We start from the raw sequence: 44,522 nt of genomic DNA on the forward strand, positions 1-44,522 counted from the left end.
CTTCGCCGTGTCAGGAGATTACCTCGCTCCCGCTCGGTGATCTCCCGGGCTTCCGCCTTCAGCGTGTCAGGAGATTACCTCGCTTTGCTCGGTGATCTCCCGGGCTTCCGGCTTCGCCGTGTCAGGAGATTACCTCGCTTTGCTCGGTGATCTCCCGGGCTTCCGGCTTCGCCGTGTCAGGAGATTACCTCGCTTTGCTCGGTGATCTCCCGGGCTCCAATCCTGCAAATCCAAACCCTGCCATGCCTTTGGCATGGCGGTTTTTTGTTTCCCTCCCGCTCGCTCAAGCAAGCTTGGACTCGCGGATTGGAAACAAAAAACCCCGCCGGGAAACCGGCGGGGTTTGGGAGTGATTGTGGAGCCGGGGAGATTCGAACTCCCGTCCAAACAAGCAATAACCATGCTTTCTACATGCTTAGTTTCCGATTGATTGTCGACGCGCAACTGACCGGAAACGGCCCATTACGCGCTTAGCTTCTTAAGGTTTATGCGGTTAGCGAAGCGATAACCACACTATGTTGACTTTTCTGGTGCCCCTAAATGGATCGCCGCCAACAAGGGCTATCCAGGGACATCTCGCTTCTCCGCCTTGCGGAGACGAGGCATGATCTTACTCTAATTCAGATTATGCGGCGAGAGCGTAATTATTATCGCCAATTAAAAGTGTGAAATATGAGATTTACGAGCTGTATCCCAGCGCTCGGCATGCTTACATCGCCATTGGTCTTGCTGTCAAAACCAGTCGGCCCCAGTTTTTCAATGAACATGAAAGGAAAGGCAAAGATACGCAATTCGCGCGTTTCCGGTATCTGATGCGATTCCACAACCCCGGGTTTGTTTACCCTTGGCAATCCACCTATTTTTGCGCAAATTCCATACCAAAGCACGAGCATGAAATTTGGATTGATCAGAGAGCGTAAAAACCCGCCGGACCGCCGCGTAGTGCTGTCTCCGGCCGCCTGTCAAAAAGTCCTCAACCGGTTTGACGGGATTGAAATTGTCGCCGAATCCTCCCCGATCCGGGTCTTTGAGGATGCCGAGTACCGGGCTGCAGACATTCCGGTGGCGGACGACGTTTCGGATTGCGACGTACTACTCGGGGTTAAGGAAGTGCCCATTGATGCGCTGATTCCGGAAAAGAAATATTTCTTCTTTTCCCACACCATCAAAAAGCAGCCCTATAACCGGGACTTGCTCCGGGCCATCCTCGAGAAGCGCATTGAGTTGTACGACCACGAAGTACTCACCAATACCAAGGGGGTCAGGCTGGTGGCTTTCGGCAGGTATGCGGGTATTGTAGGGGCATACAACGGCATTAGGGCCTATGGCTTGAAATACGGGGATTTTAAACTGCCCAAGGCCGAAACCCTTTCGGACCGGGAGGCGCTCATCGAGGCGCTGCGGGGTATCGAACTTCCCGCCATTAAAATCCTGCTTACCGGTCGCGGCCGGGTGGGCAGCGGGGCCCGCGAGATCCTGGACGGGATGGGCCTCAGGCAGGTTACTGTGGCGGACTACCTGGAAAAGGAGTTCCGGGAGCCTGTATATTGCCAGATCGATGCCTCGGAGTACAACAAGCGGAAAGACGGGGTGCGCGGGAACAAGGCTGATTTTTTTGCCAACCCGGAGGCCTACCGCTCCAATTTTTTCCGGTTTGCCCGGGTGACGGACCTGTTTATCGCCGGGCACTTCTACGGTCAGGGGGCTCCCTACCTGTTTACCAGGGAAGACGCCCGCCATCCGGAATTCCGTATTCGCGTAGTGGCCGATATCAGTTGTGATATCGACGGGCCGGTAGCTTCCACCATCCGGCCGTCGACCATTGCAGATCCGGTCTACGGGTATGACCCGGCCACTGAATCGGAAACCGATTTTAAAAACCCCCGGGCTATTGCCGTCATGGCGGTGGACAACCTGCCGGCGGAATTGCCGCGCGACGCCAGCGAGGGGTTTGGTGCAGCCTTTGTAAAGCAAGTAATCCCCGCATTTTTTGATGGAGACGCGGACGGGATTCTCGAGCGGGCGCGAATGACCAAAGACGGCACACTCACCGACAGGTATGCGTATTTACAGGATTACGTAGACAATATCCCGGCGCCCTGACCGACCGGCCGGGACCCGGTTGTACTACTGTTTTATTCCGCAGTAATATCCCAGTTCACAACAGGTTGTACCCCGGGAGCCGTGAAAGCGCCCAGGGCCTTCAATACGAGCTGGATCGTTTCGGATTTCTCGAGAGTCTTGATCTGCAGCGTGTAGTTGCCGCCGGCCGAGATGCGGAAAACAGGGGAACTGCTGTAAAAAGAGTAGGGCATGGCATTCTCGAACAACAGGTCCGTACTGCTTGTGTTTTTCAGTTCCACCTTCAGGATCTGGGTCTTCGGGATGTAGCTGGCCGATACAATTTCCACCGAAGCCCGCAACAGGGGAACCAGGTATTCTTCACGCCCCACCAGCAGGTCTTTGTAGACGGCCACGGTACGCCCGGCAAACAAGGCTTCCCGCAGGCTTTCGATGCTGCGTTCCCGGGCGAATACCAGGGTCACCGGGCGGTGGTGTCCCTTTTCCGTATAATCCCAGTCGATGAGTCCGTGGATATCGCTGGTCCCCATAATCGTCAAATTTTGTTCCAGGGCAATGGCCAGGGCCTCCTGGGAATAATCCGTGGTGTTGATTACCTCGATGCCGTGCAATTCCCCCGCCTCGATACGCGCTTTCTGGAAGTCGCTCAAAACCGGGTTGCCCTGCGGCTGCTGGGCATACCACGCCGGGTGGTTCCAAAAGACAAAGGCCCCCTGGCGTGCAGCTTCGGCAAAGGAATCCGCGGCCTCTTCCGTCAGTAATTTGTTGGCGTCTTCGATAAAGATCGCATTGCTGTGGCCCATCGGGGCCTGTCGGGTGATTTCCGAACCATGGATGATCAGCAGGTCGTGGTCGGCGGCCTCCTGCAGGGCCAGCTCATAAGACCGGTTCCGGTTGGGATGGGGGATATCCTCACCATGCGGTTGGTACTCCAGGTGCTCGGTGAGCGAGATGGCATCCATGCCCTCCCGGAGCGCCTCGGATACGCGGATATCGGGCCAGACGCTGCCGTCGGAAAATACCGTGTGCTGATGCAGGTCGGTGACCAGCGTTTTATATCCGGGGATATCCGGATATTCCATGGGTTGGGCGCCGGCGTGGGAGTGGTCCTGTGCCGTTGCGATAGCGCCAATAAGGAATAAGATGCAAATAAGGTTGTAGCGGTTCATGTCGGTTGATTTCAGTACGTAAAGATACACGCTGCCTCCGGACTATTGTTAACCGAATATTAGGATTTACCCTTATTTTAGGAGTTGATTTACATGAATGAACCCCGCTGAAAATTATATTTTGGAGGCCTGCGAGCCGTATCGCGGTATCATGGTCCAGCTGCAATTGCTGATCCATCGGGAAATACCTTCGGCCGAATTGCGGTTCAAATACCGACTGCCTTTTTATTATGTCGACAATCGCCCGTTTTGCTATATGAACCAATCCCGGGATTACGTGGACCTGGGCTTTGCCCGGGCGGCCCATCTGACGCGGCACCTGGATAAAATGGAATCAAAAGGCCGCAAACATATGCGGTCGTTGCGCTATCGCAGCGCGGAGGAGATCGATGCAGCAATCCTGTCCGATGTCCTGCGCGAAGCTTACTCGGTGCGTTTCCGCCCCCTTCGGAAGGAGGGCTAGGGACGCCACCACCCTGGAGGAACCTAATTTAGAAGGTGTTGACGGTTTTCCTGATGGCTGTCAGGCGGGTGAGCAGCCCTTCCAACTGGTCCAGGGGAAGCATGTTTGCCCCGTCGCTTTTGGCGTTGGCCGGATCGAAATGGGTCTCGATAAAGATGCCGTCCACCCCCGCTGCGATACCTGCACGGGCCATGGTGCCGATGAGCTCCGGGCGGCCGCCGGTTACCCCGGACGCCTGGTTGGGCTGCTGGAGGGAATGGGTGACGTCGAGGACCACCGGGGCGTATTGGCGCATGACGGGAATCCCGCGGAAATCCACGATGAGGTCCTGGTACCCGAACATCGTCCCCCGGTCCGTGATCATTACCTGCTCATTCCCGGATTCGGTAACCTTCCCCGCTGCGTGTTTCATACTCTCGGGGCTCATAAATTGCCCTTTCTTCAAATTGACCACCTTGCCCGTTTCTGCCGCTGCAACCACCAGGTCTGTTTGCCGCACCAGGAAGGCCGGGATTTGAAGGACATCCACGTATTCTGCTGCCAGCGCGGCATCGGAGACTTCATGGATGTCGGTAACCGTGGGTACGCCGAAGGTTTCGGACACCTTGCGCAGGATCTTCAGGGCTTTTTCGTCCCCGATCCCCGTAAAGGAATCCACCCGGCTGCGGTTCGCTTTCTTAAAGCTCCCTTTAAAGACATAGGGGATTTCGAGTTTATCCGTTATCCCGACAATGGTTTCCGCTATTCGGAGGGCCATGTCCTCGCCTTCAATGGCGCAGGGCCCCGACAAGAGGAAGAAGTTATTGCCTGCAATGTGTTTGATCTGCGGAATTTTGGAGAGGTCCATGCACAATTCGTTTTCGCAAAGATACTATTTATTCAAGGGGAGCGGTTTCAATCGCCAGAAGAATGGACCCCCACCCACCCGTTGTAAATTTCGCCAGGCAACCTGCAAAAAACCAGCATTTTAAGCCGGGTGACGAAATTTTATGCCATTTGGAAAACCGAGCGGAATTCGGTGTATCTTTGTCGCCTTAAAATTTGAGACCATGCGCGATATCCGCAACGTTGCCATCATAGCCCACGTCGACCACGGGAAAACCACCCTGGTAGACAAGATTTTGCACTTCTGCCAGCTCTTCCGGGAGAACGAGCAGACGGGCGATCTGATCCTGGACAACAACGACCTGGAGCGGGAACGGGGGATTACCATCGTTTCCAAAAATGTTTCCGTCACCTATAAGGACACCAAAATCAACATCATCGATACCCCGGGCCACGCCGACTTTGGTGGTGAGGTGGAACGCGTACTGAACATGGCCGACGGCGTGCTGTTGCTGGTGGATGCCTTTGAGGGCCCGATGCCGCAGACCCGGTTTGTGCTGCAAAAAGCCCTGGACATGGGCCTGAAACCCTGCGTGGTAATCAACAAGGTGGACAAGCCCAACTGTACCCCGGAAGAGGTGCACGAGAAGGTGTTTGACCTGATGTTTGAGTTGGGCGCGGAAGAATGGCAGCTCGATTTCCCGGTGGTTTACGGCTCGGCCAAGGAAAACTGGATGGGGGAGGACTTTAAGCAGCCCACCGATTCAATTGCGCCCCTGCTGGAGATGGTTTTGGACCACATCCCCACTTTTGAGCCGGAGAAGGGCACTACCCAGATGCTGATCACCTCCCTGGACTACTCCTCCTATACCGGGCGGATCGCCATCGGGAGGCTGCAACGCGGCCCGCTGCGGGAAGGCCAGGACATTACCCTGGTAAAACGGGATGGCCGGAAGGTGCGCTCCCGGATCAAGGAGCTCTATTCGTTCGAAGGCCTGGGCCGGGCGCGGGTAAAGGAACTCCAGACGGGGGATATCGGCGCGCTCGTAGGCCTGGAGGGCTTCGATATCGGCGATACGATTGCGGATGCCGAGGCACCCGAGGCCCTGGCCAGCATTGCCATCGACGAACCGACCATGAGCATGCTGTTTACCATCAATGACAGCCCGTTCTTTGGGAAGGATGGGAAATACGTCACCTCCCGCCATATCAAAGAGCGCCTGGAGCGGGAACTCGAGAAAAACCTCGCCCTGCGGGTGGAAGAAACCGACAGCGCCGATAAATTCCTGGTCTATGGGCGCGGGGTGCTGCACCTCTCCGTCCTGATCGAAACCATGAGGCGGGAAGGCTATGAGCTCCAGATTGGCCAGCCCCAGGTGATTATCAAGGAAATCGACGGCCAGAAGTGCGAACCGGTGGAATCGCTGACCATCGACCTGCCGGAGGAAGTATCCGGCAAGGCCGTGGAGATGGTTGCCTTGCGCAAGGGGGAAATGACCCGGATGGAATCCCGCGGCGACCGCATGGTATGCGAATTCCTCATCCCGTCCCGGGGCATCATCGGCCTGCGGAACCAATTGCTCACAGCGACGGCCGGGGAAGCCATCATGGCGCACCGCTTCCTGGAATACCAGCCGATGAAAGGGGAGGTGCCCCAGCGGCAGAACGGTTCCATGGTTTCCATGGAAACCGGGAAAGCGATTCCCTATTCCATTGACAAGTTGCAGGAACGGGGCCGTTTTTTCATCGACCCGGGGGAGGATATCTACGAAGGCCAGGTCATTGGCGAGAATTCCCGGGGGGACGATATGGTGGTTAACGTCACCAAGACGAAAAAGCTAACCAACGTGCGGGCATCGGGTTCCGACGACCGGGCCCGGATTGTTCCTGCCGTAAAATTCTCCCTCGAAGAGGCGCTGGAGTATATCCAGAAAGACGAATATGTAGAGGTAACCCCGAAAAACCTGCGGCTTCGGAAAATCCTCCTAAAGGAAACCGACCGCAAGCGGTCTAAGGACTAGCCTTCGTTGAGTTCCGGGTGGCAGACCAGGCAGGCGGTAGCTGCGCCGATAATGCCCGCGTGGTTCTGTAGCCCTGCCGGTATTACGGGCGTATCCACCGTAATATATTTCTTATACTGGTCGAAGTCCTTGGAGGTTCCCCCGCCGAGGACAATCGTGTCCGGGGCCACGATGAGTTCCACGTATTTCAGGAATTTATTGAATCGTTTGCCCCATTTTTTATAGCTGAGGCCCTCCCGTTCCTTGGCGGAAGCCGCTGCCCAGGATTCGATTTTGTCGTATTTCTTATAGGGGATCTGCCCGAGCTCAAAGTTCGGGATCAGCCGTCCGTCAAGGAAGGCCCCGCTGCCCAGGCCGGTCCCGATGGTAATCATCACCACAAAACCCTGCATATCCTTGCCGATCCCGTAGTTCATCATGGCGTATCCGGCAGCATCCGCGTCGTTGATAACGGTGAAATCCAGGCCGGTGGCTTTTTCGAACAGGGCTTCCACGTCCATGCCCTTCCAGGATTTGTGCAGGTTGCCCTTGGACTTGCAGATCCCTTTCTTGATTACCGAGGGGAAGCCGCAGCCCACAGGGCCCTTGTAGTCGAAGTGTTTCACGATTTCCGCGATCACCTCGGCCATCTCGTCGGGTTTCCTGGATTTGGGCGTGGGGATGCGGAATCGCTCCGTAAGCATTTCACCGGTTTCCATGTGGACCATGGCGCCCTTGATTCCCGAGCCGCCCACATCTATTCCGAGTACTTCCATGAAAATTGGATTGGTTTGGTCGCAAAGTAACAAAAAAAGATCGGCATGCCGGTTTGAGCAGATTCTTCGGGTTCCATGAACTCCCGAGAGAACCCCGGCTTTAGCCTGCTTTTTTCCAGAGGGGGCTGCTTATGAGGAATAACAGTGCCAGGGCCCCGGTGAGGATCCCGATTCCCAAAAAGACGGTTTCCAGGCTATACAGGCCAATAAACGGCAACAGGACCAGGGGCGAAATAAATTGCCCGAGGAACCAAAACGTGGTGAGCCGCCCAATCTGCTTGCCGCGCACAGCCGGGGGGGCCAGTTGCATGACCAGGATATTTGCATTCGGGATGAGCAGGCCCATGCCCAGGCCGGCGAGCAACATCCCGACCACAACGAGCGCATAGGTGCCGGAGAAGGCCACCACCAGGAAGGCGACGGCCATCAGGCCGAACCCGGCAAAAAATATCCGGGCAAACGACAGGCGCCCCTTGATCCTGGCGTAGAAAAAAGAGGCAACCGCCGAAAACAGCGTGCTGCTGGCAATGGCCAGCCCGATCAGGGCATTTTGTTCCACCCCAAGGCTTTTCAGGTAAAAGGGTATTTGCACGGGGACGATAAAAAACAGGATCCACATGAGCATCACCGTGCCGAATACCAGCCAAATCTCGCGGGGGGCGCGGGCCACCGGGGTTTTCTGAATGGTTTCCGCCAGCTTTTCAGGTTCCCGGATGAAGCGCAGCGCAATGGGAAGGATCAGGAGGGAAAACAGGTACAGCAAAAAGGGTACGTCCCAGCGAATGTCCGCCAGGAACCCGCCCAGGCTGATAAACAGGATGCCCGCCAGGGACATCACGGCAATCTGGGTACCCGCAAACCGCTGGCGGGCGGCCCCCTGGTAGTAATCCGCGATCAGGGTGGTGACAATTGTCATGGTAATCCCCACGCAAACCCCCAGCAACGCCCTGCCTGCGAGGATAGCATAGAGGTCTTCCAGCCAGTAGCCCGAACTGCCTGCCAGGGCATAGGCTACCAGGGCAACGCCCAGGAGCGGCTTCCGCCCTTTACGGTCGATGTAGCCCCCTGCAAGAAGCGAGGTAAGGGCGATAAACAGGGCCGGGAGGGACAAGGAGAGTTTCACCAGTGCCTGGCCGTTGGGGTATCCGCTGAAGTCCCGGCTCATGTCGGGCAGGCTGGCGGAAATCGTGATCATGGAGGCAATTGTGAGACTGCTGACCAGCAACAGGCTCAGTTTCACCTCCCAGCGGTTTTCGTACATAGCGTTTCGGAGTCCTCCCGGGTTTATGCCATCTGGCCTTTCATGAGCTTCGGGAGCATCTCCTTGAAGTTTTCCTTTTTATTCAGGTGGGGCAAGGGTTCTGCTGGTTCCGGGACGCCCAGGAATGCACACAACGGTTTCCAGCCATCGCGTACATCGTACACCAGGAGTTTGTCTTCCGGTACATACCTTTTTACTTCGGCCAGGTGTTCCTTCCATTTGGCTTCCGCATATGCCTTGTCCTCAAAGCGGCCTTCGAATTCCCGGGCAAAAAATTTATCCTTGAACAGCTTGATGCATCGGACCACCTTGCGCGCCCGGCTGCTGGCGATGAGCTTGCCCATCATCTTGATTTTTTCGCCCGGGGTCTGCGGCCCGGCCTTCATAACCGTGCTGGAGATGCTCTTATACCAGGATTCGAAGTCCCTAACGGTAAGGATCACCCGGGCTTCCGGGTAACGCTCCATGTGTTCCTTGTACCAGGGGTAGCAGGGGAAATCCACGGTAGCGTCGTAATTCGCATACAGGCCGTCCCAATCGGTGGTGCCGGTCTGGTCCAGGGTTTTCCAGTAATGGAGCATGTCCGGGTTTACCAGTAATTCCTTCATGTGGTATACGCGCTGGAACCCGAGGGTCTCCAGGGATCGTTTCAGGGTTGTGGTACCGGTCCTCGGGAAGCCGGCACCGATGATTTTAATCGACATATCGGTGGCGTTTGTTGGTTGTTATTGGAATGGGTTGTTGTTGAAATGGGTTGTTGTTGGAATGCCTTGCTGGTTGAGTTGATTGGATTGGTTGTATCATTACTGGCCTTCCGGTTCGGCAGGCGGGGGAGGCATCTTGTAAACCTCCGGCTGCGGCTGCAGGGGCTCCAGCGTTTTACCTGCAAAGGCAGGGTTGTCCGCCGGGATCAGGGTGCTCCTGAAAACGCCGAATATAAACGGGCCTTTGGGTTGCGGCTCCGTTCCGTCGGGCAGCTTGTACGTGCCCAAATACGGGTTCCAGTATTCCCAGACAATCTGGTTGTCCGGCGACACCTCGAAAAACCGGCCTTTCATCCCTTCCGTAATAAAGGTATTCCCATTGGGAAGCCGGTGGGCCCCGGAGATAAAGGCGGAATAGAACGAATACAAATCGGGTGCCCGGTAGGTCCATGCGGGTTCCTCAGGGCCAAACGTCCCCCCGGCATCCAGGACATAGGCGCCATCGGCGTCGGTTGGCGGCTCGAGCTCCAGCACCTCGCTGAAATTGCCCACATCCCCGACGGCCATGGCGAATTCCGGGGGTTTGGCATTCTGAAAACCGGCCCATACCGTCGGCAGTTTGGCCTTGCCGTCATGGGGGTCGTTGTTGTATACCATCAGGCGCCCGGCTCCCGGCTGTCCCTCCGGGATCCACCGGATGTCGTGCTGTCCGAACAGGACCCGGTCGTCCGGAGTACCCAGGCCGTAATTTTGCGGGTTCCCCCACCGGTAGAGCAAGTCACCCCCATGGCCATGGTTACCACCGCTGCTGCCTCGGGCTTCCTCGGTAGTCGTGCTGTGGTCGATGATAAAGATTTCATTCATTCCGGGGGAACTCAGGGCAATCTGGTCCATCCCGGGGTGGTAGTCGATGGCATTGGTATGGGTGATATCCGACCCGCGGTTGTCTACCGTGGCATTCGAGGTGGCCATCCCGTTTTTAATCATTTGTTTTACCTGTTCCTCGGTCGGGGGCGGGCCATCCCCCTCTTCCGTGCTGTGGAAATTTATGTCGATTTTCCGGGGATGCTCCGAAGGGTCCCCGTAATTCGCTTTGGACGGGTCGAAGTCCTGGACCAGGTGGTCTTTCATGTGCCATTCCCAGACGATTTCCCCCCCTTTCGGATAGGTCGGCCGGATTTCCACTACCTGGTCGAGCCAGAGCCCGGCCCTGGGCAAGCGCTCCGGGTCCCGGCCCATGGCGATGGCTTCCTCTACCGGCATCACCTCGTAGGCAATGGCCAGGATATTCCCGTTGGTCATCGGTTCGATGTCGTGGTGAATCAGTTCGGTTTCGGTGGCCAGCTCATAATCCCAGAGCATGTTGCCGTCCCAGTCGTATTCGCGGACACGGCCGGCCTGCCCGCCGGCTGCAAAAGTGGGGAAATCCTCGTCCCGCTCCAGCCGCAGCAGATGGCCGTTGGGGAGCAGGTAGGAATTCATCGAATTCAGTTCGCTGTCCCAGCGGTGTACCACCCGGCCCGCCTTGTCGATCAGGAAAGTGGTCGTATCCGAGGATGGCTCAAAAAGCACATAGCCCTCCGTGTCCCGGTCCGTGTTGACAATGAGCCCGCGCTGTGCCGTCAGGCCCGTCATGTTGCGCATGTCATCGGGTTTCCATTCCCGTACCGCGAGGTTGCCGGCATCCGGGTTTTCTTTTGTTTGAGTGTCCTGTTTACAGGAAATCCCGAGCAGCAGCAGGGCCCCCAGGATATAGGAAAGGTAATTTTTCATCAGGCGGGTTGTTTGAAGTTGGTCGTCCGGCACTACGGTTGGGGGAAGAGGCCTTTGCCGAATCTCTGAAAGATAGAAAAAAAACCTTTTGATTCGCTGAAAACCAGGTAAATAATCAGCCGGCCTTCTGAATGACCTCAAATACCTTGTTGCCGTCGCACTTCAGGGTTTTTGAAGGGTATTTCAGGATGAGTGCATAGTCGTGTGTGGCCATGAGGATGGTGCGGCCGGTTTTGTTAATCTCCTGGAGGACCTTCATGACTTCCACGCTGGTCTGCGGGTCCAGGTTTCCGGTGGGCTCGTCGGCCAGGATCAGCTCCGGGTCGTTCAGGAGCGCCCGGGCAATGGCGATGCGCTGTTGCTCGCCCCCGGACAGTTCGTGGGGGAATTTGAAGCCCTTGGTCTTCATGCCCACCTTTTCCAGGACGGCATCGATACGCGCATCCATTTGGGCCCGGTCTTTCCAGCCGGTGGCCTTGAGGACAAAATCCAGGTTGTTGTGCACATTGCGGTCCGGGAGGAGTTTGAAGTCCTGGAAGACGATGCCGAGTTTCCGCCTCAGGGCGGGGATATCCTTTTCCTTCAGGGTCTTCAGGTTGAAGCCCACGATTTGCCCCTGGCCCTCCCGCAGGGGCAGGTCGGCGTAGAGGGTTTTCATAAAACTGCTCTTCCCGCTCCCGGTTTTCCCGATGAGGTAGACAAACTCCCCGGGCCGGACCTCCAGGCTGATGTCGTTCAGGACCAGGTTCTCCTGTTGGTAAACCGCTACGTCATTCAGGGATAATACGCTTTCAGCCATGGGGATTATTGTTGATATAAAAGTAATAAGTTCCGGGCACACCCGGGCCAGGCGGAAGGGATTTTCACTTAATTCGAATCCGGCCCGCATACTGAGGGGACGTATTTAACGTTATTAAGGGAAATTCGGTTATTCTAACGCCAAGAGAACATTATGCGAAAGGAAATTGCCGTGCTGCTCGCCTGTGCCCTGACCGGGGCATGGTGCATGGGGCAGGAATCCGCGGTGTACACGCACGAGAACAAAACCTACCAGGATGCCCTGACGCTTTACAACAACAAGCAATACCAGGCAGCCCAGACACTTTTCCAGGAGGTAAAGGACCAGACGGCAGATCCGGAGACGGAAGCCAATAGCGCCTATTACATTGCAAATGCCGCAGTGCGGCTCAACCAGCTCGGTGCCGACCGGCTCATGGAGGACTTTGTGGAGCGCTATCCAACTTCCGTCCGGCGCAACTCCGCCTTCATGGATGTAGCCGATTACTATTTTGAGAACGGCCGGTATCCCTATGCGATGAAGTGGTACGGGAAAGTAGACCAGAGTTCCCTCTCCCGGAGGGAGAAGGAACGCTTCGACTTCCATATGGGATATTCCCTGTTCTCCTCCCGGAAACCCGAAGAGGCAGAACGCTATCTGCAGCGCGTGAGCAATTCGCAGGAGTACGGTTCCCAGGCCAAGTACTACCTGGGGTATATCGCCTACCAGCAGGACGACTACGAGGCAGCCAACGAGCGGTTCGACCAGATTACGGACCAGGAAGTCCTGGAAGAAAAGCTTTCGTATTACCAGGCCGACATGAATTTTAAGCTCGGGAATTTTGAACAGGCCATTGAGCAGGCCGTAAGCCAGTTGCCCAAATCGGACCGGCGGGAAGTATCCGAACTCAACAAGATCATCGGGGAGAGCTACTTTAACCTGGGCCGCTATGCCGAGGCGATCCCCTACCTGGAGAAATATCAGGGAAAGCGGGGCCGCTGGAACAATACGGATTACTACCTGCTCGGTTATGCGCACTACAAGCAGGGCGATTACGAAAACGCCATCCGGCAATTCAACAAGATTGTCGGGGGGGATGACTCCGTGGCCCAGAACGCGTATTACCACCTGGGGGAATGCTACCTGGAACTCGACAAGAAGCAGGAGGCGCTCAACGCCTTCCGGAATGCCTCCCAAATGGAGTTCAGTCCGGAAATCCGGCAGGATGCTTTCCTGAACTACGCCCGCCTGAGCTACGAAGTCGGCAACCCCTACCAGCCGGTGCCCCGGGTGCTGCAGGAGTATATGGAAGCCTATCCGGACGGGGAGGACCACGAGGAGGTCCGCGAACTTCTGGTGGATTCCTACATCACTTCCAAAAATTTCAGCGGCGCCATGGAACTTCTGGAGAAGAATCCGGGGTATGCCAGTGAGGCCACCTATCAGAAAGTGGCATTTTTCTACGGGGTGGAACAATTCCTGGCCGAGGCGTATCCGGGAGCCCTTGAAAGCTTTGAAAAGGCGATACAGGCGGGAGCGGACCCGAGGTACACAGCCCGTTCCCGGTATTGGAAGGCGGAGTCGGCCTTTGCGGTGGGGAATTTTGAACAGGCACTGACCCAGTATGCTCAGTTCCGCGCCAGTTCGTCGGCAGCCTCCCTGGAGGAATACGCCGACCTGGATTACCAGATGGGGTACACCTATTTCAAATTACGGGATTACGGGAATGCCGCCACGCACTTCCAGCGCTTTGCCCGTTCGGCTCCGGACGGGGCGCGGAAAACGGATGCGTGGATGCGCCTGGGCGACAGCTACTTTGTGAGCAGCAGGTACCGTCCGGCAATCGAGGCCTATGACCAGGCACTCGCCACCGGCAGCCCGGAGCGGGATTACGCCGCCTACCAGAAAGCCATCAGTTACGGTTTCCTGGGCCAGGAACAGACCAAGCGCGACGCCCTGGATACTTTTATCGGGCGGTTTCCGAATTCGAGCCTGAAAGACGATGCACTTTTTGAACTCGGCAATTCCTATGTGCAATCGGCAGCCGACAACCAGGCCATTGCTTCCTATGACCGCCTGATTCGGGAAAGCCCGGGCAGCAGCCTGGTACCCGCCGCGAAAATGCGGAAAGGCCTGGTCTATTACAACGGGGGGCAGAACCAACAGGCACTGACCGTATTCAAGGAGGTGGCCGACCAGTACCCGAACTCCCAGGAAGCCATGCAGGCGGTGGCAACCGCCAAACTCATCTACGTGGACATGGGCCAGGTAGACCAGTATGCAGCCTGGGTGCGCGGCCTCGATTTTGTGGAGGTTACCGACAGCGAACTCGAGGCGGCCAGTTTTGAGGCGGCGGAGAAACAACTCGTGGAAGGAAACGACGCGGCGGCTGCCCGCGCCCTTGAAAAATACCTGGAACAATTCCCGAACGGGGCCAACCGGGTGGCTGCCCATTTTAACCTCGGGCAGATTGCCTATGCAGACGGGCAGGCAGACAAGGCCCTGGCGCATTTTGAGGTAGTGGCGGATGCCGGGCGGGGCGAACGGGCCGAACAGGCGCTGACCCGGGTATGCGAGATTTTGGTTTCCCGCGGGGACTACGCCGCGGCCATGCCCTACCTGGAGCGGCTGGAGGCCACGGCGGATATCCCCCAGAACCGGACCTTTGCCCAATCCAACCTGATGAAGGGCTATTTTGAAAAACAGGCCTACGACCGGACCCTGGCCTATGCCGAAAAAGTGCTGGCCAGCCCGTCCCTGGACGACCGGATCCGAAGTGATGCCCGCCTGATGATTGCCCGGTCTGCCTGGGCAACCGGGAATACGGAAAAAGCCCGGCAGGCGTATGCCGAAGTCCTCTCCATTGCCACGGGCCGGGCTGCCGCCGAGGCGCTCTATTACCAGGCGCATTTTAAGCGGGAAGACGGCGATTTCGAGGCCTCGAACCAATCCGTACAGCGGCTGGCCAGGGATTTTGCCGCCTACAAGGAATGGGGCGGCAGGGGCCTGATCCTGATGGCAAAAAACTTTGAACAACTCGAGGACGCCTTCCAGTCTACCTATATCCTGGAAAATGTCATCTCCAATTTCGGGGCCTATCCGGACATTGTGGAAGAAGCCCGGGCTGAACTCGCCCAGATCAAGGCGCGGGAAGCCCGGCGCAACGCCTCGATAAACCCCGATGGAAACCGTTAAGGAATGAACACGATTATGAAACTGATCCGATATACGGGGCTGATTGCGGCCCTACTCACAACTGCCGCCGGTTGGGGGCAGGATGAAACCGACGACCTTGGCACCGAAACCGTCACCGTGGTGCGCTCCTACACGCCAACCGTTTCGGACGCACGCAAGATCCAATCGCTGCCCAGCCTGCAGGACTCCATTGCTTTGCAGAAAAAACCGGTGCAATACGAGATCCATTCGGTTCCGGTGGCTTCCACGTTTACCCCGGCCAAGGGGCAGGCGGCTGCGGTGGAACGGGCCAGGCCCGAGAAACTTTTTAACAGTTACGCGGCCCTGGGCCTCGGCAATTACAACAACGCCCTGGCAGATTTTTATATCAGCCGGGATTTTGACCGGGGGAACAAACGGATCGATGTGGGGCTGAACCACCTGTCCTCCCGGGGGGACATCGACGGTACGCCCCTGGACACGGATTTCTATAATTCCGGCCTGGATGTCACCTACTCCCAGCGCGACAGGGACTGGGAATGGAATGCCTCCGCCGGGATGGAACACCGCCGGTACAATTGGTACGGGGTAGATACCGGGCTGCTGGAAGAGGGGGAGACCTCGGTAGCGGGCATAGACGAAACCCAGGATTATTTCCGCGGGAGCCTGCAGGGGCAGGTACATATGGAGGACACCTATTTTACCGATGCCGAGTTGCAGGTCAGTCGTTTCTGGGACGCCGTGGAATCCGCCGAGAACCGGTTGCGATTCACCGCAGCATTCGAATTTCCGGTCACCGAGGAGTCCCTCGGGTTGGGCCTGGAAATCGATTACCTTGGCGGGCATTTCGAAAACGCCCCGCAAAGCCAGTATATCAACGATACCGAAATTGACTACCAGTACCTGATTGCGGGGGTGCGCCCCGGCCTGTTGATGCTGCGCGACGACCTGAAACTGTTCCTGGGTGCCCGTATCACCGCCGGGCTGGACCTGGAAAACAGTGAAAACAATTTTTATATCTACCCGTCCGTGGAGGCTTCCTACAACCTCCTGGAGGAGAATGTGATTGCCTACGGGGGCGTGGATGGCGGCCTCGACCAGAATTCCTACTACGAGTTCAGCCGGGTAAACCCGTTTGTTTCCCCGACGCTCGCCGTCATGCCGACAGACCGGCAGTACGAGGCCTACCTGGGGCTTAAGGGGCAACTCACCCCGTCAGTGAGCTACAACCTCAAGGGGTCGTATGCCGCCGAAAATTTCAAGCCCCTGTTTATCCTCAACCCGATCAACGAGACGCGCAACGACGAAAAAGGCTATATCTACGGGAACTCCTTCCGGGTCTTCTACGACGATATCCGGACCCTGGGCGTATTCGGGGAACTGCAGTTCAGCGTGAACCGGAATTTCAGCCTGGGCCTGAATGCCTCGGTGTACGAATACGATACGGAAACCGACAACCCGGCATGGAACCTGCCGAACCTGGAAGGCAACCTGACCCTCGACTACCAGCACGATTCGGGCTGGTACCTGGGGGCCAACCTGTTCTATGTGGGCGAGCGGGAGGATTTCGTATCCCGGGCGCAGCCGGCAACACCCCCGGACCAGTTCCCGGCCCAGCAGCTGACCCTGGATGGTTATTTTGACGCGAATGCGCGGGTAGGTTACCACATCAACCCGCAACTCTCCATCTTTGCCCGGGGAAGCAACCTGGCCGGCAACCAGTACCAGCGGTGGGCGAACTTCCGGGTGCAGGGGCTGCAGGTCCTGGCAGGGGTCAGCTATAAATTCGATTTGTAGGCGCGATCGGCAAACCCGGCTGTTTCCTGATATTTCCTATCTTGATTCTCAGAATGACGGGATATGCGTGGAATTGGCCACTACCTTGGGGCTGCCTGCCTTTTATTTACCCTGGTTGCCGTACCTGCCGGGGCCCAGAACCTGGTGCCCAACCCGGGCTTTGAGGGGTACAGCCGCTGCCCGAGGTTCCTCGGGAATTTTGAAGCCGATATCCTTGGCTGGGATTGCCCCACCCAGGGGTCTACGGATTATTTCCACCGGTGCAGCGAGGATATGGGGACCCCGGAAAACTTCAATGGCGAGCAACGAGCCGCGGAAGGGGAGGGATACGCCGGCTTTTATGCCTATGCCCCGGGGGATTACCGGGAGTACGTACAGACGCAACTCGCGGAACCCCTGGAGGAAGGCCGGCAGTACAGGTTGCGGTTTTCCCTGAGCCTGGCGGAGCGATCGGATTTTGCCCTCAATACGCTGCATGTACTGTTTACGGCAAAACCGATGCGAGTGGGAACCAAGAAGAACCTGGCGCGCCGGTACTGGTTGGGCCACCCGGAACTCAAGCCCCACCAGCTGGATATTGCAGCCAGCGCCTCATTTGCCGATACGGAAAACTGGATGCATTTGGACACGGTTTTTACTGCGCGGGGCACGGAGGCCAACCTGATTATCGGGAACCTGTTGCCGAACGCCCGGACCCGAACCTTCCGGACGAACCGCCGGTCCAATAAGGGGGCCTACTACTACCTGGACGGCATCATTCTGGAGCCCTACCCGGGAAATGCCGCTGCCGCCCGGGAATCCCAGGTTGGGGAGATCCCCAAGGACAGTTTGCTCGTACTTCCATCCCTCTTATTTGAATTCGACGCACACCAACTGACAGATGCCGGCAGGGAAGCCCTCCACCGGGTCTATGCGGAGCTCGAGAGGGACAGTACATTTTCCCTGGAACTCAGGGGGCATACGGACTCCCGGGGGGCAGCGGCCTACAACCTGCAACTCTCTGAGCGGCGTTGCCAGGCTGTGGCCCGGTACCTGGAAAGCCTTGGGCTGGATTCCGTCCGAATCCGCTGGATCGGCTTTGGGGCCACCCGCCCCGTGGCGGGCAATTCCTCGGAAAGCGGACGGCGCAGGAACCGCCGCGTGGAATTCCTGATCCGTTCGGAGGACCCGGTTCAGGCACGACAGAATTAAGTATATTTGGGACGCGCCGCCCGCGCCTGCCGAAGAGATGCTGTCAGTGACCGATGCATTCCTTGAACTGAAAGATTCCCATTACCCGATGATTGCAAAACCCCGTTTCCATATGTCCCGCATTTCCCTGCTGGTTCAATCCCTGCCGGTTCAATCCCTGATTGTCCAATTCCTTCGCAACCAAACCCCGGGAACCGGGATGCTTCTTGCGCTGATTTTGCTGTTGGGGAGTTGCCAGCCCCGCCAGCAGGAAGCAGACCTGATCGTATTCAATGCAAATGCCTATACCGTGGATGGGGAGTTTTCAAAGGCGGAGGCATTCGCCATCAGGAACGGTCGGTTTGTGGGGGTCGGCAGTACGGACTCCATCCGGGGCGCATTTGTAGCCCCCTGGATGCTCAATGCGGGCGGAAAAACGATTGTACCGGGCCTTATCGATGCCCATTGCCATTTCCTGAACCTGGGCTTGAACCAGGAAAACGTCGATTTGGTGGGGACGACGAGTTTTGAGCAGATCCTGGACAGCCTGCAGGCGGCCTACCAGGCCCATCAACCTGAATACCTGATGGGCCGTGGATGGGACCAGAACGACTGGGAGGTTAAGGAATTCCCGGACAAAACGGCCCTGGACTCCCTTTTCCCGGACATCCCCGTTGCCCTGGTACGCATTGACGGACATGCCCTGCTGGTCAACCAGCAAGCCCTGGATTTGGCCGGCATTACAGGAAATACGCAGGTACCGGGGGGTGAAGTAATCCTAAAGGACGGGGAGCCTACCGGGGTACTGGTGGACAGCCCGATGCAGCTGGTGTACGAGCAATGGCCGGCACCGGGCCGGGATGCCCTGATTCGCGCCCTGGAAGAGGCCCAGGAGATTTGTTTTAGCAACGGCCTGACCACGGTAAACGACGCAGGCCTCAGCCGATATGCCATTGAATTGATCGACAGCCTGCAGCGGAAAGGTGCCCTGGACATCCGCGTGTATGCGATGATCAGCAACACCCCGGAAAACCTGGATTACTACCTGGAGCGTGGTGTGTATAAAACCCCGAAACTCAATGTTCGCTCGGTAAAGGTGTACGGGGACGGGGCCCTGGGTTCCCGGGGCGCGGCCATGAAGGCGCCGTATTCGGACCAGCCCGGGCATTTCGGCGCCATGATCACCCCGGCGGGGGAACTCGGTTCGCTGGCAGAGCGGATTGCCGCCGCAGGTTTTCAGATGAATACGCACGCTATCGGGGATTCTGCCAATATCGCTGTATTGAGAGCCTATCGGAATGCGCTGGACACCGTGGCGGATCCGCGCTGGAAAGTGGAACACGCGCAGATCGTCGATACGGCCGATATCGCCCTCTTTAGTGAAAAAATCCTCCCGTCCGTGCAACCGACACATGCCACAAGCGACATGTACTGGGCCGAAGACCGGGTGGGCCCCGAGCGCATGAAAGGCGCTTATGCCTTTCGGCAATTGCTGGAGGCATCCGGCCGGGTGGCCCTTGGAACGGATTTCCCGGTGGAACGGGTGAACCCGATGCTGACCTTTTACGCCGCCGTTACGCGGAAGGATTCCGACGGGTATCCGCAGGGCGGTTTCCAAATGGCGGATGCGCTCACCCGGGAGCAAGCCCTGAAAGGGATGACGCGCTGGGCGGCCTATTCGAATTTTGAGGAAGATGAGAAAGGCAGTATCGAAGTCGGGAAACGCGCAGACTTTGTAATCCTCAACGGCGATCTGATGGAGGTGCCTCCGGAGGAACTGAAGGACATCGAAGTGATCAACACCTTTGTCGACGGCCGAAAAGTGTATTGACCCGGTTGCCGCATGCGGCCATAAGAAATAAAAAAACCGGCCTCCATACGGGGCCGGTTTTTTGCGTTCGATGCAACCCCCTGAACCGGGATTGCAAACGAATTTCTTACATGGTGATCGGTACAGCCACGCGGGTCTTGTCCCAGCCCATAACCATATGCACCCCGTCTTCCGCTTCCTTGAAGGCAATGGAAAAAGGTTCCAGGGAGTTGGCATCCGAGGCGGCGGGAACTTCGATCCGCGCCACGTCGGCAGCTTCATCATAGGTGTAGGCCCCCCATTGGTTGAGGTTTTTGTTCAGGATAACCGTCCAGGTACGCTCCCCCGGGATCGTGAAGAGCGAATAGGTCCCTGCGGAAATATCCTTTCCGCCAAAATTCACATCCTGGTAGAAAGTGATTTCCGTATTTTCATTGGCCCCGGTGCGCCATACCTTGCCCGCCGGAGCGAGATCGGCCAGGGCACGGCCTTTGAGTTGGGGGCGGCTGTAGATAACGCGAACCACCTTGCCGGGTTCCCTGCCCGGATACAGGGCGATATCCATCGGGCTTTTATCGAGCCCCGGGAATTCCTGGGCCTGCAAATTGGTAGTGGTAACCATGGCGAGAACCACGGCGAAAAGAGTAAGTATTCGTTTCATGTTGATCGTATTTAAATGAGTGTGTTAAAATTAGGGGCTTTTTACCCGCTTTTCTTCTAAAGTGTCGTTAAAATTTCCTTTTCTTACACATTTACTGATTCCGACTGATTTTCCCGGGGGGAAGCTTCACATCAGAACAAATAGTTGTTTTAAAACTACATTATATAATAAAAAACACAAGTATTATTTATAAATAGAAATAAATCACTCAATTTTGCTTCCACAATAAAACTCTATCACCATGTGCGGAATTGTATGTGCCTTCGATTTGAAACAACCGGCCGAGGATTTACGGCCCCAGATGCTGGAAATGTCCCGGGTCCTGAGACACAGGGGGCCGGACTGGAATGGCATCCACATGTCGGATACGGCCATCCTGGCCCATGAGCGCCTGGCCATCGTAGACCCGGCATCCGGGAAACAACCGCTTTACAGCCCGGACGGCAACCTGGTCCTGGCTGCAAACGGAGAAATCTACAACCACCAATCCCTGCGCAAACGCTTTGAAGGGACCTACGACTTCCGCACCGAATCCGATTGCGAGGTTATCCTGGCCCTTTACCAGGAGCAGGGCCCGGCCTTCCTGGATGAACTCAACGGGATTTTTGGCTTTGCCCTCTACGACAGCCAGGCGGACCGGTATTTCATCGCCCGGGACCATATGGGTATTATCCCGCTGTATATTGGCTGGGACCGGCACGGCACCTTTTATGTGGCCTCTGAACTAAAGGCGCTGGAGGGTACCTGTACGCGCATTGAGCTATTTCCGCCCGGCCACTACATGCTGAGCGACCAGGAAGGGTTTCAGCGCTGGTACAGCCGCGATTGGATGGAGTATGACGCGGTAGAGGATAACCCCACGGATATCGCTGCCCTGCGCAAGGCACTGGAGGACGCGGTCCACCGGCAGCTGATGTCCGACGTACCCTACGGGGTGCTGCTTTCAGGAGGCCTGGACTCCTCGGTTACCTCGGCTATCGCAAAGAAATATGCCCAGAAGCGGGTGGAGTCCGGCGACCAGGCCGATGCCTGGTGGCCGCAGCTGCACTCCTTCTCCGTCGGGCTGGAAGGCTCCCCGGACCTGGCGGCTGCCCGCAAAGTGGCCGACCATATCGGGACGGTCCACCACGAGATAAAATTTACCATACAGGAAGGGCTGGACGCCGTGCGGGACGTGATTTACCACCTGGAGACTTACGACATCACCACGGTACGGGCATCCACGCCTATGTACCTGATGGCCCGGGTGATCAAATCGATGGGGATCAAGATGGTGTTGTCGGGCGAAGGGGCCGACGAGCTATTTGGCGGATACCTGTACTTCCACAAGGCTCCCGGGCCGCGGGATTTCCACGAGGAAACCGTCCGGAAACTCGACAAGCTCCACATGTACGATTGCCTGCGCGCCAACAAATCCCTGGCGGCCTGGGGGATCGAGGGGCGCGTGCCCTTCCTCGACAAGGAGTTTATGGATGTGGCCATGCGCCTGAATCCGCGGGATAAAATGATCACCCCGGAGCGAATGGAAAAGTGGGTGGTGCGCAAGGCCTTTGAAGACTACCTGCCCGAAAGCGTGGCCTGGCGGCAAAAGGAGCAGTTCTCGGATGGGGTGGGCTACAGCTGGATCGATACGCTTAAGGAAGTGGTCGCGGAGGCTGTCAGCGACGAACAATTGGCCAATGCCCATTTCCGATTCCCGATTCAGACCCCGACCTCCAAGGAGGAGTATTATTACCGGAGCATCTTTGAATCGCATTTCCCGAGCGATGCGGCCGCGGAAAGCGTGCCTCAGGAGCCTTCTGTAGCCTGCAGTACGCGGATTGCGCTGGAATGGGACGAGGCGTTCCGCAACATGAACGACCCTTCCGGCCGGGCCGTTGCCAGGGTCCACGCGGACGCCTATGAAAAGTAGCTCTCCGGGTCGCGTTTTTGTCCACAGGAATTGTTGATAACTCGGGTGGGTTCCATCTGCCGGAACCGGCCTGTTTGCAGGGGTATTTCGTATATTTGTGAGATTGCAAAATTGCAGAAAAACAACCTGTAAACGAATGAGCGAAGAAGTAAAAGGAAAAAGTTACTCGGCAGACAGTATCCAGGCGCTTGAAGGCATTGAACACGTGCGGATGCGTCCGTCGATGTATATCGGCGATATCGGGGTGCGCGGGCTGCACCACCTGGTTTACGAAGTAGTGGATAATTCCATTGACGAAGCCATGGGGGGGCACTGCGATACGATCTCCGTGACGATCAATGAGGACAATTCGATAACCGTTGAGGACAACGGCCGGGGGATCCCGGTAGACCTGCATAAGAAAGAGGGGGTTTCCGCCCTGGAAGTGGTGATGACCAAAATCGGTGCCGGCGGGAAGTTCGACAAGGATTCCTACAAAGTTTCGGGCGGTTTGCACGGGGTAGGGGTTTCCGTGGTGAATGCCCTGTCGAAACACCTGAAAGCCACCGTTTACCGGGAAGGCAAGATTTGGGAGCAGGAGTACGAACGCGGCCGGACGCTCTACCCGGTTAAGAGCACCGGGACTTCCGATCTTAACGGGACCATCGTCACCTTCCACCCGGACCCGGAAATCTTTCAGCAGACCATAGAGTTCAGCTACGATACGCTTTCCAATCGGATGCGGGAACTCGCCTATCTGAACAAGGGCGTTGCCATCACCATTACCGATCGGCGCGTTAAGGAAAAGGGGGAGTACCTATCCGAGAGGTTCTACTCCGAGGAGGGGCTCAAGGAATTTATCCGCTTCCTGGACGGGAACCGGGAGCCGCTGATCGCAGACGTCATCTCCATGGAAGGCGAGAAAAACGATATCCCGGTTGAGGTGGCCATGGTCTACAACACCTCCTATACCGAGAACCTGCACTCCTATGTAAACAATATCAATACGCACGAAGGGGGGACCCACCTCTCCGGTTTTCGCCGGGGCCTGACAACCACCCTGAAGAAATATGCGGATGCTTCCGGCATGCTGGACAAACTGAAGTTTGAGGTAGCCGGGGACGATTTCCGGGAGGGGCTTACGGCTATTGTCTCGGTAAAAGTGGCCGAACCGCAGTTTGAAGGCCAGACCAAGACCAAGTTGGGGAACCGGGAGGTTTCCGCGGCCGTCAGCCAGGCGGTATCCGAGATGCTGACCAATTACCTGGAGGAGCACCCGGACGATGCCAAGACCGTCGTCCAGAAGGTAATCCTCGCAGCCCAGGCACGGCATGCTGCCGCCAAGGCCCGGGAAATGGTCCAGCGGAAGAACCCGATGAGCGGTGGCGGGCTCCCGGGCAAGCTGGCGGACTGTTCCGACCAGGACCCGGAACGCTGCGAAATCTTCCTCGTGGAGGGGGATTCGGCCGGCGGTACGGCCAAAATGGGGCGCGACCGGAATACCCAGGCCATCCTGCCGCTCCGGGGGAAGATCCTGAACGTGGAAAAGGCCATGCAGCACAAGGTCTTCGAAAACGAAGAAATTAAAAATATCTACACGGCCCTGGGGGTTACCATCGGTACCGAGGAGGACAGCAAGGCGCTGAACCTCGACAAACTCCGCTACCACAAGGTGATCATCATGTGTGATGCGGATGTGGACGGGAGCCATATCGAGACGTTAATCCTGACGTTCTTCTTCCGGTACATGCGGGAGTTGATCGAAGGCGGACACGTCTACATCGCCACACCGCCCCTTTACCTGGTCAAGAAGGGGAGTAAAAAGCGGTACGCCTGGAACGATAAGGAACGGGATGCGATCGTGGAAGAACTCAGTACGAGCAGCGGCAGCCCGGGGATCCAGCGGTATAAGGGTCTTGGGGAAATGAACGCCGAACAGCTCTGGGATACCACCATGAACCCGGAGTTCCGCACGCTGCGGCAGGTGACCATCGACAATGCCACCGAATCGGACCGGATTTTTTCAATGCTCATGGGGGATGAAGTCCCTCCGAGGCGCGAATTTATCGAGCGAAACGCCGTTTATGCGAACATTGACGTATAAGAATCCCGATTTCACAACAAAAACCCCGGCCCTCCAGCCGGGGTTTTTTAGTTTAGAGGCAAATTCCTACAAATGAAAAAGACGCTACTGGTTGCAAGTTTCCTGCTCGCCGGGGGATTTGCCGCTGCACAATCGAATGTAAACGACCTGCTGGCAGCAGGCCTGAACGATGCGGAACGGTTTACCAATGACTATCTTTCACCGGTTTCAGAAGGTACGATATTCAGCTTGTCCGGTTCCTGGCTAAGCACGGCTACCGCCAAACCGCTCGGCGGTTTCGAGATCTCCATTGTGGGGTCGATGGCCGGATTCAAGAACAAGGAGGAGAAAAAGAGTTTTGTCCTCAATACGGCGGATTACGAAAACCTGCGTTTTGAAGACGGCAGCACCTCCAAATCCGTGGCAACCGCCCTGGGGGACATCGAAGGTGTCCGCGTGGTGGTTGAAGATGAGAACGGGTTCTTCTCGGAAAGCTTTGAGCTTCCATCGGGCCTGGCTTCTGAAAATATCAATTTTCTGCCCGCCGCTTATATCCAGGCAGGGGTAGGCCTCGTTAAAGGCACCGAGGTAAAAGCCCGTTTTTTGCCTAAAATCCAGACAGACGACGTGGCTGTGAGCCTATTCGGGTTCGGGCTGCTCCACGAGTTTACAAGCCACATACCGGCCAATCGGTTGTTTCCCGTGTCTATTTCCGGGTTTATCGGCTTTACCCAACTCAACGGCAGCTACGATTTTACGGACACGAATTTCATCGATGGGGAAAACCAGCGGATCGATACGCGCATCAGCGGTTGGAGCTTCCAGGCGATGGCCGCCACGCGCCTGCCGGTGATTAACTTCTACGGGGGGCTCGGCTACGTAACCGGGAAATCGGATACCGATGTGCTCGGGACGTATACGGTTACCTCCGGCCCGTTTCAGACAACCTATGAGGATCCGTTCTCGATCAACAAGCAAGCCAGCGGCGCCACGGCGACGCTGGGAACCAAACTAAAGCTAGGGTTCTTCCGCCTGCACGTGGACTATACCCTGGCCGAGTTCAACCTGTTGAGCGCAGGCATCAATTTCGGGTTCCGGTAGGAGGCCCGCAATCCCGCAAAGCGAAACAGCCCCGCCTTGTTAGGCCGGGGCTGTTTTCATATAGAAATGGTAAGAAATGGGCTTGTTTGAAGCGGGCTATTCCCGCTGTGCCAGCACCTCGCCCTGCAGGTCGAGGAGCAACTCGCTGTCCGGGTTTTGTTTCAGGGTCACCCGGTCTGCCTCCCGGTCCAGACCCGGATATTCAATTTGGTAGACCGCCCCTTCTTTTTCCCACCCGAAATCCGTTTTTACCGTAAGGACATTGCCCTCGTACCGGTGGTAACGCCCCAGGTAGGCATCGTTGAATATCCACTCTTCCCTAACGGAAATGCGGCCCTCCGGGGCCTCCGCAAAATCGGCACGGCTCCAGATCCCGATTACCGGGTCATTGTTGGTTTCCACCTCGGAACAGGCGGTCAGGGTCAGGGTACAAATTAAGAGCAGGAAAAAGGGAACTTTACGTCTCATGGTTCAGCTCAATTGAGATTTGGGGTATACTTGCAACGGGGCGAAGCCTCGCGTATTGTTTTTTTTCGACCAACGACGTTCCCGGGGCCATGTAATTCGATGAACGGCCCAAAACCTTAACATCCGGCCCGGATTCGGCATCCGCTCCGCCGGGGCTCCACATCGCCCCGGAATCCTCGGATATTCGGCTATTTTTCCCTATTTTTGGCAGGCTGAAAATCAACTATAAATAGAGTATTATGAAAGTTACCATTGTGGGTGCAGGAGCCGTAGGAGCCAGCTGCGCAGAGTATATTGCCATTAAGGATTTCGCCTCGGAAGTGGTGTTGCTGGATATCAAGGAAGGAGTTGCCGAGGGCAAGGCGATGGACCTCATGCAGTGTGCATCCCTGAACGGTTTTGACACGCGCATCGTCGGTTCTACAAACGACTACAAGAAAACGGCCGGAAGCGATATTGTGGTGATCACCTCGGGCATCCCCCGCAAACCGGGCATGACCCGTGAAGAGCTTATCGGCATCAACGCGGGCATCGTAAAGACAGTTTCCGCCAGCCTGCTGGAACATTCCCCGGAAGCCATCGTCATTGTGGTTTCCAACCCCATGGATACGATGACCTACCTGGTACATAAATCCACCGACCTCCCGCGCCACCGGATTATCGGGATGGGCGGTGCCCTGGACAGCGCCCGGTTTAAATACCGCCTGGCCGAAGCCCTGGACGCCCCGATTTCTGATGTTGACGGGATGGTGATCGGGGGGCACAGCGATACAGGCATGGTGCCCCTCACCAGCCATGCGACGCGGAACAGCATTAAGGTTTCCGAATTCCTTTCCGAGGAGCGGCTGGCGCAGGTGGCCGAAGACACAAAGGTAGGCGGGGCCACCCTGACCAAACTCCTGGGCACCAGCGCCTGGTATGCCCCGGGGGCTGCCGTCTCTGCCCTGGTACAGGCCATCGCCTGCGACCAGAAGAAAATGTTCCCCTGTTCCGCCCTGTTGCAGGGGGAATACGGCCTGGACGACCTCTGTATCGGCGTCCCCGTGCTTTTGGGGCGCAACGGCATCGAGGAAATCGTCAAAATTGAATTGAGCGAGGCCGAAAAAGCCAAAATGGCCCAGAGTGCGGAAGGGGTATCCAAGACCAACGCCCTGCTGGACGTGTAAACGATTGTCCCGGCCCCGGCCGGTCCCCCGGGTGGTTTAACCTGGATAAATACGGACTGCCGCTTGGTTGCCGGCAAGGGAACTTCAAAAGGCATGCGCGCTGAGGGCATGCCTTTTTTCATGGTGCCACCCATGCGGGAAACCCACATTCCCAGCGCCTTGAGGGCCGTTACAAAAGCACTGATTTTATTGGCAGTTCCTAGGGGAAGTAATATATTTGCACGCTGTTTGCAGCACCGTAATTATTTCAGATAAGCATTTAACTCATGAATAATAAAGGACTTATAAAGCTTTTTGCTTTGCTGTTCGGGCTGGTGAGTGTCTACCAGTTATCCTACACCTTCATTACCTCTAAGATCGAATCCGACGCGGAAGCCCATGCGGCGGCTGCGGTTTCGACCGATGAGGAAGACTATGTCGCCAAGCGGGAACAGGCAGAAGCCAGATACCTGGACTCGGTGGCCAAAAACCCGATCCTCGGCTTTACGTCCTATGAGGATGCTAAGAAGAAAGAGCTCAACAAAGGCCTCGACCTGAAGGGGGGTATCAACGTAACGCTGCAGATCTCCGTGCGGGATATCCTCTCCGGCCTGGCAAACAACACCAAGAACCCGGCCTTCAACAAGGCCCTTGCAGATGCGGATGCTGCATCCCGCAACAGCGATGAAACGTACCTCGAATTGTTCTTCGATGCCTTTGACGCCGTGAAAGGCGACACCAAGCTGGCCTCCCCGGATATTTTTGCCAACAAGGGGCTGAGCGACGAGATCAATTTTGAGATGAGCGACGAGGAGGTTAAGCCCATCATCCGGCGGAAGGTGGATGAAGCGGTTGTTTCCGCGTTTGAAGTGCTCCGGGAACGTATTGACGGTTTCGGCGTCACCCAGCCCAATATCCAGCGGGAGGGGAATTCCGGCAGGATCCTGGTGGAACTCCCGGGGGCCCGGGATATCGCCCGTGCGCAGGACCTGCTCTCGAGTACGGCCCAGCTCGAGTTTTGGGAAACCTACGAACCGGGCAACCAGCACCTGATCAACTTCTTTATCCAGGCCAACGAAGAGCTCAAATCCATCGTGGAGGCGGATACGCCGGAACCCATGGAAGAAGCCAGCGAAATCGACTCGCTGCTTTCGGACGTTGCCCAGGACTCCCTGGACCTCGCCACCGAGCGCAACCCGCTTTTCGAAAAGCTGCAACTCAACGGCCCGGGCTATGCCATCGGCCTGGCGGCCATCCAGGATACGGCCGAAATCGGATCCTGGCTGCGCATGCCCCGCATCCGCCGGCTTTTGCCGCCCCAGGTCCAGTTTACGAAATTTATGTGGGAACGCCCGTCCCAGGGCACCGAAGTAGCAGCCCTGTACGCCCTGAAATCGAACCGGGACGGGGTGCCGCGCATGAGCGGGGACGTGGTCAGCGATGCCCGCGACCAGTTTGACCAGTACAACCGGCCGGCTGTGGGGATGGACATGAACGTCCGCGGGGCCCGTGAGTGGCAGGAACTCACCAACGAAGCCAACCTGAATAATACGGGGATTGCCATCGTGCTGGACAACCGGGTGTACACCGCGCCCGGGGTTTCCCAAAAAGGCGGGATTCCCGGGGGTAGCTCTGAAATCACGGGCACATTTACCGTGACAGAGACCAAGGATATTGCCAACGTACTGCGGGCCGGGAAACTCCCCGCCGAGGCGGAAATCATCGACTCGTTTGTGGTCGGGCCCTCCCTGGGGCAGGAAGCCATTGACAGCGGGTTTACCTCCTTTGTGATCGCGATGATCTTTGTATTGATCTGGATGATCTTCTATTACGGCAGGGCCGGGTTGTTCTCGGACATCGCCCTGGTGTTCAACATCGTGCTGATATTCGGGGTGCTCGCCAGCCTGGGCGCCGTACTGACGCTGCCGGGGATTGCCGGTATTGTATTGACCATCGGTATGTCCGTGGATGCGAACGTGCTGATATTTGAACGTATCAAGGAGGAACTGCAAAAAGGCAAGGGGATGGCGCAGGCTGTTTCGGACGGTTTTGACAACGCTCTTTCCTCTATCCTGGACGCCAATATCACCACCGGGCTCACCGCCCTGATCCTGCTGGTTTTCGGCTCAGGTCCTATCAAGGGCTTTGCCACCACGCTGATCATCGGTATCCTGACCTCCCTGTTCACGGCCATTTTTGTAACGCGTCTGCTTATTGACGCTTACCTGAACCGCCGCGGCCGGAAACTCGATTTTGCAACCGGGATTACCCGCGGCCTGTTCCAGAATATGAACATCGACTTCCTCTCCAAGCGGAAAATCGCCTACGTGGTATCCGGCGTTCTGCTGATTGCCGGGCTGGCTTCCCTGTTTACCAAGGGGCTTGACCAGGGGGTGGATTTTGTCGGGGGGCGGAACTACCAGATCCGCTTTGTGGACGCAGTGAACCCGGTTGAAATCTCCGGGGAATTGACCGACGCCCTGGGGAGTGCCAGTGCCAAGACCTTTGGGGATGCCAACCAGATCATGGTGACCACAAAGTACAAGGTGGATGTGCAGGGCACCGAGGTGGACGAGGAAATCCTGGGGATCCTGTTTAACTCCCTCCAGAAATACCTGCCGGACGGCACCACCTATGAAGATTTTGTTCCCGGGGGGACGAATGAGGATGTCGGGGTGATGAAGTACCGGAAAGTCGGGCCGACTATTGCCGACGATATCAAGAAGAATGCTGTATGGGCGGTCATTGGCTCCCTGGCGGTTGTCTTCCTCTATATCCTGTTGCGTTTCCGGCGCTGGCAGTTCTCGCTGGGCGCCGTGGCAGCCGTTTTCCACGACGTGCTGATCGTGCTGGGGGTATTCTCGGTCACCAGCTCGCTGATGCCCTTCAGCATGGAAATCGACCAGGCTTTTATCGCCGCCATCCTGACGGTTATCGGTTATTCCCTGAACGATACAGTGGTAGTCTTTGACCGGATTCGGGAGATCATTGCCGAACGCGGCTGGCGTGCCGGGGAAAATACGAACATGGCCCTGAACAGTACGCTGAGCCGTACGCTGAATACCTCGCTCACGACCCTGGTCGTTCTCCTGTCTATCTTTATTTTTGGAGGGGAGACGCTGCGAGGCTTTATGTTTGCGATGATTGTCGGGGTGATTGTGGGTACCTATTCGTCCCTCTTTATCGCAACGCCTATCATGTTCGATTCCCTGTCAAGGAAAATCTCTGCAGGCAAAAAGTAAGCATCCCGCGGCTGCCGGAAACGGCACCCGATGCATCAATTGAAAAAATCGCTGCCCGAGGGCAGCGATTTTTTTATTCGGACAAGAGCCACCTTCGGGCTGCCCGCCGGCTTGTAAACAAATCTACCTCAAAGCCTTCGTGGACCATAAAGTCCCTGAGCAGCGTCAGGTAGAAGTGGTCTTCCAACCGCGCTACCAGGGCGAGCTTGTACTCCCGTTGCCAGCTGCCCTTAATGGCCGCGCGGGCAATCTGATAGGCGGATTCCACCGATTGTTTCTGGCGGAGTTGTATCCGGGCCATCACGCGTACCTGGTCGGTAGCCCGGCACTGAAGAGCGAATTCCCTCCACATATCGGCAAAGGTATCTACCTCCGTCCCCTTTTTCCGTGGATTTTTCAGGGTGATTTCGAGATAGTCCCGGGTCTCTTTAAAAACGAGCGTTGTGGGCATATTAAAGGAGGTAATTGATTCGTGCAGCTGGAAAACCGCCAGTTCCGGCGATGGTTGCAATGCTGCCCGTATTACGGAAAGCCTCAATAAGTTACGAAAAATTAATTTGGGGGAGCCGCTCAGGCGATGCGACCCCGGGATCCGCCTTGTCCGCTTTCAAGGAAAAGCGTTTTTTCCGGATGCAGCCCGGGTTCTGACCGATGGGAAACAAAGACAACGGCCGTACGGCTTTCCGCCGCCATTTTACGGATCAGCGACACAACCAAGAAGGCCGATGGCTCGTCCAGGGCAGCGGTAGGCTCATCGAGGATCAACAGGGGCGGGTGCTTGATCATCGCCCTGGCACAAAAAACCAGGCGTTGCTGCCCTTCCGTGAGATCTCGGAACAGCACATCCCGCTCCTGTTCCATCCCGAGCAGACCAATCCACTGCCGGGCGAGAGAAAGCTGGAGGTCCCCCGGTTGCTGGTAGAGGCCTACTGAGTCGGTTAACCCGGAAATGAGCATGTTTTCAACGCTGTGGTATCCGCGAAACCGGTCGGCCATGGCCGGGGTAAAATACCCGATGTGTTCTTTGATGTCCCAGACGCTTTCCCCGCTGCCTTTTCTGGTGCCAAAGAGGTAGAGCTCCTGTCCGTATGCTTTTGGATTATCGCCGGTAATCAGCGAAATCAAGGTGGTTTTCCCGCTTCCGTTTGGCCCCCGGAGTTCCCAGAATTCGCCCCGCCGGATCCGCCAGTCAATATTTCTCACGATGGTTCGCCCGCTGTAGGCTACGGATACGTCGCGGAAATCCACGAGCGTTTCGGGAAGTTCGGACAGCGGCCCGGGCGGGGGCGGGATGGAACCGGTAATCCGGGGCCCCGACGGGATTTCGGGTTCGTAGGTGGGGAATCCCACCAGGTTCTGCCCCTCGAGAAATGCCCGGTGGACCATACAGGGGAGCACATCCGAAGGACGGCTTGCCAATTGGATCAACAGGGTCCTACGCGCGAGTTCTTCAAGTTGCCCCGACAGCGATTCCCGGTATTCCCGGTCCAGGTTGTCGAAGGGGTCGTCCAGGATCAGGAAATCGGGCTGTTGTTGCAGCAGGTAGGCCAGGAGGGCTTTTTTGCGCTCCCCGCTGGAGTAGGTGCGCAACTCCCGATCGGGCTGCGGCTGGAGGTCCGAACGCTGGTGCCGGGCTTCTTCCTCAATAAAGTCTGCAATCCGCGCATTCGAAAACAATGCCCCACTCAGGCTCCGCAGCCCACTGAGGGCCTCCGGCGGATTGCCCTGCAGCAGCGACTCCGAGAATGCGTACTTGTCCGAATGATTATCCGTGAATATGACGGTATGCTCAGCCATCTGCTAATCGGTCCTTTCCCAACGAATCCGGTCGCCGGGTTCCAGGCCCCATTGTTCACTGAGCCCGGCATTGACCTCCAGGACATACTGGACGGGGACCCCGGAGGGTATACTGCCTTCGTCCAGGGGTTGGGCGTTCCGCCGGATGGTGGCAATTTCCCGATTCGAACCGATAAAGATAATATCCAGTGGGATCAGCGTGTTTTTCATGTAAAATGCGTGTTGTTCCTCTGCGTCGAAAAGGAACAGCATCCCCCGGTTATCCTTCATTTCCTTCCGGTACATCAACCCGGTCTGGGTCTCGTATTCCGTATCTGCAATTTCAATCTCCAATACGGCCAGGACGGAATCCGATTCGGCCGACAGGATTTCCAGGATCCCTTCTTTTGTAAAGCGGACCTCTTCGGTTTTGAGCGCGGGCTTTTCGGCATCGCGGCACCCGGACAGGCAGCAAAAGGCAGCAAGGCACAGGGCTGCCGTCAGCCGGCTGAAAATACGGCGAATCGCGGTTGCTTGGTGATCAGGCATGGCTTGCAGGCTTAGTGGGCCGAAACATAAAATACAGGCCCAACAGGACAAAGGGGATGCTGAGCCACTGGCCGGTGGAGAGATATCCCAGGGTATCTTCAAACCCGCCCTGGCTCTTCTTAACGAATTCCACGACAAACCGGATGCTCCACAGCAATACGAGGAACAGGCCAAAAAGGTACCCGGGACGAGCGGCCTTGGAGGTCTTCCAGTAGAGCCAGTAAAGGATCGCAAAAACGCCGATATACAACAGGCCCTCGTACAACTGGGCCGGGTGCCGGAAGGGGATGGCCTGGAGGTGTTCCGCAAATTGCGGGTCGTCTGTCAGGGCCCGGTAGGCGGCCTCCGGGGTGCGTTCCCCGGTAATGTGCATGGCCTGGCCCGCCGGCATGTCGTCCGAATCCCGGACGAAACGGGTTGCCAGGAAAAAGGAGGCATCCGTGATTTTGCCGTTTATTTCGGAGTTGAAAAAATTTCCCAGGCGAACCAGGAAGGCCCCCAGGGAGACGGGGATGACAATCCGGTCCAGGACCCAGAGCATGTTGAAGGAACTGTACTTCCTCGTAAAGAGGTACATCCCGATAATTACTCCGATAGCGGCCCCGTGGCTGGCCAAACCGGTAAAGCCGGTAAACTCATACCCGTTGATAATTCCAAAGAGGCTGCTCCCGGCCTGTTCGCGGATGGGAAGCAATATCTCTACCAGGTGGCTGCTGTAGTAATCCCAGTCGTAGAAAAACACATGCCCGAGGCGCGCACCCAGCATGGTGGCCAGTACGGCATAGATAAAAAGGGCATCCAGCTGCTCCCGGGAACGGCCTTCGCGCTGAAAGATCTGCTTCATCAGGTACCACCCGACGGCGAAGGCGATAATCCAAAGGAGGTTATAGTATTTGATCTGCAACACCCCGAGCTTGAACAGCGTATCGTCCGGATTCCAGGTGAAACCTAGTAGAAACATAGCGGTAATTTGCCGTCTAAGATACAAATTCCCCCCCGACACAGCGAGTCAAAAAGGTCCGTGGGACCTTTTGAGCTGTGGGCGAGCTGGCGCGCTGGCCTGTGGTCGCAGTTTGGGATCAGGGCACCGGGTCGTAGCCGGAACCTCCCCCGTCACAGCGGAATGAAAAGGTCCAGTGGACCTTTTGAGCTGTGGGCGAGCTGGCGCGCTGGCCTGTGGTTGCAGTTTGGGATCAGGGCACCGGGTCGTAGCCGGAACCGCCCCATGGATGACAAGAAGCAATCCGCTTCAACGCCAGCCAGCCCCCTTTGAACACCCCGTGTTTCTTCAGCGCCTCCAGGGTATATTGGGAACAGGTAGGGCTGTAGCGGCAACTCGGCGGGGTCAGGGGGGAAACATAGCGCTGGTACCCGCGCACCAGCCAGATAAGCGGCAAGGCGAGTTTGTTTTTCATAACCGCTTTTTGGGGGTTAGAGGGTAAAGGTCGTCCCTTCCTTGCCGTCCTTGAGTTGGATTCCGAGTTCCGAAAGGGTGTCCCGGATCTGGTCGGAAGTATGGTAATCCTTGTTCGCCCGGGCCTGGTTCCGAAGGTCGATGACCAGCTTCATTACACCTTCCAGTTTCTCGGTTTCCTGGGTTTGGCTCCGTCCAGGTTCCAACCCGAGCACCTCAAAGGCAAAGCCTTCCATGGTTTCCTGCAGCGTATCCCGGTCGGCCGGGGAAAGCGATTGTTTCCCGTCCCGGACCAGATTGATGGTCTTGACGGCTTCGAACAGCTGGGCAATCAGTACCGGGCTGTTGAAATCGTCATTCATCGCGTCATAGCAGCGTTGCCGCCACGCAGCCACATCGAAATCGGACGTCTTGCCGGTGGGCAGGCCGGGGAGCTGTTCCATGGCTTCCATCAGGCGGTTGTATCCCTTTTCTGCCGCGAGCAGGGCCTCGTCGCTCAAATCCAGGATGCTTGTGTAGTGGGCCTGCATCATAAAGAAGCGGACCACCGTTGGCGCAAACGGCTTGCTCAGGATGTCGTTTTCCCCGCTGAAAATCTCCCCCGGGAGCAAGTTGTTCCCGGTGGATTTGGCCATTTTCTTGCCATTCAGGGTAAGCATGTTGGCATGCAGCCAGTAGCGGACGGGCGACTGGTCGTTCCCCGCCTCGGCCTGGGCAATCTCGCATTCGTGGTGCGGGAATTTCAGGTCCATGCCACCCCCGTGGATATCAAAAGTATCCCCCAGGTACTTGGTGCTCATTACGGTGCATTCCAGGTGCCAGCCCGGGAATCCTTCCCCCCAGGGAGAAGGCCAGCGCATGATGTGCTGGGGCTCGGCCTTTTTCCACAAGGCAAAATCCTGCGGGTTCCGTTTTTCGTCCTGGGCGGTCAGTTCGCGGGTATTCGCAATCATGTCCTCCAGCTTCCTGCCGCTCAGCTTGCCGTACTCGTAATCCTGGTTGAACCGTTTTACGTCGAAGTACACCGAGCCGTTCTTCTCATAGGCGTATCCCCGGTCCATAATCACCTTGATGATCTCGATCTGCTCCACAATATGGCCTGTAGCCGTGGGTTCGATACTCGGGGGGAGCAGGTTGAAGCGCTGCAGGATGTTGTGGAAATCCACCGTATAGCGCTGCACCACCTCCATGGGCTCGATTTTCTCGAGCCGCGCCTTCTTGGCGATCTTGTCTTCCCCCTGGTCGGCATCGTCCTCCAGGTGGCCCGCATCCGTAATGTTGCGCACGAACCGGACTTTATAGCCCAGGTGCCTGAGGTACCTGAAAATCAGGTCAAAGGACATGAAGGTCCGGCAGTTCCCCAGGTGGACGTTGCTGTAAACGGTCGGCCCGCAGACGTACATGCCTACGTGGCCTTCGTGGATGGGGGTGAAGGTTTCCTTGGTCCCGGTAAGGGAATTGTGGACTTTAAGGGTTTGTTCCGTGTAGAGCGCCATAGAATGGGCTTAAAATTCGGTATCCAGGTTGATGTATTCCAGGAATTCCCGGCGGAGTGATTCTTCTTCCTTGAATCGGCCCCCGTATTCCGAGGTCACCGTGCTGCTGTCCACGTCGCGGATCCCGCGGGAATTGACGCAGAGGTGCTTGGCATCGATGACGCATGCGACGTCTTCGGTGCCCAAAACCCGCTGCAGTTCGCGGACGATCTGGATGTTCATCCGCTCCTGTACCTGAGGGCGCCTCGCGTAGTAGTCGACAATGCGGTTCATCTTGGATAAACCAACCACTGAACCGCCGGAAATATAGGCAATATGGGCCTTGCCGACAATTGGCAGCAGGTGGTGTTCACAGGTGCTGTACACCGTAATATTCTTCTCCACCAGCATCTCCCCATACTTGTATTTGTTGTCGAAGGTCGAAGATTTGGGGCGGCGGTCCGGGTGCAACCCGGCAAAGATTTCCTTTACGTACATTTTCGCCACACGGTCCGGGGTGCCCCGGAGGCTGTCGTCGTTCAGGTCCATGCCCAGGGTGAGCAAAATATCCCGCACATTCTGGCGGATGCGGTCGATCTTTTCTTCATCGCTCAAACGGAACGCATCTTCCCGCAAGGGGGTTTCTTCTTTTCCGGTAAAATGGTCCTCCATAAAGGATTCCCGGGAAGTTTCCAATGCTGGATCGGTTTTCATCGGTAGGGTACTTTACAATTGGCAAAGATATACATTATATGCCACTTTATGGCGTGTTTGGGCGGGTACACAACATAAATTCGTGTTAAGGAAATGGCCTTCCTATTTTTATTTTGCCCAAGTACGACCATGTATAAAAGACGCAGACAAACCGGCCTGGCGGCAGGTCTTTTCCTGTTGGTGGCATCCTGGGGGACCGCACAGATTTCCCCGGATTGCCAGACGGCTATTCCGATTTGCAGCAATACCCCCGTGAACGGGGGGACTTCCGGGTATGGCACCGACGATTTCGGGGGCGCGGCAACTTCGGGTTGCCTGGAGCCCACCCTCTCGGGTTATATCGAATCGAATTCCGCCTGGTATCGTTTCCGGACGGGGGCTGCCGGGCAACTGGGCTTCAACATTTCCTTTGACCCGTCCGAGGACTGGGATTTTGCCCTGTATCGCGCCTCGGATTGCGGCAGCCTCGGGGAGCCGGTACGCTGCAATTTTTTCGACAACCGGGACCGCGAAGTCTATATGGGGGTAGGGGAAGACCCTTCGGGAAATGCGGATACCTTCCTGTACGAACCCTGGCTGGACGTACAGCCCGGGGAGGATTACTACCTGCTCATCAACAATTTCAGCAATACGAATTCCGGGTTTTCCATCCAGTTTTCGGGCCAGATCTTTGAGGACCATCCGTATGATGCCCTGGACTGCTCCATCATCAGTAACCTGCTGGGGCCACCTGTAGCGGCCTGCGAAGGCGATGCGGTACTGCTGGATGGAACGACTTCGTCTGCCACGGGCTACCAGTGGTATGCGGATTCGGGGTCCGGTTTCAGCCTCATACCCGGGGAAACATCCGCAACCTATTCGGCAACTGCAGCAGCCATGTACCGTATCGTGGTCGACCTGCCGGACGGCTCCCAGGAAGTCAGCGATGTCCAGGTGGGCTTCAGCCCTGCAGCCCGGTCCGAACCCGTAGCCGACGCGATGATCTGCAGCGGCGACCCGCCTTATTACTTGCCTGCCCGGGATGCCGAAGCCCTGGGAACCCAGGACCCCGGGGAGTTCCGCGTAACCTATCACGCCAGCAATTTCGATGCACAGGCGGGGATTGCCGCCCTGCCGGACAACTGGTCTCCGGGCCCGGGGAACCATACGGTTTATGTGCGGGTGACCTCCCTGGAAAACCCGAATTGTTACGACGCCTCCTCCCAATTTGAACTGGAGGTCCTGTTGACCCCGAACCTGGATTTTGGCGAGCAGGTATATATCTGCGACAATGGCGGCAGCGCCTTCATCGGGCTGTCCCAGGCGGAACCGGGGGTGGCCTACAGCTGGCAGGACGGCCTGTCCGGCCCCGGGCGTACGGTCAGCCAGGCGGGCACCTTTACGCTTACCGCTTCCACCGGTTCAGGAGGGGGCATCTGTACGGCCCAGCGCACCGTGGAGGTTATCCTCTCGGCCCCCCCGAGCATTTCGGATATCCTGGTGGAAGACCTGTCTGCGTCGAACCGCGTGACGGTGGAAACCCAGGCCTCAGGGAACTTTGAATACGCCCTGAATGACGGCCCCTTCCAGTCGAGTCCCGTATTTGAAGGCGTACCAGCCGGATCCCATCAGGTACGGATGCGGGATGCCCTCGGTTGCGGGGAGATTACCGAGACGATTACGGTTGTGGGCTACCTGCCATTTTTCACCCCCAACGGGGACGGACAACACGACCGCTGGCACATTCGCGGCATCGAAACGCTCACCGACCCGGTGGTGCACATTTTTGACCGTTACGGGAAACTGCTCAAACAAATGGACGGCACCTCCGCCGGATGGGACGGTACATTTCGCGGGCGCCTGTTGCCCGGTGCCGACTACTGGTTCCGCCTGACCTACACGGACTCCAACGGCCAGCGGGTGGAAGCCCGGTACCTGAATGCGCATTTCGCCCTGAAACGCTGAGGCTCCCATGCCTTGTCCGTTGGTCGATTAACGGTCAAAAACTTCGGTAAACCTATACTAAATCGTACCCGCGGGAGTTATACTATACAGAAATTCGTGCCCCAAACCCTATGAAGAACTACCTGGTATTACTCCTGGGCTGCCTGCTTTATGTCCCGGCCGTGACCGCCCAGAACTCACCGGATTGCCGGTCGGCCATCCCGGTCTGCGCGGATACCGTGCGCACGTGGTTTGCAGACGGCGGGGGCGATATCGACGATTTTGACCCGGACGTCATCCGCCAATCGGGTTGCCTGGAAAAAGGCAGCAATACTTCTGCGAATATCGAGAACAATACGTCCTGGTTTGTTTTCCGCGCGGGTACCGGGGGGCAGATTGGCTTTGATATCGAGGCGCTTCCGGGTGCGTCCGGGACTGTGACCGCTGAATGGGATTTTGCCCTGTACGGCCCGGATGTGGATTGTGCGGATATCAGCAATGGCACGGCCCAGCCCATCCGGTGCAACTACGAGGTGAACGACACCAATTTTACCGGGGTGGGCATCAACCCGGAAAACGGGCAGGTTGGCGCGCCCCACCTGACGGGGAGCCAGAACACCTACGACGCGTTCCTCGAGGTACAACCCGGGGAAATCTACTACCTGCTCATCAACAATTACAACACAAATTTTGACGGGGACCCCGAACCCTTTTCGCTGACTTTTACCGGGAATTCGGTAAACACCAACCAGGACACGGCCCTGGACTGTACGCTTCGGGATGAATTCCTCGGCCTGGACATCACCGCCTGCGAAGGCGACCCGGATATCGTGCTGAGTGCCCTGAATTCCCCGGCGGGCCCGGATATTGCGGATATTGTCTGGTCGGTGGATTACGACGACGACGGCACGATCGACGCGACCCTGGCCTCGGGGCCCGGGGAAACCGAACTAACGGTCTCCAGCCCGGATTCCGGCCGGTATTTTGTGGAAGTCACCGCAACGACCTCGGAGGTGTATGCGGACGATATCCTGATTACCTACTATGGGGAACCCCAACTGGACCGGGTGGACATCCTCGCGGATTTGTCGGACAGCAACAACATTGAGATCATCCCGGCGGGGAACGGGGATTACGAGTACGCCATCAACGGCGGGCCATTCCAGGAGTCCCCGATTTTCAACGACGTCCCCCCGGGGATCAACACGGTGGTCATCAACGACCGGAACGGATGCGGGACCACCGAACCCACCGAATTCCTGGTAATCGGCTACCCGAAGTTCTTTACCCCGAATGCGGACGGCATCCACGATACCTGGCACATCCTCGGGATTGAAGAGCTCACCGAACCGGTGGTGTTCATCTTTGACCGGTATGGAAAACTCCTCAAGCAGATTGACGAGACAAGTGTGGGATGGGATGGCAATTTCAACGGCCGGCCCCTCCCGTCTTCCGACTACTGGTTCCGCCTGGAATACAGCCGGGACGAACAGGGGGTCCTGGTGGCGAACCTGGTCCGGGCCCACTTTACGCTGAAGCGGTAGGATTTAAGCTGAAAACCGTCTAGCTGTGCTTTAGAAGTTCAGCGTATATCCCACGGTAACGTAATTGTTTACGCGGTTGATAAAAGCATCCCCCAGGCCGCCGTCGTAAAGCGCCTCGGTGACGTCCTGTTCGCTGCGGCTGTAGGAGAGGTCGAGCCGGTTGGGCCCCCAGCTGTAGCCAATACCGCCGGAATAAGCCTCCAGGTCTCCCCAGATTCCCTCCTCCTTATACGGACTTGTCTGGTAGCGGTACCCCCCGCGCAGGCTTACCCGGTCGATCCGGTATTCCCCGCCCAGGCGATAGGTGGAGACCCCGCCGAGTACTTCAGCCATATAAGCGTTTTCCGAGGCGAAATTGGCGTCGGATGCAGGGCGTAGCTCCGCGTTGGAGAAATCCTGGTAGTCGTAGTCAAAACTCAGTAACCCCTCGGGCCCGAATACCAGGGCGACACTCCCTGTAACCTTGGCGGGGGTTTTGATCGTATAGGTGTCAAAGAGGTTGATCACCCCCAGGTTGATATTGGTGACATTCGGGTTTTTGTCGGCAAAATCCGAATTGGCCGCCTGGGAGAAATCGTCCGTGAGGCGGTACCAGGTAGGGGACTGGTATGCCCCGCCGATCCGTACTACATCGCCCAGCCTGGCGATGGCGCCGATTTGCATGGAAAATCCGGACCCTTCGGTATGCAGGAAGCTGTCGAAGGTGGCCGACTGAATGGGGGAGCCCGCGTCGTAACCGCTTTCGTCCAGGAAGGTCAGGCGCTCGTACAGGACGGAATGGAAGTTCAGGGAAGCCCCCAGGTAGAAACTCTCCTGGTACTGGCCGGAGAAGTTCAGTGTAAACTTGCTGTTGTACCCGTTGGTACTCTGGATGTAGTCCTGGTTGACGGTGGAGTAGTCCGCATTGGAAAAATAGTCCGTATTCCCGTCGTCATCCGGGTCTACCGGGTCGATGAACCCGGCCTGGAAGCCGAGGAATGCCTGCTGGTCCGCAAACCCGAGGCTCGATCCGATATCCAGGTAGGCATCCACCACGGTTTCCCCTTCCCGGACGCGCAATGGCCCGAGCGGGACGCCCTGGGCAAAGTTCAGGAAGTATGTGTCGATACCGTTGGGGTTGCTGCCGATGATCCGGTAGGAGTCGTCAAAATTCTCCACCATGTCGTAATTCACCCCGAGGGCCAGTTTGTTCCAGGCTGCCCCTTCGGTGCTCTTGAACACGAATACGCCTCCAACCTGGTTGAGTTCTACCGCATTGAGCCCTTCCAGGGTGCCACCTGCAGGGCCAAAGCCGGCCGTATTGTCCCGGTTGTAGTTCCCGCCGGAGACGGTGAGGATGTTGTTGCTGAAGACGGCAGATCCGGCCGGGTTGATGTTCAGGGAGGACAGGTCGCCACCCAGGGCTCCAAAAGCCCCGCCCATTGCCTGGAAACGGGCCGATCCCTGGGTTTCTTCCAGGCCGTATCGGAGTACGTCGTTGACGGTCTGCGCGGTTGCGTTAACGCACAGGCCGAGCAGGATGAAAGTGAATATACGCTTCATTGGTGATGCTTTTTGATTATGAAAAGGGGATGATCGTTATATGCCGCCGCGTCCGCCGCTCCGGCCCCCGCTGCGACCCCCGGAAGAACGCCCTCCTGAGGACCGGCTGCTGCCGCCGCTGCTTCGCATACTGCCTGAAGACCGGCTACTGCCGCCGCTGCTGCGGAAACTTCCCGATGACCGGCTGCTGCTTCGGCCGCTGCTGCGGTAGCTGCCAGAAGACCGGCTGCTGCTTCGGCCGCTGCTGTACGTGCCCGAGCGCCCCCTGCTGGTCCTGCCGGACGAGTAACTCCGGTTCGGGGTGCTTCCCGAACGGTTGTATCCCGAGGATCGGCTATACCCCCTGGATGACCCGCTGTAAGAACGGGAACTCCTGGAGTTGCCATAGGACGGGGAGGTCCGGGTAGACCTGCTGGAGCGATACGCCCGGTTGCGGGCGGCCGCGTCCAGGTTGGAGCGCGACCTGGCTGCAGAATACCGGCCATTGCGATTCAGATTGGAGCGTCCGCTGTTTGTGCGGTATTGCGAGGTGGTCCGCGCCGCAGAACTGTACCTGGCGTTGCGGGTTACCCCGGGATTCCGGTTGTAGAGCCCCCGGCGCCCGGAGTTATAGGCATAGGCGTTTCGGTAGAAACCATTGCGCCAGTAGCGGTTCCCCCAGTATCCGGCGTACCCGTAGTACGGGCTGTACCAGTTGCCCCAGCCCCAGTAGCCATTCCAGCCCCAGTTGTTCCAGCCCCAGCCCCAACGGTTCCAGCGCCAAGAATTCCATCCCCAGCCCCAGTTGTTGAAGCCCCAGCCAGCCCCCCAGGGGGAATACCAGCCACCAAAGGCCCACGGGCTGCCCCAGGCCCAGTTGTTCCAACCCCAGTTGTTGTAGCCCCAGCCGCCTCCGTAGACGTTCACTGTGAGGTTGCCGCCCTGGTCGCCCCAGGCCGGGTATCCTTCGTAGTCGTTGTTGTTTTCGGCAAAATAATCGTTCGGATTGCCGATCAGGTTTTCGTCCGTATAGGCCAGGCTGTCCTGGTCCGAACTCGAATAGGAATCGATGTCGGTAAAGACCTCGCTATCCAGCACTTCTCCGAGTTCGCGAGCGCGATCCCCAAAATAGGTTTCGTACGGGTCCGGCTCGGTATTTGGTGCCTGACGGGCAGGGGGAGCCTGGCGGGCAGGCGGGTTTTCGTAGCGCACCACGCGGTCTTCAGTACCATAAATGCCGTCCCGGTCGTAATACGAGGCGGATTGATAGGAACCGCAGGAAGCCAGAAGCAACCCAAACAGCCCGAATATCAGGGTGTTTTGAAGGTTGATGTGGGGTAGGGGTGGTCTCATGGGTGCAATTTTTTATTTATTGTTGAACATATTAAAAATAGTTAGTTTTGACGAACTATTTTCGTTAACAAAGTCACAATAGTTGTGCCAAACTACATTGAATGGGTAAAAATCTAACAACGCGCAGCGAGGATTATTCCAAATGGTATAATGAACTCGTGGTAAAAGCGGATCTGGCCGAAAACTCCGGCGTACGGGGGTGTATGGTCATCAAACCCTATGGGTACGCCATATGGGAGAAGATGCAGGCCGCCCTGGACAAGATGTTCAAGGATACGGGCCACCAGAACGCCTACTTCCCGATTTTTATCCCGAAATCCTATCTGAGCAAGGAGGCCAGCCATGTGGAGGGCTTTGCCAAGGAATGCGCGGTTGTGACGCACTACCGGCTGAAAAATGCCGAGGACGGGAGCGGGATCGTCGTGGACCCGGAAGCCCGTCTGGAAGAGGAACTCATTGTCCGGCCCACATCCGAAACCATTATCTGGGATACCTACCGGCGTTGGATCCAGTCCTACAGGGACCTGCCGTTGCTGATCAACCAATGGGCCAATGTGGTCCGCTGGGAAATGCGTACGCGCCTGTTTTTGCGGACGGCAGAATTCCTCTGGCAGGAAGGGCACACGGCACACGCCACGGAGGCCGAAGCCATTGCGGAGGCAGAAACCATCCTGGACGTCTACGCCACCTTTGCCGAGGAGCATATGGCCGTACCGGTGATTAAAGGGACCAAGACGGCCGGGGAACGCTTTGCCGGGGCTGTGGAAACCTATTGTATCGAAGCCCTGATGCAGGATGGCAAGGCCTTGCAGGCAGGTACCTCCCACTTTTTGGGGCAAAATTTCGCCAAAGCCTTCGACGTGAAATTCGACAATACGGAAGGCCAGCAGGAATACGTCTGGGCAACTTCCTGGGGCGTTTCCACCCGCCTGATGGGGGCGCTGATCATGACGCACAGCGACGACAACGGCCTGGTGCTGCCCCCGAAACTGGCGCCGATTCAGGTAGTGATCGTCCCCATCTACAGGGGGCAGGAGCAACTGGAGGCAATCAGTGCCGTGGTGAACCCGTTGGCGGCCCGGCTCCGGGATCGGGGCATCTCCGTAAAATACGACGACCGGGACACCCATAAGCCCGGATTTAAATTCAATGAATACGAATTGAAGGGCGTCCCTGTACGCCTGGGTGTGGGGCCGCGAGACCTGGCGAACGGCACCTTTGAGGTGGCCCGTCGGGATACGCTGGAGAAACAAGTGGTCCCGGCAGAGGGCATTGAGGAGTATATCGGCAACCTGCTCGGCGAAATGCAGGATGCGATTTATCAGCGCGCGAAGGACTTCCGGGATGCCGGCATCACCGAGGTGGATACCTATGAAGAATTCAGGGAAGTGATCGCCACCACCGGGGGGTTCGTTTCGGCCCATTGGGACGGGACCGACGAGACCGAAGAGCGGATTAAGGAGGAGACCAAGGCGACGATCCGCTGCATCCCGCTCGACCCGAAGCCGGATCCGGGAAATTGTATTCGAACCGGGAAACCCTCGCCCTACCGGGTGCTTTTTGCCAAAGCGTATTAGGGTTTAAAAAAACTTTGCCAGTTGTTGGCAGGCAAAAAAAATATTGTATTTTTGCACCTGCCTAATTACAAGGTGCGTTTGGCAACCAGCCGGTTAAGCCGGCCGGCCGCCTACTGAAATATGGCCCGTTCGTCTAGGGGTTAGGACGCCAGGTTTTCATCCTGGTAACAGGGGTTCGATTCCCCTACGGGCTACAAATGGTTTTTCAGCGGCTTTGCCGCCGGGGAAAACCGCCCTTTGAAATATTCGGCCCGTTCGTCTAGGGGTTAGGACGCCAGGTTTTCATCCTGGTAACAGGGGTTC

At 57.1% G+C, this 44,522-nt stretch carries 33 protein-coding genes, 1 tRNA gene and 1 other RNA gene; 16 read left to right on the top strand and 19 right to left on the bottom strand.

Going from position 1 to position 44,522, the window contains the following annotated elements; genetic code table 11:
• Positions 1-353: 353 nt before the first annotated feature.
• Positions 354-750: a transfer-messenger RNA gene (ssrA, locus tag AC3DKS_RS12670) on the bottom strand.
• 141 nt (positions 751-891) lie between these two features.
• Here ssrA and AC3DKS_RS12675 point away from each other — a divergent pair.
• Positions 892-2,103, top strand: a complete 1,212-nt coding sequence (locus AC3DKS_RS12675; protein ID WP_272607888.1) for an NAD(P)-dependent oxidoreductase — start codon at positions 892-894, stop codon at positions 2,101-2,103.
• A 32-nt stretch (positions 2,104-2,135) separates the two neighbouring features.
• Here AC3DKS_RS12675 and AC3DKS_RS12680 read toward each other — a convergent pair whose 3' ends face one another.
• Entirely contained in the window at positions 2,136-3,251 is a 1,116-nt protein-coding gene (locus tag AC3DKS_RS12680) for an Sb-PDE family phosphodiesterase (protein ID WP_272607889.1), read from the bottom strand.
• A gap of 97 nt (positions 3,252-3,348) precedes the next feature.
• Between AC3DKS_RS12680 and AC3DKS_RS12685 the strand changes: the two genes are divergently transcribed.
• The gene (locus AC3DKS_RS12685) at positions 3,349-3,714 is read left to right on the top strand and encodes a DUF1801 domain-containing protein (protein WP_272607890.1); all 366 of its coding nucleotides are present in this window, start codon (positions 3,349-3,351) and stop codon (positions 3,712-3,714) included.
• A 28-nt stretch (positions 3,715-3,742) separates the two neighbouring features.
• Here the strand turns inward: AC3DKS_RS12685 and kdsA are convergent, their stop codons facing one another.
• Positions 3,743-4,561: a 3-deoxy-8-phosphooctulonate synthase gene (kdsA, locus tag AC3DKS_RS12690; RefSeq protein ID WP_272607891.1), complete on the bottom strand. Its 819-nt coding sequence runs from the start codon at positions 4,559-4,561 to the stop codon at positions 3,743-3,745.
• Positions 4,562-4,763: 202 nt separating this feature from the next.
• Between kdsA and typA the strand changes: the two genes are divergently transcribed.
• Positions 4,764-6,560, top strand: a complete 1,797-nt coding sequence (typA, locus tag AC3DKS_RS12695) for a translational GTPase TypA (RefSeq protein ID WP_015754048.1) — start codon at positions 4,764-4,766, stop codon at positions 6,558-6,560.
• On the opposite strand, the gene ppgK is transcribed toward typA, so the two are convergent.
• The 5 genes from ppgK to AC3DKS_RS12720 all read right to left on the bottom strand — a co-directional run bounded on the left by ppgK (position 6,557) and on the right by AC3DKS_RS12720 (position 11,852).
• Positions 6,557-7,315 carry a polyphosphate--glucose phosphotransferase gene (ppgK, locus tag AC3DKS_RS12700; protein WP_272607892.1) on the bottom strand — a complete coding sequence of 253 codons (759 nt, stop codon included), beginning with the start codon at positions 7,313-7,315 and terminating at the stop codon, positions 6,557-6,559. The genes typA and ppgK overlap by 4 nt on opposite strands.
• 100 nt (positions 7,316-7,415) lie before the next feature.
• Positions 7,416-8,576 (bottom strand): MFS transporter, encoded by a 1,161-nt coding sequence (locus AC3DKS_RS12705; RefSeq protein ID WP_272607893.1) that lies wholly within the window; start codon positions 8,574-8,576, stop codon positions 7,416-7,418.
• A 23-nt stretch (positions 8,577-8,599) separates the two neighbouring features.
• Complete coding sequence (locus AC3DKS_RS12710; RefSeq protein ID WP_015754051.1) at positions 8,600-9,280, bottom strand: sulfotransferase family protein; 681 nt, start codon at positions 9,278-9,280, stop codon at positions 8,600-8,602.
• 99 nt (positions 9,281-9,379) lie between these two features.
• Positions 9,380-11,053: an aryl-sulfate sulfotransferase gene (locus AC3DKS_RS12715; protein ID WP_272607894.1), complete on the bottom strand. Its 1,674-nt coding sequence runs from the start codon at positions 11,051-11,053 to the stop codon at positions 9,380-9,382.
• Positions 11,054-11,168: 115 nt separating this feature from the next.
• A complete protein-coding gene (locus AC3DKS_RS12720) occupies positions 11,169-11,852 on the bottom strand; it encodes a cell division ATP-binding protein FtsE (RefSeq protein ID WP_041327577.1) in 684 nt (227 codons plus the stop codon).
• A 153-nt stretch (positions 11,853-12,005) separates the two neighbouring features.
• Between AC3DKS_RS12720 and AC3DKS_RS12725 the strand changes: the two genes are divergently transcribed.
• From AC3DKS_RS12725 to AC3DKS_RS12740, 4 genes are all read left to right on the top strand, one after another.
• Positions 12,006-15,026 carry a tetratricopeptide repeat protein gene (locus tag AC3DKS_RS12725; protein ID WP_272607895.1) on the top strand — a complete coding sequence of 1,007 codons (3,021 nt, stop codon included), beginning with the start codon at positions 12,006-12,008 and terminating at the stop codon, positions 15,024-15,026.
• 3 nt (positions 15,027-15,029) lie between these two features.
• The gene (locus AC3DKS_RS12730) at positions 15,030-16,802 is read left to right on the top strand and encodes a TonB-dependent receptor domain-containing protein (RefSeq protein ID WP_272607896.1); all 1,773 of its coding nucleotides are present in this window, start codon (positions 15,030-15,032) and stop codon (positions 16,800-16,802) included.
• A 63-nt stretch (positions 16,803-16,865) separates the two neighbouring features.
• On the top strand, positions 16,866-17,993 hold the full coding sequence (locus AC3DKS_RS12735) for an OmpA family protein (RefSeq protein ID WP_272607897.1): 1,128 nt from the start codon (positions 16,866-16,868) through the stop codon (positions 17,991-17,993).
• A 199-nt stretch (positions 17,994-18,192) separates the two neighbouring features.
• Positions 18,193-19,803, top strand: a complete 1,611-nt coding sequence (locus AC3DKS_RS12740) for an amidohydrolase (protein ID WP_272608065.1) — start codon at positions 18,193-18,195, stop codon at positions 19,801-19,803.
• 106 nt (positions 19,804-19,909) lie between these two features.
• On the opposite strand, the gene AC3DKS_RS12745 is transcribed toward AC3DKS_RS12740, so the two are convergent.
• Positions 19,910-20,443: a DUF2911 domain-containing protein gene (locus AC3DKS_RS12745; protein ID WP_041327057.1), complete on the bottom strand. Its 534-nt coding sequence runs from the start codon at positions 20,441-20,443 to the stop codon at positions 19,910-19,912.
• 241 nt (positions 20,444-20,684) lie between these two features.
• Between AC3DKS_RS12745 and asnB the strand changes: the two genes are divergently transcribed.
• The 3 genes from asnB to AC3DKS_RS12760 all read left to right on the top strand — a co-directional run bounded on the left by asnB (position 20,685) and on the right by AC3DKS_RS12760 (position 25,518).
• The gene (gene asnB / locus AC3DKS_RS12750) at positions 20,685-22,355 is read left to right on the top strand and encodes an asparagine synthase B (RefSeq protein ID WP_015754059.1); all 1,671 of its coding nucleotides are present in this window, start codon (positions 20,685-20,687) and stop codon (positions 22,353-22,355) included.
• Between the two features lie 136 nt (positions 22,356-22,491).
• Positions 22,492-24,438 (top strand): DNA topoisomerase (ATP-hydrolyzing) subunit B, encoded by a 1,947-nt coding sequence (gyrB, locus tag AC3DKS_RS12755; protein ID WP_015754060.1) that lies wholly within the window; start codon positions 22,492-22,494, stop codon positions 24,436-24,438.
• Positions 24,439-24,510: 72 nt separating this feature from the next.
• Positions 24,511-25,518 (top strand): DUF6588 family protein, encoded by a 1,008-nt coding sequence (locus AC3DKS_RS12760; protein ID WP_272607898.1) that lies wholly within the window; start codon positions 24,511-24,513, stop codon positions 25,516-25,518.
• A 96-nt stretch (positions 25,519-25,614) separates the two neighbouring features.
• On the opposite strand, the gene AC3DKS_RS12765 is transcribed toward AC3DKS_RS12760, so the two are convergent.
• Entirely contained in the window at positions 25,615-25,986 is a 372-nt protein-coding gene (locus AC3DKS_RS12765) for a hypothetical protein (RefSeq protein ID WP_272607899.1), read from the bottom strand.
• 239 nt (positions 25,987-26,225) lie between these two features.
• Between AC3DKS_RS12765 and AC3DKS_RS12770 the strand changes: the two genes are divergently transcribed.
• A complete protein-coding gene (locus AC3DKS_RS12770; protein ID WP_015754063.1) occupies positions 26,226-27,152 on the top strand; it encodes a malate dehydrogenase in 927 nt (308 codons plus the stop codon).
• Between the two features lie 266 nt (positions 27,153-27,418).
• On the top strand, positions 27,419-30,373 hold the full coding sequence (gene secDF / locus AC3DKS_RS12775; protein ID WP_015754064.1) for a protein translocase subunit SecDF: 2,955 nt from the start codon (positions 27,419-27,421) through the stop codon (positions 30,371-30,373).
• A 73-nt stretch (positions 30,374-30,446) separates the two neighbouring features.
• Here secDF and AC3DKS_RS12780 read toward each other — a convergent pair whose 3' ends face one another.
• The 7 genes from AC3DKS_RS12780 to folE form a co-directional block, all read right to left on the bottom strand.
• Positions 30,447-30,824: a hypothetical protein gene (locus tag AC3DKS_RS12780; RefSeq protein ID WP_148214309.1), complete on the bottom strand. Its 378-nt coding sequence runs from the start codon at positions 30,822-30,824 to the stop codon at positions 30,447-30,449.
• A 119-nt stretch (positions 30,825-30,943) separates the two neighbouring features.
• Entirely contained in the window at positions 30,944-32,170 is a 1,227-nt protein-coding gene (locus AC3DKS_RS12785; protein ID WP_272607900.1) for an ATP-binding cassette domain-containing protein, read from the bottom strand.
• A 3-nt stretch (positions 32,171-32,173) separates the two neighbouring features.
• Positions 32,174-32,698 carry a DUF192 domain-containing protein gene (locus AC3DKS_RS12790; RefSeq protein WP_272607901.1) on the bottom strand — a complete coding sequence of 175 codons (525 nt, stop codon included), beginning with the start codon at positions 32,696-32,698 and terminating at the stop codon, positions 32,174-32,176.
• Positions 32,691-33,659 (bottom strand): prolipoprotein diacylglyceryl transferase, encoded by a 969-nt coding sequence (gene lgt, locus AC3DKS_RS12795; protein WP_015754068.1) that lies wholly within the window; start codon positions 33,657-33,659, stop codon positions 32,691-32,693. The genes AC3DKS_RS12790 and lgt overlap by 8 nt, the downstream gene beginning before the upstream one ends.
• 232 nt (positions 33,660-33,891) lie before the next feature.
• A complete protein-coding gene (yidD, locus tag AC3DKS_RS12800; RefSeq protein WP_015754069.1) occupies positions 33,892-34,113 on the bottom strand; it encodes a membrane protein insertion efficiency factor YidD in 222 nt (73 codons plus the stop codon).
• A 16-nt stretch (positions 34,114-34,129) separates the two neighbouring features.
• Entirely contained in the window at positions 34,130-35,608 is a 1,479-nt protein-coding gene (gene cysS / locus AC3DKS_RS12805; RefSeq protein WP_272607902.1) for a cysteine--tRNA ligase, read from the bottom strand.
• A gap of 9 nt (positions 35,609-35,617) precedes the next feature.
• The gene (folE, locus tag AC3DKS_RS12810) at positions 35,618-36,301 is read right to left on the bottom strand and encodes a GTP cyclohydrolase I FolE (protein WP_015754071.1); all 684 of its coding nucleotides are present in this window, start codon (positions 36,299-36,301) and stop codon (positions 35,618-35,620) included.
• 129 nt (positions 36,302-36,430) lie between these two features.
• Here folE and AC3DKS_RS12815 point away from each other — a divergent pair, with 129 nt between their 5' ends.
• On the top strand, positions 36,431-38,245 hold the full coding sequence (locus AC3DKS_RS12815; protein ID WP_272607903.1) for a T9SS type B sorting domain-containing protein: 1,815 nt from the start codon (positions 36,431-36,433) through the stop codon (positions 38,243-38,245).
• 110 nt (positions 38,246-38,355) lie between these two features.
• Positions 38,356-39,768, top strand: a complete 1,413-nt coding sequence (locus AC3DKS_RS12820) for a T9SS type B sorting domain-containing protein (protein ID WP_272607904.1) — start codon at positions 38,356-38,358, stop codon at positions 39,766-39,768.
• 30 nt (positions 39,769-39,798) lie between these two features.
• Here the strand turns inward: AC3DKS_RS12820 and AC3DKS_RS12825 are convergent, their stop codons facing one another.
• Both AC3DKS_RS12825 and AC3DKS_RS12830 read right to left on the bottom strand, forming a co-directional pair.
• Positions 39,799-41,310 carry an OmpP1/FadL family transporter gene (locus AC3DKS_RS12825; protein ID WP_015754074.1) on the bottom strand — a complete coding sequence of 504 codons (1,512 nt, stop codon included), beginning with the start codon at positions 41,308-41,310 and terminating at the stop codon, positions 39,799-39,801.
• Positions 41,311-41,346: 36 nt separating this feature from the next.
• Positions 41,347-42,642, bottom strand: a complete 1,296-nt coding sequence (locus tag AC3DKS_RS12830; RefSeq protein WP_015754075.1) for a hypothetical protein — start codon at positions 42,640-42,642, stop codon at positions 41,347-41,349.
• A gap of 101 nt (positions 42,643-42,743) precedes the next feature.
• Between AC3DKS_RS12830 and proS the strand changes: the two genes are divergently transcribed.
• Together proS and AC3DKS_RS12840 are read left to right on the top strand one after the other, a co-directional pair.
• Positions 42,744-44,219, top strand: coding sequence for a proline--tRNA ligase (proS, locus tag AC3DKS_RS12835; protein WP_015754076.1), 1,476 nt, complete (start codon positions 42,744-42,746; stop codon positions 44,217-44,219).
• A gap of 122 nt (positions 44,220-44,341) precedes the next feature.
• A tRNA-Glu gene (locus tag AC3DKS_RS12840) sits at positions 44,342-44,413 on the top strand.
• The last annotated feature ends 109 nt before the right edge of the window (positions 44,414-44,522 follow it).

The organism is Robiginitalea sp., from assembly GCF_982776155.1.

Coding starts and splice junctions, on each gene's coding strand:
- kdsA (WP_272607891.1), bottom strand. CDS start 4,561: ATGGACCTCTCCAAAATTCCGCAGATCAAACACATTGCAGGCAATAAC.
- AC3DKS_RS12715 (WP_272607894.1), bottom strand. CDS start 11,053: ATGAAAAATTACCTTTCCTATATCCTGGGGGCCCTGCTGCTGCTCGGG.
- AC3DKS_RS12680 (WP_272607889.1), bottom strand. CDS start 3,251: ATGAACCGCTACAACCTTATTTGCATCTTATTCCTTATTGGCGCTATC.
- AC3DKS_RS12720 (WP_041327577.1), bottom strand. CDS start 11,852: ATGGCTGAAAGCGTATTATCCCTGAATGACGTAGCGGTTTACCAACAG.
- gyrB (WP_015754060.1), top strand. CDS start 22,492: ATGAGCGAAGAAGTAAAAGGAAAAAGTTACTCGGCAGACAGTATCCAG.
- AC3DKS_RS12785 (WP_272607900.1), bottom strand. CDS start 32,170: ATGGCTGAGCATACCGTCATATTCACGGATAATCATTCGGACAAGTAC.
- AC3DKS_RS12770 (WP_015754063.1), top strand. CDS start 26,226: ATGAAAGTTACCATTGTGGGTGCAGGAGCCGTAGGAGCCAGCTGCGCA.
- proS (WP_015754076.1), top strand. CDS start 42,744: ATGGGTAAAAATCTAACAACGCGCAGCGAGGATTATTCCAAATGGTAT.
- yidD (WP_015754069.1), bottom strand. CDS start 34,113: ATGAAAAACAAACTCGCCTTGCCGCTTATCTGGCTGGTGCGCGGGTAC.
- ppgK (WP_272607892.1), bottom strand. CDS start 7,315: ATGGAAGTACTCGGAATAGATGTGGGCGGCTCGGGAATCAAGGGCGCC.
- AC3DKS_RS12765 (WP_272607899.1), bottom strand. CDS start 25,986: ATGAGACGTAAAGTTCCCTTTTTCCTGCTCTTAATTTGTACCCTGACC.
- cysS (WP_272607902.1), bottom strand. CDS start 35,608: ATGGCGCTCTACACGGAACAAACCCTTAAAGTCCACAATTCCCTTACC.
- AC3DKS_RS12710 (WP_015754051.1), bottom strand. CDS start 9,280: ATGTCGATTAAAATCATCGGTGCCGGCTTCCCGAGGACCGGTACCACA.
- AC3DKS_RS12780 (WP_148214309.1), bottom strand. CDS start 30,824: ATGCCCACAACGCTCGTTTTTAAAGAGACCCGGGACTATCTCGAAATC.
- AC3DKS_RS12730 (WP_272607896.1), top strand. CDS start 15,030: ATGAACACGATTATGAAACTGATCCGATATACGGGGCTGATTGCGGCC.
- AC3DKS_RS12790 (WP_272607901.1), bottom strand. CDS start 32,698: ATGCCTGATCACCAAGCAACCGCGATTCGCCGTATTTTCAGCCGGCTG.
- AC3DKS_RS12745 (WP_041327057.1), bottom strand. CDS start 20,443: ATGAAACGAATACTTACTCTTTTCGCCGTGGTTCTCGCCATGGTTACC.
- AC3DKS_RS12825 (WP_015754074.1), bottom strand. CDS start 41,310: ATGAAGCGTATATTCACTTTCATCCTGCTCGGCCTGTGCGTTAACGCA.
- AC3DKS_RS12740 (WP_272608065.1), top strand. CDS start 18,193: ATGCTTCTTGCGCTGATTTTGCTGTTGGGGAGTTGCCAGCCCCGCCAG.
- AC3DKS_RS12735 (WP_272607897.1), top strand. CDS start 16,866: ATGCGTGGAATTGGCCACTACCTTGGGGCTGCCTGCCTTTTATTTACC.
- folE (WP_015754071.1), bottom strand. CDS start 36,301: ATGAAAACCGATCCAGCATTGGAAACTTCCCGGGAATCCTTTATGGAG.
- AC3DKS_RS12830 (WP_015754075.1), bottom strand. CDS start 42,642: ATGAGACCACCCCTACCCCACATCAACCTTCAAAACACCCTGATATTC.
- AC3DKS_RS12675 (WP_272607888.1), top strand. CDS start 892: ATGAAATTTGGATTGATCAGAGAGCGTAAAAACCCGCCGGACCGCCGC.
- AC3DKS_RS12760 (WP_272607898.1), top strand. CDS start 24,511: ATGAAAAAGACGCTACTGGTTGCAAGTTTCCTGCTCGCCGGGGGATTT.
- asnB (WP_015754059.1), top strand. CDS start 20,685: ATGTGCGGAATTGTATGTGCCTTCGATTTGAAACAACCGGCCGAGGAT.
- AC3DKS_RS12815 (WP_272607903.1), top strand. CDS start 36,431: ATGTATAAAAGACGCAGACAAACCGGCCTGGCGGCAGGTCTTTTCCTG.
- AC3DKS_RS12725 (WP_272607895.1), top strand. CDS start 12,006: ATGCGAAAGGAAATTGCCGTGCTGCTCGCCTGTGCCCTGACCGGGGCA.
- typA (WP_015754048.1), top strand. CDS start 4,764: ATGCGCGATATCCGCAACGTTGCCATCATAGCCCACGTCGACCACGGG.
- AC3DKS_RS12685 (WP_272607890.1), top strand. CDS start 3,349: ATGAACCCCGCTGAAAATTATATTTTGGAGGCCTGCGAGCCGTATCGC.
- secDF (WP_015754064.1), top strand. CDS start 27,419: ATGAATAATAAAGGACTTATAAAGCTTTTTGCTTTGCTGTTCGGGCTG.
- AC3DKS_RS12820 (WP_272607904.1), top strand. CDS start 38,356: ATGAAGAACTACCTGGTATTACTCCTGGGCTGCCTGCTTTATGTCCCG.
- lgt (WP_015754068.1), bottom strand. CDS start 33,659: ATGTTTCTACTAGGTTTCACCTGGAATCCGGACGATACGCTGTTCAAG.
- AC3DKS_RS12705 (WP_272607893.1), bottom strand. CDS start 8,576: ATGTACGAAAACCGCTGGGAGGTGAAACTGAGCCTGTTGCTGGTCAGC.